This window comes from Lachnospira hominis (ex Hitch et al. 2025), assembly GCF_040096395.1.
In the GTDB taxonomy this organism is placed as follows: Bacteria; Bacillota; Clostridia; order Lachnospirales; family Lachnospiraceae; genus Lachnospira; species Lachnospira hominis.
On record NZ_JBBMES010000006.1, the window covers coordinates 1 to 57671 of the forward strand.

The window sequence follows — 57671 nt, forward strand, 5'->3', positions numbered from 1 at the left end:
TCTGTTTAAGATGCTGTTCGTTGAATAATTCTTAAAGAATTTTCAGGGTTGTTTTACTGTTCAGTTATCAGTGTTCATTACTGTCGTTTTCGCCGACAGCTTTAATAGAATACCATTCATTTTAATGTTTGTCAACAAGTTTTTTTATTTTTTACAAAATTTGTTCAACCGGCTATCGACCAGATAAGCTCATTGTTAAACTTGCCATTGTAATATATGTAATAACATGATTGTTATAACCTGTTGCATTAAAGATATCCAAGTCCCAAAATGCATCATCCTGCACTTTAGAGAAGATAAGAACCACTTACGTATAAGTGGTTCTTAGCGGAGAGGATGGGATTCGAACCCATGCGCCCGTGAAGACAAACGGTTTTCAAGACCGCCCCGTTATGACCACTTCGGTACCTCTCCATAATACTTATTTAATTGTGCCGCTCGCTGACGACTTGTTTATATTATCACTCTGTTTTAACTTTGTCAACACTTTTATTTGATTTTTTTTAACTTTTTTATTCCTTATTATTTCACGCCCACAATTCCGCATAAATTCTGCATTATAAGTATCTTATTATCTCCGGCATCCATCCTTTTTTATATCTCACTTAGTTCTAATTTATTTTTTAATAAAACTTTCGGCTATTATTATGTCATCCGGTGTGGTTATTTTTATATTTTTATATGATGATTGCGTTAATTTCACTCTAACTGATGTATATTTTTCAACAACCATTGCATCATCAGTTATATTACCTCTGGCTGAATCTTTAATCATTTTTTCATATGCATCCATTATAAGTTCATATTCAAAACTTTGTGGTGTCTGTATCTGCCACAATGTATTTCTGTCGGGTGTATTAACGGCATATCCATTCTCATCAGATATTTTTATTGTATCTTTGACAGGTACTGCTGCCACGCATGCCTTGTATTTTTCGGCTTCGCATATGCACTTTTCTATCAAATCAGTTGTAATACACGCTCTTGCTCCATCATGAATGAGAACATAATCCGGTACCTTGCCCTGCTTTTTCAGTGCCTCCAGCCCATTATATACAGAATTATAGCGTTCCTTTCCACCTTCTGTAACTATTATTACTTTTTCAAATTTGTACGGTTTTATTATTCTTTCTATACAATATGTTTTTTCATCCATACCATCAATACATGCATTTCCTGTAACCAGAACTATTTTGTCAACACTGCTTTCAGAAAATGCTTCCAGTGCATAATATATTACCGGTCGTCCATTTATTTTCATATATTGTTTTGGAATCTCTGACTGCATTCGGCTGCCTTTGCCTCCGGCAAGTATTATTGCCGCTGTTAATGCTTTTTCTTTGCTGCCCATATATTTTTCTCCATGTCTAAATTTTGCCGGACACAATATAATATGCCCGGCATTTTTTATATTTTTTATTAATTTATATTCTTTCACCAAGTTTGAGATTTGGAACCGCATTAAGATCAAAGCCATGCCTTACACCTTTTATGTAATCATAATACCCGGCAGCTCCTATCATTGCCGCATTATCTGTACATAACTTAGGAGATGGTGAATAATATTTTATTCCATTTTTCTCACAAGCACTTGAAAGTGCCTCTCTTAATGCTGAATTAGATGCAACGCCGCCGGCAATTGCCAGCTTGTCGATATTTCTTTCTTTTACAAGCATCATTGCCCTTGATACAAGTGCGTCCACTACAGCATTCTGAAACGATGCTACAAGGTCAGCTTTATTTATCTCTTCATTTTTCATCTCACACTGGTTTATATAATTGAGAACCGCTGATTTTATTCCGCTAAACGAAAAATCATATGGTGAATCTTCTACATGTGCCCTTGGAAATTCAATTGCATGCGGATTACCTTCTTTTGCCAATTTATCTATCTTTGGTCCGCCCGGATAACCGAGTCCTACAGCTCTTGCGACCTTGTCAAACGCTTCCCCAGCCGCATCATCCCTCGTTCTTCCAATAATTTCATAATCACCATAATCATTGACCATTACAAGATGTGTATGTCCTCCTGATACAACAAGTGCAGCAAATGGAGGTTCCAATTCAGGATGCTCTATATAATTGGCTGATATATGCCCTTCTATATGATGTACTCCCACAAGTGGTTTATTTTTTGCAAATGCAATAGCTTTTGCTTCCGCAACACCCACAAGCAACGCTCCTACAAGTCCCGGACCATATGTAACAGCTATAGCTGTTATATCATCCAGTGTTACGTTCGCCTCTTTTAACGCCATGTTTATTACAGGATTAATATTTTCTATATGTTTTCTTGATGCTATCTCCGGTACTACACCGCCATATAATGTATGAATATCTATCTGTGAATTTATTATATTTGACAAAACAGTTCTTCCGTTTTTTACAACAGCTGCCGCTGTCTCATCACATGAACTTTCTATAGCAAGAATTAATACTTCTTCCTGTTCTTTCATACTGCTTTCCATGCCTTTCTATTCCTGTGTGCTATTATTTCCTTTAACAAGCTCCCAGTATAATATTTTCCATTTTCCATCGGAATCTTTCCTTAATACAAATCTGGTATATGATTTGTGAAGTTTACTTCCCTCACGGACATTATAAAGCACTACCAATGATGCATATTCTTTATTATCAATAGTTGTATATTTTACTGCCTGGCTGCCATCCATTGTATAATCAGCTATATATCTTTTTGCCGAATTATAATCCGCTATATCAGCCTTTAATGCATCCAGAAATTCTTTATCTGTCTGTTTTGACTTTAACTCATTATCAAATAATTTTCTTGCATTTGTTCCAAGTGCTTCTATCTGTTCATCCGTAAGAGATGTCTTGTAATATGCCTTTGTTATTCTTGCATACAATTTAACAACTTCTTTTGGAGACTCAGGATAATTTTTATCAATATCTTTTGTTGTTAATGCTGCCACTTCCTGATTCCCAACTGACTTATCAGTTGCATCTTTTGTCGATTTCCTGTTTGAAAGATAGAAAAAATAGGCTATGCACATTAGTGCCAGAACACTTACAATTATTATTGTTTTTACATATTTTTTCATCTCACGCCTCCATTTCCGCATCTTTAAATGCTACCCTTCTTCAAATTGAAGTTCCACCGTTTTACCATCTGTACCTGCTGTGACATTTTCAAATATTTTCTGTATTCCACGTATATACTCCTGCGGCCTTACAAGTGACGGGCTGAAATGCGTCAGCCACATCTCTGCAACTTCTGCATCTTTTGCAAGTGCTGCCGCCTCTGAAAATGTCATGTGTTTGTTTTCTTTTGCTTTACTGTCCTTATCTTCTTCGCCATACATTCCTTCACATATAAATAAATCGGAATGTTTTGCATTTTCTATAATAGCCGTAACCGGTCTTGTATCTGTACAATATGTAACTTTCAAACCTTTTCTCGGTTTTCCCATTACCATATCCGGTGTATATACAGTTCCATCAATCTCAACCGTATTTCCATGCTGAAGCTTATTCCACGCTTTCTGCGGTATCATAAGTTCTCTAGCTTTTTCTACATCAAACTTTCCTATTCTTGGAATACTTATAGAATACCCATAACATGCAACCGTATGAGAAACTTTAAATGCCTCTATCTCATAGCCATTTATTGAAATGTGTTCCTGCGGTTTTGTAAGTTCTATAAATTTCAGTTCAAACGGAAGTTCCGGTGCTATCACACGCAGTGCCCCAACAACTCTTGACAGACCTTTAGGCCCGACAAGCGTAACAGGCTTTGTCCTGTCAGAATTTCCTATTGTGAGAAGCAGCCCCGGAAGTCCGCTTATATGGTCAGCATGATAATGCGTAAAACAAATTACATCTATCGGATTAAAACTCCATCCTTTTTCTTTTATTGCAATCTGTGTTCCTTCCCCACAATCTATCAAAAGACTGCTTCCATTATATCTGGTCATCAGTGATGTCAGCCATCTGTCAGGCAATGGCAGCATTCCGCTGGTTCCCAGCAAACATACATCTAACATATATTTCCTTCCGTATACATTTTCGACATTACTATAGCATCCTCAACCGGTCTTTCATAAAATCTTTTGCGGATACCTATTTGTTTGTATTTCATTTTTTCATATAATCTTCGTGCTGCGTCATTGCTTTCACGCACTTCCAGAAAAAACACATCTACTTTTTTCTGTATTCCACGTTTTTCCATCTCTTCCATAAGCATCATTCCGATACCTTTTTTTCTGTAATCAGGATGAACTGCCATATTCGTAATATTCCCCTCACCAAACACCGTCCATAATCCGCAGTATCCGGCAATTGTGCCTTCATCTTCACAGACAAGATATATATTATTTTCATCACTGCATGCATCATGAAATGACTTCTCTGACCACGGCAGTGAAAATATCTTTTTTTCTATCTCTTCGACCTGTGGAATATCTTTTTCTTCCATAGCTCTTATGTTAAGCATTACTTAGGCTCCTTTTTCTGTGCAAATTCACGCTCTGCCTGTGACGGGCGAAGATAATCGGGCTTTACATCATCCGCATCAACAAGTTTATTTTCTGCTGCCATCTGCATTGCCAGCATAGCTACACTTCCGGCACGTTGTGTTGTCATATGTGCCGGTGCATATTCATATTTACATGTTAAATATTTATCAAAATATTCTCTTGCGGCATTTATGCCATCACCGACAAATATTACATCTCTGTTAAGGCCATTTAATTCAGCAGCAAGTTGATCATATGAATCAAGCGACTGTTCCCTGCATCTACAGAGTCTGTTGTTTTCATCAAAGAAAAATATATTGTTGTAGAGATGCTGCCTTCTAGCATCCATGACAGCACATATAAGCTTACCAGTGCCATACATATTCATTGCCATTGCATCAAGTGTAGGAACTGCTGCCATCTTGATACCTGTGGCAAGTGCAATGCCCTTTCCTGTTGCAACGCCTATCCTTAACCCGGTAAAAGAACCCGGGCCTGTTGACACTGCAACCACATCAAATTCATCCGGCTTAACGTCTGTCATATCACATATCTCATCTATCATAGGAAGAAGTGTCTGTGAATGAGTTTTCTTATAGTTGATAGTATACTCTGCCGTAAGTGTATCATCTGTAAGAATTGCAACTGATGCTGTCACGGCAGAACTTTCTATTGCAAGTATCCTCATGTTAATCCTCCTTTTGCTGCTTTTCTATCGTTACTCTTCTGTAGTCAAAACCTTTTGAAAGGTCTTTGCTTATTTCAATTTTTATGGTATTTTCAGGGAATATCTCCGGATATAGATTTCCCCACTCAACAAGACATGTTCCTTCTGAATAAAAATATTCTTCGTAACCGATCTCATCAAGTTCCGAAATATCTGCTATCCTGTATAAATCGAAATGATATAAGGGAATTCTTCCTTCTTTGTACTCCTGAACTATTGTAAATGTAGGGCTGTTAACAGGTTCTGTTATGCCAATCCCTTTTGCAAACCCCTGTGTAAATACTGTCTTCCCAACGCCAAGGTCACCTTCAAGACAGAATATATCTCCTGGTTGTACTTCTTTTCCTATCTTTTCCCCTAATGCAAATGTTTCTTTTGCATCAAATGTTTCTATCACATTTACCATATCTGTCACCGTCCGCACTTGTTTATTACTGATGCATCATTTAACTTAACCTGAAACGGCTTGAGTTTCTCTCTTGCTATTTTTATAAAGTTTTCTGCCTGTTGTCTGTCAAGGCATTCAAGAGGTATTATATTAGCCCTCACTGATGTTATATATAAAATCATGCTCTTTCCTGTGCATTTTATCGTAAATATATCATCCCATAAAAGTTCTTCTGATACTTCGCCCTGACTGAGAGTTATCTTTTCAGGTGTTATGACATATTTTACAGGCTCTGCAAATGCAGGAACTGTTTTTATCTGTTTATTAACTTTTCTCTTCATACCAATCGGTGTGTACACTGTAAAGAAAAGTCCAAAAAATCCCATCATAAGTGTATATGATATATTCACTCTGTTAATTGAAACTATGCATATCACCAATGCTATTATGCCAAAAAGCAGTGATGCAATACCACTCACGCTGTGATAATTATGGTATATTTTAAAATCCATCAGTTCTTTTGCACCTATTCGTGTTTCAAATTCTACTCTCTGTTCTTGTTCACCCATTTCAATACTCCAGTTTGTATTATTAACTATATTTATCAAACGCCGCCAATGTCTCTTGCAGACATTGGCTTTGTTTCGCTGTCCGCACAATTATCTCATAAATCTTGATAATGAACTAAGATTAAGTCCATTGTCTTTTTTCTTATGCTGTCCCTGCTTTCTGTTATCTCTCTTTGAAGCATCATTTTTTCTGTCGCCTTTATTCGCTGACATTTTACGGTTAGCAGCCTCTTTTTCGTCGAGAATCATTGATAGCGAAACCCTGTTCTTTGCCGGGTCAGCTTCTATAACACGTACATCTACAACATCTCCGACACTCACAACATCAAGCGGATGCTCAACCCTTCTGTCAACACACATCTGTGAAATATGAACAAGTCCGTCCTGATGTACACCGATATCCACAAAAGCACCAAAATCTATTACATTTCTTACTGTTCCTTTAAGAATCATTCCCGGTTTTAAATCTTTCATATCAAGGACATCTTTTCTGAGTATTGGTTTTGGCATCTCTTCTCTTGGGTCTCTTCCAGGTTTCTCAAGTTCTTTTACTATATCTTCAAGTGTTATCTCGCCAATGCCGACTTTTTCTGCCATTTCGTGGAGATTGCTTATTTTTTTACCAAGTCCTATTAACTCACCTGAACTTATAGAGTTAATATTATATCCTAATATCTCAAGAAGTTTTGCTGCAGCATCATAACTTTCCGGATGTACACTTGTGGCATCAAGCGGATTATCACCTCCGCTTATACGCATGAAACCTGCACACTGTTCAAATGCCTTAGGTCCTAATTTTGCAACTTTTAAAAGCTGTTTTCTGTTAGTAAATCTTCCGTTAGTTTCTCTGTAATCCACAATATTTTTTGCAACAGCTTTTGATATTCCCGAAATATATTCAAGAAGTGATGCAGATGCTGTATTTAAATCAACGCCTACTTTATTAACGCTGTCTTCAACCACACCTGTAAGTGTTTCGCTCAGCTTTTTCTGGTTCATATCATGCTGATACTGTCCAACACCGATTGACTTTGGATCTATCTTTACAAGTTCAGCAAGCGGATCCTGAACTCGTCTTGCTATTGACACTGCACTTCTTTGTGCCACATCAAAATCAGGAAATTCTTCTGTTGCAAGTTTGCTTGCAGAGTACACTGATGCACCTGCTTCATTTGTTATTACATAATCTACATTTTTCAAATCGTACTCTTTAATCATATCTGCTATAATTTTTTCTGACTCTCTTGATGCAGTTCCATTACCGCATGAAATGAGCGTTATATTATACTTATCTATAAGTTTCTTAACTTCCTGCTTTGACTGTTCAACTTTATTGTGTGGCTCTGTAGGATATATAACTTTTGTATCAAGAACCTTTCCTGTAGCATCGACAACTGCAAGTTTGCATCCAGTTCTGAATGCAGGATCCCAGCCAAGTACAACTTTACCGGCAATTGGCGGCTGTAAGAGAAGCTGTTCAAGATTCTTACCAAATACCCTGATAGCTCCGTCCTGTGCCGTATCTGTGAGTGTGCTTCTTATCTCTCTTTCTATGGCAGGTGCAATAAGCCTGTCATATGCATCGCTTACAACCTCTTTGATTAATGGTGTTGTATATTCATTATCTGATGTAAGCGTCTTTGTCTCCAGATACCTTAAAATTCTGTCAACAGGTGCCTCTATTTTTATAGCAAGGAACTTTTCTGCCTCACCTCTGTTTAATGCAAGTATTCTGTGTCCCGGAATTGTTGAAAGTGCTTCACTGTAATCATAATAATTCTCATATACAGACTCTGCATCAGCATCTTTGGCAGCAGAAACTATCTTTCCTTCCTTGAAAGTTATATCTCTTATATATGTTCTGTAATCAGCGACATCTGAAATCTGTTCTGCAATTATATCAAGTGCTCCCTGTATCGCTGCCGCTGCATCCTCAACTTCTTTGCCTTCCTCGCTGCTTATATACTTCTGTGCCTCATCTTCAACAGGCTTGTCTGTATTCTGTGCAAGTATGAACTGTGCAAGAGGCTCAAGTCCCTTCTCTTTTGCAATCGTTGCACGAGTTCTTCTTTTCTGCTTGTAGGGTCTGTATAAATCTTCCACAAGCACCATTGTCTGTGCATCTGTAATCTGTGCCTTTAACTCTTCTGTAAGTTTACCCTGTTCTTCTATGCTTGCTATTACCTGTGCTTTTCTATCCTCAAGATTGCGAAGGTATTTGAGTCTGTCATCAAGGTTACGAAGCTGTTCATCATTAAGTGAACCTGTAACTTCCTTACGGTATCTGGCTATGAAAGGAATCGTACATCCTTCATCTATCAACTTTACTGCCGCTTCAACCTGTGACGGCTTAACGCTTAACTCTTCTGCTATTTTCTTTGTGATTTCCATTCTCTGAATATTACTCCTTAAACATTGTCATTTTTATGTTATGTTTTCTTTTTTATTTTACCATTCTAAACGAAGTTTAGCAAGCTGTATTTATTTTTTGTTTTTTTATTATTTTTATTGTATATAACTTTCCATTAAATATTTTCACAAAAATATCCCGGCAGGAAAACATCTGATAACAAATGCCACCATTGCTTTCCTGTCGGGATAAAATTTAATTTTTCGATTTATTTTACTGCTCTTCTTCCGGTACAAATACGCTGTAAATTGTCTTGATTGCATCTTCAAAATAGCGATTGCGTACACCAATAATGATATTAAGCTCACTTGAGCCCTGATCAATCATCTTAATGTTAATCTTTGCCTTTGCAAGTGCTGAGAAAATATTAGCAGCAATACCTGAATTATTCTTCATTCCTCGTCCTACAACAGCGATAAGTGCAAGATCTGATTCAAGTTCTATCGAATCAGGATTTACTGCACGATGAAGCTGTGCAAGAACTTTCTGTTCTTTTTCAACAAATTCATCCTGATGAACAAATACTGTCATAGTATCAATTCCTGATGGCATATGTTCAAATGATATGCCATTATCTTCAAACACCTGAAGAACTTTTCTTCCAAATCCGATTTCTGAATTCATCATGTCTTTGTCGATGCTTATTGATACGAATCCCTTCTTACCGGCAATACCAGTAATTACACAATCCGGTCTGTTACATGTTGTCTCAACAATCATTGTACCCGGATCTTGTGGTGCATTTGTATTTCTGATATTAATTGGAATTCCTTCTTTTCTTACCGGGAAAATTGCTGATTCGTGAAGAACGGAAGCACCCATGTAAGACAATTCCCTAAGTTCCCTGTATGTAATAACTTTGATTGGCTTTGGATTTTTTACTATTCTTGGGTCTGCTGCAAGGAAACCCGAAACATCCGTCCAGTTTTCGTACACATCCGCTTTGATAGCTCTTGCAACTATTGAACCTGTCACATCAGAACCACCTCTTGAAAATGTCTTAACTTTTCCGTTTGGCATTGCACCATAAAATCCCGGAATTACAGCATTTTCTGTAGCAGCGAGCTTTTCTGAACATACTTCATTAGTCTTTTCTGAATCGAATTCTCCATTTTCATCAAAACAGATTACATTTGCAGCATCAACAAACTGATATCCAAGATAATTTGCCATTATAATACCATTAAGGTATTCTCCTCTTGAAGCAGCATAATCTTTTCCTGCTTTTGCTTCAAAGTTTTTCTTGATTGTCTCGAACTGTTCTTCTAATGAAAGTTTGAGTCCAAGACCCTTTATAATCTCATTGTAACGCTCTTTGATTGCTTTTAACTGTTTATCGAAATTTTTTCCTTCTTCTGCTTCTGCATAACATTTATAAAGCATATCTGTAACTTTTGTATCCTCAGAAAAACGCTTTCCCGGAGCTGAAGGGACAACATATTTTCTGCTCTCCTCTTCTCTTATTATGTTACCGACTTTTTTAAACTGTTCTGCACTGGCGAGTGAGCTTCCGCCAAATTTTACAACTTTAATCATTGTTATTATTACCTTTCCATCTTCTTTTTATTTTTCTTATGCAACTATTTTTCAAACAATCTGTTTATTATTGTATGACCCTCAGCAATATAATTTCCACTTGCCTCGCCATCTTTTTCATTATATGACCATGTATTATTCTTTTTGTCTGTGCTGTCATATAACATATATGGAACAGGGTCAGAGACATGTGTTCTTATAGCCACCGGTGTAGGATGATCCGGAAGAACTAACATCCTGAAATCTTCTCCTGCCGCTTCCATCTTTTCTACAACACGTTTTATGATTCTCTTATCAAGGTTTTCAATTGCTTTTACTTTGCGTTCATAACTTCCCTGATGACCCATTTCGTCAGGTGCCTCAAGATGAATATATGCAAAATCACATCCTCCGTTTAAAAGCACATCAACTGCCGCGTCAGCCTTGCCCTCATAATTAGTATCAAGACCGCCGTTTGCCCCCTCTACTTCTATAACTTTCATGCCGGCACCGACTGCAATTCCTTTAAGAAGATCTACAGCGGAAATCATCGCACCTTTATGACCTGTCTTTTCTTCAAATGATGTGAGCATCGGTCTTGTGCCCGCACCCCAGAACCAGAGCGAATTAGCAGGATTAAGTCCCCTTTTCATTCTCTCAACATTAATTGGATGATTGCTTAAAATATCATAGCTTTTCTTCATCATCTCTCTTAATTTATCATCTTTTGGAAGATACTGTCCTATTTTCTGTCCAAGTACATCATGCGGAGGAGTAAGGTCTACAACTTCGCCTTTATCCCATATTGTAAGATGTCTGTAACTTGTTCCCACATAAAACTTGTATATATCATTTTCAAGCTCTTTTCTTACTGCCTCAAGAAGAACAGCCGCATCTTCTGTTGAAATTTCGCTTGAGCTGTGGTCAATAATTGTCTTTTCTTCATATGGAAGCTCATCTGTTGAAACTGTAACTATATTACATCTTAACGCAACATCTGTTGTCTTCATGTCAACACCGATGCTTAATGCTTCAAGTGGTGAACGTCCTGTGTAATAATCCCTTGGATTATAGCCAAGAACTGATAAATTAGCTGTATCGCTTCCCGGTGCCATTCCATCAGGTATTGTATGTACCATTCCTATCTCTGACATCTTTGAATACTTATCCATTGTCGGTGTATCCGCATACTCAAGCGGTGTTTTTCCTCCAAGTTCAGGAATATCCTTATCTGCCATTCCATCGCCAAGAATAATTAAATATTTCATTTTTCTTCCTTTCCCGTGCAAGTATATGCACTGACGATAATTTTTATATAAACCATAAATTACAGTTAATCAGGCTGACAATTAAATTGTAGTCTCATCGATTCTTATTCTATGAATCATATCTATCTTTTTTGCTGCTTCAGCAAATGCTCTTTCTGACATAGGCTCTGTAATGAATCCAAACTCTCCGTCTATTCCATCTACAGTAACAGTCTGCACATTTCCAAATGCTGCATTTACTGCTGATAAATCTGAGACATTACCTTTTACTCTGACGAAGAACTTTCTTACTTCATCATCTGCATCACCAAGTTCAAGTTTCTCTACGCTCCATACTGTCATGACATTCTTGCCTTTATGCTTTACACAGTCTACAACGTCAGCTACAACGGCACTTGCCGTAGGAAGTTTTCCTGCTCCGGCACCAAAAAACATTACATTGCCGATAACATTACCATGAATATATATTCCGTTTAACACATCATTTACATTGTATAACGGATGTGTTGAATTAATCATAAATGGTGCTGTTATAGCATATACTTTGTCATTTTCTTTGCAGCTTGTAGCAAGAAGCTTTACTACATAGCCAAGTTTTTCTGCATACTTGAAATCTTTTGTTGTGATTTTTGTAATTCCCTCTGTACGGATTTCTTCAAATTTTACTGTTGAGCCATATGCAAGCGATGTAAGAATTGCAATTTTACGGCAGGCATCAAAACCTTCAACGTCAGCTTCAGGATTTCTCTCGGCATAGCCAAGTTCCTGTGCCTCTTTTAATGTTTCTTCGTATGTACTGCCTTCTTTATCCATCTTTGTAAGGATATAGTTTGTTGTTCCATTAAGAATTCCTGTTATTTTTGTAATCTCATCCGCTGTAAGAGACTGGTTTAATGGTCTTATAATAGGAATACCGCCGCCAACTGATGCCTCAAACATAAAGTTAAGATTTCTTTTCTTTGCCATCTCAAGAAGTTCAGGTCCATGTGCAGCAACAAGTGCCTTGTTTGATGTACACACGCTCTTTCCTGCCTCAAGTGCTCTCTTTACAAATGTAAATGCCGGCTCAACACCGCCCATAACTTCAACAACTACTTCTATTTCAGGGTCGTTGATGATAACATCCACATCATGTACTATTTTTTCCTGAATCAGATCACCCGGGAAATCTCTCAAATCGAGAACACTCTTTACTTCAATTTCTCTTCCTGCTCTTTTTGTAATAGAGTCTTTGTTTGTCTCTAATACTTCAACTACTCCGGAACCAACTGTTCCATAACCTAAAACTGCAATTTTAGCCATCTTAATTTCCTCTTTCTCATTATTTATCTCATCTTGTGCGATTACTCTCTGCTTAAAATTTTCAAATATCTGACACCTGAAAGCTGTTCTATCTGCTCTATCATCTTTGCTGAATCTCCCGTTGTCGGAAGTATGTCAACACTTAACGTCAGCGAGGCAACACCATTTACAGGTATTGTCTGATGTATAGTAAGAAGATTAGCTTTATATTCTGCAATTGTCTTTAATACAACCGACAGAATTCCCGGCTCATCATCCATTGATAATACAAATGTTATTGTCTTGCCTTTTACATTATCTCTAAAAGGAAAAATATCGTCTTTATATTTATAATAAGAACTTCTGCTGATTCCAACCGATTCAGTAGCTTCAGCTATAGACATTCTCTTTGTCTCAATTATTTTGTTGACCTGTGCAACTTTGAGCAGAACTTCCGGCAGTGCCTTCTGTTTGACAACGTAATATTTACTGTCCTCAGTCATATCCTCATACCTTTCTGACATCAGTCATAATTCACAGGATGTCTTCCTACAAAAGACACATGTGTTTTGTTGTTCGTGTGTGAAACACATGTGTTTTTCACAGAAAGAATCTTATCATATTATTTATAACAATGCAACCTTATATGTGATTTTTAGAAAAAAAGACACATAACCTGATTGTACAGTATAGCCGGATACCGCATTCTCAGATTATGTGTCTTTATATTAATTATTATGATTCTCTTCCAAATACACTTGCCAGATATCTCATCTCATTAAGACGGTCATTATTAAGCGACCCTGCTCTCATTCTCCATTTCCAGTTATTTCCAAAGCTTGAAGGCATATTCATTCGTGCTTCATTTCCAAGCTTTAAAATATCCTGAACTGTAAATATTGCAAGACATGCAACACTTGAATATGCTGCACGGAATACGTTATCTACCATCCTTGCCCTGTCTCTTGTATCAAGATAATCAAAAGCATAGCCAAGCTCCCACTCATTGTGTCCGGTAAAATATCCCATAAGTGTTTCATTGTCATGTGTTCCGCCATACACTACACAGTTATCACTGTAATTATATGGAAGATGCGGATTTTTTCTGTCGCCGCCAAATGCAAACTCAAGGACTTTCATTGAAGGATAATTGTTTTCTCTTAAAATCACATCAACCTCTGGAAGTGATACTCCTAGATCTTCTGCAATAATTTTTTTATCACCGATAGCTTCATTGATAACATCAAGAAGTTTCTGTCCCGGTCCCTGCTCATATGAACCTTGCCTTGCATCAGGCATGTCAGCCGGAATTGTATAATATTTTACTATTCCTATAAAATGATCAATTCTTATAACATCATATAATTCAGCAGAATGTGCCATTCTGGCTCTCCACCACCTGAATCCGTTAGCTTCCATCTTATTCCAGTCGTAAAGAGGATTTCCCCATTTCTGTCCAAGTTCAGAAAAAGCATCAGGCGGAACCCCTGCAACTTTAACAGGCGTAAGATTCTCATCCAGCAGAAATTCACCTGCATCCGCCCACACATCTGAACTATCAAGCCCCATATAAATAGGAATATCTCCTATTATATCTACATTATTTTCATTGGCATATTCTTTGAGTTTTTTCCATTGTTTATCAAATTCATACTGGACAAACTTCCAGAATCCAATTTCGTCTGCAAGCAGTTCTTTATACTTCTGCATGCCCTTCTGTGTCCGGAATTTAATATCTTCATCCCAGTCCTGCCATGACTTCTGGTTAAAATGCCATTTGAGAGCCATAAAAAGTGCATAATCATCAAGCCAGTATGCATTTGTTTTATTAAAATTATCAAACTTCTTATATTCCGGAAGTCCGGCAGCAAGTTTTACACGGCTTTCACTGAGTTTCTGTCTATAATTTTTGTATGCTTCATGCAAAACAGTGAACCTGTTATTGTAGACTTTTTCGTAATCCACGTAATCGCCGCTGCCCCAGTCTATATCTTCATAAATATTTCTGTCTAATATTCCGTCATCAGTCAACATCTCAAGATCCACAAAATATGGATTTCCTGCAAAAGCAGAATATGACTGATATGGGCTGTCTCCGTATGTAGTTGGTCCAAGCGGAAGCACCTGCCAGTATCTGTGTCTTGCCTGTGCAACAAAATCCACAAATTCATACGCTGTTTTTCCGAATGTTCCTATACCAAATGGCGACGGGAGGCTGCTTATATGCATAAGTATTCCCGCTGACCTTTCTATTTTACCTGAATTTTCCATGTTAATCACCATCCTGTGATATTAGCTGATTACTTCATATCTTCTGCCATCTGCTTTACAGCAGCTTCCTCTTCCTCACTTAAAAGTTCTGTAACATCAAGAAGAATTATAAGATTACCATCAACATTGGCAACACGAGGCATATATTGTGTCTGTGCATTAAGAGCAATCTCCGGCATAGGAACAATATTTTCAGGTTCAATATCGCCTATCTCAACTACCTCATCAACCTCAAGTGCAAGTTTAACATTTTTTGTATCAATAATAATTGTATTTTCGCTCACACCATTATCAACAAGTCCAAATTTCTTTTTGAGACTGTATACAGGTATCACCTCACTCCTTAAATTTACAATGCCTTTAATATACGGCATTGAATTTGGAACCGGAACAACCTGAATCTCTCGTTCTATTGACTGTACAAGATTAATGTCTACACCATACATTTCGTTACCGACTTTAAACACTACAGGTTTAATGTAATCTGACATAAAATACCTCCTTATCATGCTTTTGTATATGCATTATATTTTTAATCTGCTTTTTTACCTGTATTAACCCAATTAAGATATGCATTAATAAAAGGATTAATATTTCCGTCAAGAACGCTTTGTGCATTGCCTATATCTTTGTTTGTTCTATGGTCTTTTACCATTGTATATGGCTGCAAAACGTAGCTTCGTATCTGATTACCAAAATTAATATCCTTGACATCACCTCTGATATCTGATGTTTTTTCAGCATTTTCCTGCTGCTTCATAAGATACAGCTTTGCTTTGAGCATCTGCATGGCTTTATCCTTATTCTGGTGCTGTGAACGTTCATTCTGACACTGAACTACTATTCCTGTCGGAATATGTGTAATTCTGATTGCGGATGATGTCTTGTTAATATGCTGTCCACCGGCACCGCTCGAACGATAAGTATCTATTCTTAAATCATCATCATTAATCTCAATATCAACATCTTCATCAATATCAGGCATTACATCACATGATACAAACGATGTCTGTCTTTTTCCTGCTGCATTAAATGGTGAAATTCTTACAAGTCTATGTACACCATGCTCTGATTTTAAATGTCCATAAGCATTATCTCCGGAAACTTCTATTGTAACAGACTTAATTCCGGCTTCCTCACCTTCAAGATAATCAAGAGTCTGTGTTGTATATCCGTTAGCCTCTGCCCATCTTGTATACATTCTGAAAAGCATCTGACACCAGTCGCAGGCCTCTGTTCCGCCTGCTCCTGCATGCAATGTAAGGATAGCATTATCTTTGTCATACTCACCTGAGAGAAGTGTTTCAATCCTTAAATCTTCAAGTTTTTCTTCAAATGAATTAATTTCATTCTCAACTTCCGGAATAAGAGAAGCATCATTTTCTTCATCTGCCATCTCTATGAGTGTTTTGGCATCCTCAAGCCCTTGCTCAAGCTCATTGTATTTTTCAAATGAGCTTTTGAGCGTTTTTAATTCTTTCATGGCATGCTGTGACTTTTCTGTATTATCCCAAAAGCCAGGAGCCTCCATATCAGCTTCTAGTTCTTCTATTCTTTTCTTTTTATTTTCTAAATCCAATGACTTTTTTATCTGTTCCATTGGCTTTTCAAATCCCGAAATCTTATATCTGAACTGGTCTAATTCTACCACAATTACTCCTTTTTTCCGATTATGCCTGTCTTCCGCAACAGTTTTTATATTTCTTTCCACTTCCACATGGACAAGGATCATTCGGATATATCTTCTTTTCTACTCGTTTTACAGGACCTTTTACAGACGGACCATCATCCTTGTTAGTGCCTGTTACTTTGGCAACCTGTTCACGTTCAACTTTCTGTTCAACCTGAATATGCATAAGAAGTCTTACTGTGTCTTCAGTAATTCCCTGTGTCATTGTATCAAACATGTCGTATCCCATCATCTTGTACTGGATTACAGGATCCTTCTGACCATATGCCTGAAGTCCGATACCCTGCTTTAACTGATCCATATCATCAATGTGATCCATCCACTTACGGTCGATAACTTTAAGAAGAACTACACGCTCAATCTCTCTTATCTGTTCTGGTTCTGTAAATAATGCTTCTTTATCTTCATAAAACTTTACTGCCTGCTCTTTCAGACTGTGAAGAAGCTCATTTTTATTCTTTATTGTATCATTGTATTCAACCGGTGCAAGAGGTATCGTTGGAAGAAGAAGTTCGTTGATTTCTTTATAATCCCACTCTTTTGCATCTTTATCATCATTGATACAGCAGTTTACAACACTTTCAACAAAATCTGTAATCATCTTGAGAACTGAATTACGCATGCTCTCACCATTAAGAACTCTGTTTCTTTCTGCATAGATGATTTCACGCTGTTCGTTCATTACCTGGTCATACTCAAGAAGATGGCTTCTTATACCATAGTTATTAGTCTCTATCTTCTTCTGTGCACTCTCAATTGCATTACTTAACATCTTATGCTCAATCTGTTCGTCTTCACCGACACCGAGCTTGTTAAATACATTCATAAGACGTTCCTGTCCAAACAAACGCATAAGATCATCTTCAAGTGAAATATAGAATCTTGATTCACCCGGGTCACCCTGACGTCCGGCACGTCCACGCAGCTGGTTATCGATACGTCGGCTCTCATGTCTTTCTGTACCAATAATCTTTAATCCGCCTGCTGCTCTTGCCTCATCATCAAGTTTAATATCAGTACCACGGCCAGCCATGTTTGTCGCAATTGTAACTGCACCATGCTTACCTGCCTCTGCTACAATCTCAGCTTCCTTTTCATGGAACTTGGCATTAAGTACATTATGAGGTATTCCTTTCTTTCTTAACATCTCACTTACAAGCTCTGATGTCTCGATTGTAATTGTACCTACAAGTACAGGCTGCCCTTTTTCATGTGATTCTATAACAGACTGCACAACTGCATTAAACTTGCCTTTCTTTGTCTTGTATACAGCATCATCATAATCAATTCTCTGAACCGGCTTATTTGTCGGAACTTCAACAACGTCCATGTTATAAATTTCACGGAATTCCTTTTCTTCTGTGAGAGCAGTACCTGTCATACCTGCCTTTTTCTCAAACTTATTAAAGAAATTCTGGAATGTAATAGTTGCAAGTGTCTTACTTTCTCTCTTAACTTTTACATGCTCTTTCGCCTCAATTGCCTGATGAAGACCATCTGAATAACGGCGTCCCGGCATAATACGTCCTGTAAATTCATCTACAATCATTACCTCATCGTCTTTGACAACGTAATCCTTATCTCTGAACATAAGATTATGTGCACGAAGTGCAAGCGTAACATTATGCTGGATTTCAAGATTTTCAGGATCGGCATAATTATCTATATGGAAGAACTGCTCAACTTTATGAATACCCTGTTCTGTAAGATTGACAACTTTATCTTTTTCATTGACAATAAAATCACCATCTTCTTCTATCTCTTCCTGCATGATGGCCTGCATCTTTGTCATCTCGCCCTTATACTCACCTCTTACAAGCTGACGAGCAAGTACATCACACAATTCATAAAGCTTTGTTGACTTGCCGCTCTGTCCTGAAATAATAAGCGGTGTTCTGGCTTCATCGATAAGAACTGAATCGACCTCATCGATAATACAGTATTTAAGTCCTCTAAGAACTATCTGTTCTTTGTAAATAGCCATATTATCACGAAGATAATCAAATCCTAATTCGTTGTTAGTAACATATGTAATATCACATGCATATGCTGCTCTTCTTTCATCATCTTTCATATCATGAAGAACAATACCAACACTGAGGCCAAGGAACTTGTGAATCTGACCCATCCACTCAGCATCACGCTTTGCAAGATAATCATTTACAGTTACAACAAGTACGCCTTCTTCTGTCAAAGCATTAAGATATGCCGGAAGTGTTGATACAAGCGTTTTACCTTCACCTGTACGCATCTCTGCTATACGTCCCTGATGAAGAATAATACCACCGATAATCTGGACTCTGTAATGCTCCATTCCAAGCACTCTCTTACCAGCCTCTCTGACAACAGCATAAGCTTCCGGAAGAATATCATCGAGTGTCTCGCCTTTTGCAAGCCTTTCCTTAAACTCTTTTGTCTTTCCTTTTAACTGCTCATCGCTTAATGCACCCATAGCATCACGGTAGCTTTCTACCTTATCTACAATTGGATATATTCGTTTTAATTCATGTTCGCTGTGTGTACCAAACAGCTTCTGCATTAATCCCATTCCATAATCTCCTTAAAATGCAATATTATTAAACTCAAATTATTCATAATTGTAACACCAAATAATAATATAAGCAAGTAGAACGCCTTATATATGCGACATATCTCAATTATGTTTTTAAAAATTTTGTCGAATTTTTTAGTAAAAGCTCAAAAGCCGGATGTTATATTTTCTGTATAGTACAGCAACATAACATCCGGCCGGCTTAAATCATATTAAATTGTCATGTTAATTAATCAAGTTCAGGCTCTATCAATCCGTATGTATTGCCTTTTCTCTTGTAAACAACGTTGACTTCTTCTGTCTCTGAATTGAAGAATACGTAGAAATTATGTCCGAGAAGTTCCATCTGTACGCATGCTTCTTCAGGATCCATCGGCTTGATTCCAAATCTCTTAGTTCTGATAATCTTTACATCATCTTCATCATCGTAATCCTTGTCCACAAATTCCTGTGCAAAAGCTGCCGCATTCTGCTGCTTTGAAACTATCTTGTTCTTATATTTCTTCAGCTGACGCTCAATAACTTCTTCAACGAGGTCAATTGATACATACATATCACTGCTGACCTGCTCGCTACGGATTATATTTCCTTTCACCGGTATAGTAACTTCAATCTTCTGTCTTTCCTTCTCAACGCTAAGTGTTACATTAACTTCTGTTTCAGGAGCAAAGAATCTGTCAAGCTTGCCAAGCTTCTCCTCGACTGCTGATTTCAAACCCTCTGTTACATCGATATTCCTTCCAGTTATAATAAAACGCATGATGTCCAACTCCTTTATTAATAGATTATCAAGATACGACGGCACATTAATCTGTCACCTTATATCCTTATCTTCAATATTATTAGCCGTTCCTCATCTGATGTGATTATTATAACATAATTTCAGATATTAGCAAGTAAATTCTTGCAATTTATACTTTTTTCATTTATTAATTGTTCAACATTCCATTTCAGGCCACTACTAGACAATCATTATTTTTGTCAAGCAAAATACGGGTATTTTTTTGTCCAAAAATACGATTTATGATTTATTAACAAAACATTTATTCTCCTGTTACCAACATAATCCACAATGTGGATTGTGTATATTTTTTGTGGATAATGTGCATAACTTGGTGCATAACTTAAAATTTGGATAAAATGAGGGTTATTCAGTGTGGATAACTTCTGTATATTTTGTAGAATGATGTCAATAGATTTTTATCAATTTTTTAATTTGTATTATTTTTTCGTCATGATGCACAAGATTGATTTTGTCAATATGCTTATGCCTACATTTTTTATAAAATATTTCTGATTGACTTAATATCTGCTTGTAAAAAATAGTTTTGCAGTTTATTCTAATATTCAGAAAATAAATATTTTACGGAGAATGTGGATTATGAAACAGACTGTTGTTATAACAGGGGCATCAAGAGGAATTGGCAGGGCTGTTGCTCTTGCTTTTGCTGAAAAAAGTGCTTCTAAAAATAATCATAAAGAATATAATATTTTTGTTAATTGTGCAAAAAACAGTGAATTGCTTGAAAATGTAAAGAAACAAATAAGAGATTTGGGTGTATGCTGCGAAAGCTTCACTGGCGACATAAGTGACTATAACACTGCTATGGAAATGTTTGATGAGGTTCACCGGCATTTTGGTAATGTTGACATTCTTGTTAATAATGCCGGTATTTCTATTATCGGACTGTTTCAGGATATGACAAGAGACGAATGGGACAGAATCATGAATGTAAATGTCGGTTCTGTATATAACTGCTGCCATTTTGCAATCCCGGACATGATTAATACAAAATCAGGAAGAATCATTAATATTTCTTCTGTATGGGGAAATGCAGGTGCAAGCTGTGAAGCCGCATATTCTGCAACAAAAGGTGCTGTCAATTCTCTCACAAAAGCACTTGCAAAAGAACTTGCCCCAAGCGGAATCTGCGTAAATGCAATTGCATGTGGAGCAATAGATACTGATATGAACTCCTTTTTAAGTGACGAGGACAAGCTCAGTCTTTTTGAAGAAATCCCGGCAGGAAGAATGGGAAGACCAGACGAAGCCGGAAAGCTTGCTGTTATGCTTGCTGATGCACCTTCTTATCTTACAGGACAGATAATAACACTTGACGGAGCCTGGATATAACAGGCTCCGTCGTAATTCACACATTATTTTCAGAATTTTCTTCTCTCAATTCCCGCTTTACGATAATATTCGGATTTATCTATATACATATTATGTTCTGATTCTGTCAGTAACTTATCAAGACCCTCATAGAAATTTTCTCTCCACGCAGCACCAACTGCCATAAGTGAATTGCTTTTCTTCGAACATTCTTTTAACTGCTCTGTTTTTTTATATAAATCATCTTCTGTAATTTCAGGACATAATACGAGAAATTCATCTCCTCCTATCCTGAATATTCCATAATCACTAAATATTTTTTTTAAACAATCACTGGCACGAAGAATCAGTTTATCTCCCGCTTCATGTCCTTGTGTGTCATTAACATTTTTAAGTCCTGTAATGTCACAGTAGACTGCACCGATACATTTATTCTTATCAAGACGTTTCACAAACTTTTCAACAAGAAATCTGTTGCCAAGTTTTGTAAGTGCATCTTTATAACTCATATTCTCAAGCTGCATTAAAAGATTTCTTCTCCTGATACATGAAGAAATAAAATATCCTACTATCTGAAGCATATTATGTGCATACTCCATATATTTTTGAGGAGGATTGTCAACACCGTAAAATCCACTTATTTTTCCATCTGTATAAAGAGGCACGGCAACAAGTGCCTTGATATTCTGCCGGCTTAATATATCATACACATCGGCCTCTTCTACCTTTAATTTATCAATATCAGCTATTACAATGTCCTTATCTTTGCCAAACATATCATACCAGCCTCTGCATATATCCGGCACAAGATTCTGAAGACTGTCTTTTTCAGGTTCCACGCCGTCTGCACACCACTCATATGTGTTATTATCAAAGTCTTTCTCGTCTTTCTCAACAATATAAACACGGTCGGCATTTAACGCTTTCCCCATATATTCAAGTATAATATCAATTTCCTCATCAGGTGATGTTGCCTGAAATGCAACACGTATGCCATTATTTACGACAAGTTCAAGATCTCTGTAGTTGTCAACCATTCCTTTCTGCTGCTCCTCGAATGTAACATCAAGTGCAAGCTCAGCACGGCATCTTCTTCCTTCGTCCTCGATAATTGTATCTTTTAAAATAAAATGTTTGTTGAGAATCGGATTAAAATAACGCCATTCCTTAAACTGTCCAACTGATAAATCTTCATTGTTACAGATTTTGCACGGACTTGATGAGTTTTGCAGAATTTCATAACATTTTTTACCGGCAACTTCATCAACACTTTTAAATCCATATATATTTAATGCTTTTTTATTCATGTATATAAGCTCATGTGTATCAATATCAGCTACATACATACATTCATCCATATTTTCAAAAAATTCCCAAATTTTTTTCATACTAACGCACCATCGCCCTATCAATATTTATAACCGCATAACAGTTCTCATCATAAATTTTTATATATGAGTTGATTTTTTTCTTTAAAACATCATCAGAAATTTCAAAATCATATGGAACTACCACATCAAACATCAGCTTTTTCATTATCGGTCCTCTCATAACCCTGAAATCATGCATTGAAAGCCTTGCATCTATTGTACTGATAATCTGATTTGTTATTTTTCTCAATTCGTTAATCTGTTCATCATCAGTTATAACCGGGTCAAGATGTATTGAAATATCGCATCCCAGATTATTTTTCACACGTTTTTCTGCTGTATCTATAATCTCATGTGCATCAAGCATATCCATGTTGTATGGAAGTTCTGCATGAAGTGACGCGAATCTTCTTCCGGGACCATAATCATGAACAATCAGATCATGCACACCTATAACATGTTCATCTTCTTTGACTGTATCTTCAATTTTATGTGCAAGTTTCTCATCTGCCGGCTGCCCAAGAAGCGGCTGCAAAGTATCTCTTGCCGCCTGTACTCCCGCAACAAATACAAATATGGCAACTATTGTTCCCGCAATACCATCTATATTAATTCCTGTAATTTTCCATAATAAAAGTGATAAAAGAACAACAGCTGTTGCAACGCAGTCTGAAAGACTGTCTGTGGACGTTGCAAGCATAGCTGCCGAATCAAGTCTTTTTCCAAGTGAACGGTTAAATAAAAACATCCATGTTTTCATCAGTATCGAACCAACAAGTATTATTACCGATAAGATGCTGAAATACATCTCATCAGGATTAAATATCCGTGCAACAGAACTTCTGAAAAGTTCAACACCCATTACTATAATTGCCGCCGCAACTATAAGACCCGATATGTATTCTATTCTTCCATGTCCAAACGGATGCTCAGTATCTGCGGGCTTTCCTGAAACTTTAAATCCTATAAATGTAACAATTGATGAGCCTGCATCTGACAGATTGTTAAACGCATCTGCTGCCACTGATACTGCACCTGTAATAATTCCTGCCAGAAATTTGAGTAAAAATAAAATTATATTGCATGTAATTCCTACAATTCCTGAAAGCATGCCATATTTTTGCCTTACAACGGGATTGTCGGTATCATTGCTGTTTTTTATAAATATTTTCAACAACAGTTCTGTCATAGCTCTACCTCAAAGTATTTTTTCATAGTATAATATGTAATGTTACATCAATCGTGAAGAAATTAAAAGTATTTTTTGACGTTTTGTGGTGTATGAATTATAATTATGAATAAAAACAAGGAGGCCAAATCCTCTGCTCCTGCATGGGCAGTCGCATTTTGCTTCGCAAAACAAGGAGGCCAAATCCTCTGCTCCTGCATGGGGCAGTCGCATTTTGCTTCGCAAAACAAGGAGGATTTTATGATTTTTGAAACAGCTTCACCTGAAAGCACCGGCATACCTTCTTATGCTGTTAAAAATTTTCTGACACGGCTTGAGAAGCAGCAGCTTCCTCTTCACAGTGCAATTATTATGCGTCATGGAAAAATATGTGCTGAAACTTATTATGCACCATATAATAAAGATTCTCTTCACCGCATGTTTTCAATCACCAAAAGTTTTGTTTCTATGGCAATAGGATGTCTTGCAGAAGATGGCAAACTTAAACTTGATGATAAAATTGTTGACTATTTTCCGGAAAAGCAGCCAGAAAGCGGAACTTACAAATACACAGCAATGCTCACTATCCGTGACATGCTGAAGATGAAAACATGTCATACAAAGACTACTTATAAAAATCCAGGTGTTACAGACTGGGTTGGCTCATTTTTTACAACTAAACCAACTCATGTTCCCGGAACTGTTTTTTCATATGATACTTCTTCAACACATGTACTTGGTGCACTTGTTGAGAAATTATCTGGAATGACTATTCTTGATTACCTGAGAAGCAAGGGGCTTGACGAACTTGGCTTTTCTAAAGATGCCCATATTCTTACAGACCCTCAAGGCATTGAGATGGGCGGTTCCGGAATGTGTGCATCTTCAAGGGATATTCTTCTTATGATGATGCTTATAAAAGGGGATGGTGCTTTAAACGGCAGGCAGTATTTTCCAAAAGACTATGTCAAAGCTGCAAAAAGCCTCCAGAGCGATACATATGGAAAACAGGGCACGTTTGAAGAAATGCAGGGTTACGGATACCAGATATGGCTCACCAGAAACGGTGGTTATGTTTTATTTGGAATGGGAGGACAACTCGCATTATATGTTCCTGATAAAGATATTTTTATGATTACAACTGCCGATGCACAGGGGCGTCAGGGCGGTGTACAGCTTATCTATGATGCATTCTGGGATGAGATTTATTCTGCAATTGACAGTGATTCTCTTCCCGAAAATAAAAAAGCACATGATGAACTTATAAAATACTGCGAAAGCCGCACTGTAATGAATATTACCGGCAGCAGCACAAGCAGCCTTGAGTGTGATATAACAGATAAAATTTATATATGTGACGAAAATGCATGCGGTGTTAAGAGCATACAGTTAAACATAGATAAAACAACTCACACAGGCCATCTTTCTATAAAAAACAACGATGGCATCCAGGTTATTGATTTCGGAATGTGTACAAACGAATATGGCATTTTCCCCGGATACGACCTTGAATATGCAGCATCAGCCGCATGGCGTATGGAAGATTATCTTCTTATAAAAATACAGATTATTGACAGTGCTGTCGGTAATCTTTATATCGGGCTGTCTTTTAAGGATTCATACCTAACTGTTATGATGCGTAAAACAGTTGAAGATTTGTTTAACGAATATGATGGTATTTTCAGCGGAAGAACAATGTAAACTGTAAAAACGGGCTGCACACTTTCTAAGTGTGTCAGCCCGTTCATAATACATATTCAAGCATCTGCTTTATTCTTATATCATACGTGTGTAATTCTTTTACCTTTTTATGTCCGTTTTCGGCAATCTGCTTTCTTTCGTCCTCATGCTCAAGATAATAAATAGCTTTTGCCTGCATATCGGAAAGGCTGTCATAAAATACAATATCTTTTCCATTCTCAAAAAATGATAAAAATTCCGGCTGGAAATTAGTCAGAAGAAATCCCCCCGCACCAAGCACGTCCCACACACGCAGCGGAATTCCGCTTCTAATATTTCTTATCGTAAAATTCATATTGATTTTACTTGCAGCAAACACTTTCGGCATATCATTAAAATAACTGACCGTTCCACGAATAATTACATTTCTTAGCCTGTCCTTTGCCGGGTCATCTGTATACAGGTCAACCTTTGCAGCCTTTGCAAGCAGATTAAGACACTCTATTCTTTCTGTCTGTGCCATTTTATAGCCCAGGAATGTATTGGTAAATATAAGTTTTATATCGGAAAAGCTGTTTTCATCCTGCCTGAAATCTACACACTCAGAAAGTTCTGCAAGAATATCTGGCGTCAGTATTCTGTCAAAAATATTATCGCCGAAAATATCAAGCTGTGCCCGAAACGCCGAGTCAAAATATCCTCTTAAATAAGGTGGAAGGCTTTCATAAATATCATCATATGAATTCTTGTCGTACAATCCTCCGACAAATGAAATATCGGAGCTGAATTTTTCCTTCTCGTCCGGTTTGGTATTTTCAAGCAGATGCTCAAGTCTTTCCGAATCAACTGCAAGAGGGAGATAATATACGTGATTAAGCTCCATTGCCTTAAATTGCATATAATTAAACTTGTCAAATATAAATATGTAATTGCACGGATTGTATACAGAATCGTGATACATCGTAAGCATCGGACTGTCTACAGTCCATGAAATATACTTTTTCCCTGCCTTCATGCAGGCACCCGAAACTTCCTGAAAATAATTTACCGAAAATACAATGTCATATCCAGCAAATTTTTCAGCAAGCATATTTTCTATTTCTTCCTGTTTTTCACGCACAAAATCGACAGCATTAAATACGTGCACTTCATGCCCTGCACGTTCTAATGCTGCCTTTATGTCTTCCTGATTAAATACTTTCCATTTGTACAATAAGAATCTCACTTTTTAAAGCTCCGTTTTCTATGGGTGATTTACAATATTTACAGGAGTTTCGCCTGCACATACTTTTTTGAAATTACTCCATATTGTACCATATATTTTGTCAAATGTCTGTACTGTAAGACCACCTATATGAGGAGCTAACACTATTTTTTCTGCAAGTTCGCCGTCATTTTTCATTGCCTTAACTACAATATTGTCTTCTTTTACAGGCTCCGGAGCAAGAACATCAAGTCCTGCCGCAGCAATCTGACCGCTTTTTAAAGCTTCCAGAAGTGCCTCATTTTTTACAACTTCACCTCTCGCTGTATTTATAAGTATTGAACCTTTTTTCATCATTGCAAAACGCTCTTCGTTCATATACTCAAATGTTTCCTTATTTGACGGAATGTGAAGACTTACAATGTCACAGTTTTTTAAAATATCATCCGCACTCATATATGTTACGTTATATTCTTTTTCTTGTGAAGGCGATAACGGATATCTCTTGTTATAGCTTACACGACATCCGAATGCATTCAGAAGCTTTGCTGTCTCAATGCCAATATCGCCCATTCCTATTATTCCCACATGCATACTTCCAAGCTCGGAAATTCCCTCCATGCTCCAAGATGCTTTTGCTTCAATCTGTCTTCCCTCAAGCACGCGGTTATGTCCTGTAACGGCATGTCTTAAAACCATGAGCATAAGCATTACTGCCTGTTCCGCAACAGCGGTCTTGTTGGCACCTCTGTTATTACATACATAAATATGCTTTTCGTCTGCCGCTGCAAGGTTTATTCCTTCGTAACCTACGCCCTCGGAATGAATAATTTTAAGATTCGGCATCGCTTCTATAAGTTCTTTTGGAACAGGCGTAATAGCATCAGCCAGTATCGCATCGGCATCACCACCCATTTCAAGAAGCTTTGTCGTATCTTTTTCATATCCTGCAAAAACATACTCCCAGTCTTTTGAAAGATTACTGAAATCTGTAAATCTCTCCACTCTGTCACGGAGTGTCATAAACATAATTTTCATATTTTTTTAAGTTCACCGCTCTCAATTATTTTTTTGATAATTCCGACCATTTTTTCATTCTGGTCCATTCTACCAACTGTAATTCTACTATAATCGAAATTACCTCTTATAATCAAGCCATATTTTTTACATTCTTCTGCAAATTCAGCAGCATTGTATCCTGTATTCACATAAAGGAAATTTGTCTCGGAAGGATATACGTAAAATCCCATTTTTGTAAATTCATCAGTAAGATATTTTCTGCCCTCAAGCATTGCTGCTTTTGTCTTTTTGATATATTCTTCATCGTCAAGTGCAGCCATTGCTCCTGCAAGTGCAACCCTGCTTCCTGTAAATACACTTGTGCATTTCTGGAGAATCGCATGCATTTCCTTATTACACATTGCATATCCTAATCTGACGCCTGCAAGACCATATAATTTTGAAAATGTTCTCGCAACAACAACATTTGTATCATCGCTGATTTCAGAAACCATACTCTTTACATCAGGATTGCTTGAAAGCTCGATATAAGCTTCATCAACAACAATGATTATATCTTTCGGAACTTTATGTATAAACTCTTTTAATTCTTCACTGTCAACAACCGTACCTGTAGGATTGTTCGGATTACATATGCAAATCATCTTTGTCTTATCAGTGATTGCGTTATACATTGCTTTTAAATCAAATTTCAAGTCTTCTGTGAGAGGAAGGACTACAGGTGTTCCGTCATTTCGGATTACTGCTCCCGCATATGCACCAAATGTAGGCTCACAGAATATTACTTCATCGCCTTTTTTGATAAATACTTCTCCCAGAAGCGATAAAATTCCACTCGCACCGACTGCAATAACTACATTATCGCCGCTGTCATCAAATCCGTTCATAACACCGATTTTCTTTCTTATCTCAATACAGAATGGGTCAGGATAAATATGTACTCTTCCGACTTCCTTTGCCATTGCCTCAATTGCTTTCGGCGAAGGTCCGAACTGGTTTTCATTAGAAGCAAGTTTTAAAATATCTTCAGGTGCGATTCCATATTTTTTTTCAACACTTTCTGCTGTATCTCCCGGTATGTATGCAGGTATATTCTTAATTCCGTCTTTTACTAAATCTTCTAAGCTCATAATAATCCTCCTTGTTTTATAAGGAAAATACGTCTGCCCTTGCAGGAGCAGAGGATTTACCCTCTTTGTTATAAAAGGCTGCCGCACTTATGTGTGGCAGCCCTCATGTCATGCCTTTAGTTACTATTAATTATTATCTTTTATTCTGCTGCCTTGATGAACTTGAGAAGAATCTGACCGGCTGAATCAAATGAGTAACCTGTGTATTTTGGATTTAAGAGGCAGATTGTCTTATTTGTTGCAAGCGGTGCAACATATGCCTTGTCTGTTACAAGAAGCTTTTCTGCATCATGCATTATAGTATTTCTCTTTGTCTCATCAAGTTCTGCTGTCGCATCATCACAAAGCTTGTCATAATCAGCGTCTTTAATTCCTGCATCATTAAGTCCGGATGTTGATGTCCACATAAGCAGATAATCCATTGCATCATCATAATCGGCTGTCCAGTTATGTCTTGTCATATCAAAGTTTCCTGATTTTCTCTCTGATACACATACCTGTGATTCCATACCGTTAAGTTCAACATTAATGTTAAGTGCTGACTTTAACTGTGCCTGTATTGCCTGTGCAATAAGTTTATCCTGTTCATTATTAGGATAGTTGTATGTAACAGTAGGGAAACCTGCTCCGTTAGGATAACCTGCCTCGGCAAGAAGTGATTTTGCCTTTGCAATGTCCTCTGTTACCATCTCTCCTGATTCATCACTGAATTTCTTACCTGTTCCGAGATTAGAAAGCATGTATTTTGCAATAAACTGTGTTGATGCCTCGTAGTCATCACCGACTGTCTTACAGATTTCTGCTCTGCTAAGTGCCATAGATATTGCTCTTCTTACCTTATCGTTGTTAAATGGTGCCTTTGTCACGTTGAAAAGTATAAATCTTGTTGTGATATTAGGCTGTAATACCAAATCGCTCTTGCCCTGGTACTCTGACATTACATAAGCCGGAAGATTTGTTGCAAAATCAACTTCGTTTGTCTTATAAGCTGAAACTGCTGCTGTCGCATCATCTATAAACTTAACTGTAATATCTTCAAGATATACCTTATCAGCATCATAATAGTTAGGATTCTTCTTTAACTTATAATACTGGCCCTGTACATATTCGGTCATGTAAAATGCACCATTTGCAAGGTTTGTCTTAGGGTCTGTATACCATGTCTCATTTTCATTTGTTGCAATTCCTGCCTTTGAAGGATAACAGCACTGCATTGCAATGAGCTTTAAGAAATATGAACAAGGTTTTACAAGTTTGAATTCAATTGTGTAATCATCAGGTGCTGTAACACCGACATTATCTACAGATGCAGTTCCTGCATATGCTTCTGTGGCTCCCACAATCGGGCTTAACATATCCGCATATATTGATTTTGACGTCTTTCCATCAAGTGAACGCTTGATTGTGTTTACAAAATCGGCTGATGTTACTGCTGAACCGTCACTCCATTTTGCGTCTTTTCTAAGATGGAATGTCCAAGTAAGTCCATCCGAACTTTCCTCGTATGACTCAGCCATCGCCTTGCTTACCTTACCATCTGAATCGTATGTTATAAGCGGTTCGAGACAAAGTCTTGAATACTGGATAAACATACCCAGTGCAACACCCGCAGGGTCTAAGTCACCTTCGGTATTACCTCCCTGAATTGTAATAGATTTTGTTGAAGCTGATGTGCTTCCTGCACCGCCGCAGCCTGTAAACATTGTCATTGTGGTTACGACTGCCAGCACTACTACTGCCATTTTCTTAAAAAAACCTTTTCTCATATTAATTCCTCCTTTTTTGTTCGGGGTATCTATTAACAGCCTTATGGCGTGTTAATCAATTTGTTTTATGCCGGCACAAGTGTGTGCACAATATTTTGACACTGCAATTATAAATAATCAAAACAGGCAACCTTTCTGTCTCCAACATTTACCATGATTGGCGGTCCTGCGAGACATTCTTCTCTGCATCTCGGACACCTTGATGCAAAAGGACAGCCTGTCGGCATATCAAGAGGGCTTGGTATTTCGCCCTTTAACATGATTCTCTTACTTTCCCTTGCCAGCTTAGGGTCAGGAATAGGAGCGGCTGACATAAGTGCTTCCGTGTATGGATGAAGCGGGTGATTATACACTTCATCGGCATCTCCGAATTCTACGAGATGTCCCAGATACATAACTCCTATTTTATGGCTTATATGTTTTACCATTCCCAGATCATGGGCGATAAACAAATATGAAATTCCCTGTTCGTCCTGAATCTTTTCAAGAAGATTAATTATCTGTGCCTGAATTGAAACATCCAATGCTGATATAGGTTCATCGCAGACTATAAAATCAGGATTTAATGCAAGAGTTCTCGCAATTCCAACTCTCTGTCTCTGACCTCCCGAAAACTCATGCGGATATCTTCTGATATGGTCGGGCTTTAATCCAACGAGTTCAAGAAGTTCATAAACCTTTTCTTTTCTCTCAGCCTTTGTATACATGTTATGGATTACCATAGGTTCTTCGATAATGTCACCGATTGTAAATCTCGGATTAAGACTCGCATATGGGTCCTGAAATATCATCTGCATGCTTTTTCTTAAATTGTGCATTTTTTTGTTACTGAGTTTCGTTATATTCTGTCCGCGGTAAAATATTTCTCCACCTGTAGGCTCATATATTTTCATAATTGTTCTGCCGAGTGTTGATTTGCCGCAGCCGCTCTCACCGACAAGACCTACTGTTTCGCCTTCCATAACATCGAGTGAAATTCCGTCAACAGCCTTAACATATTGGCTCATATGGATATAACCTCTTTTTGCGAGGAAATATTTTTCAAGCTCTTTTACACGAATAATCGGTGTATTTTCCTTTACATTTTCTGTCATAAGCCCTGCCTCCGTTTCTTTGTCCATGATTTAAGCTTTTTGATTTTTAAGTATTATAATCTCTGCCAATCATCCATTCACTGCTGCTGACTGTTCCTGAACAATTTTGTCTGCACTGTCTTTGCAATATTCCCAGCAGCTGCAATACTGGTCTTCTGAAAACTGCGTCCTGCATGGCATATAATCCTTACAGATTTTCATTGCCTTACTGCATCTTGGCATAAACGCACAACCCGAATTAAGCTTTAACAAATCAGGCGGTGTTCCCGGAATCGGGATAAGTGACTGACGTTCACCGTTTGTATGAGTTCCTATACTTCTTAAAAGTCCCATTGTGTATGGGTGTTTAGGATTATAAAAAATCTCATCTGTTGTTCCGTGTTCAACAATCTGTCCGCCGTACATAATGTTAATTTTCTGACAAAGTGTTGCAACTACGCCGAGATCATGTGTTATCATAATAATCGCTGTTCCCGTTTCCTCGGCTATCTCTTGTAAAAGTTCCAATATCTGGCTCTGAACTGTAACATCCAGTGCCGTTGTAGGTTCATCTGCAATAATCAGCTTAGGATTGCATGAAAGTGCAATCGCTATGATAATTCGTTGTCTCATACCACCTGAAAACTGGAACGGATACTGGTCGATTCTCTTTTCCGGACTTGGTATTCCGACTTTTTTCATAAGCTCTATAGCTCTTTCTCTCGCTTCCTTTTTACTGCACTTTGTATGTCTTAAAATCTGTTCCTCAATCTGTGTTCCGACTTTCAATATCGGATTTAAGAATGTCATCGGGTCCTGAAAAATCATTCCTATATCATTGCCCCTTATTTCCTGCATTCTTTTTTCATATGCTTTTTTATTGTTTTTGTATTTTTCGCTTATTGGAGAAATCTCCTCACCATCAAATATAATGCTGCCAGATACGATTCTTCCGTTGTCTGCCAAAAGTCCCATTAAGGAAAGCATTCCGACACTTTTTCCGGAACCGGATTCACCGACAATTCCTAATATTTCTCCTTTTTCAAGACTGTAATTGACATTTCTTACTGCCTTTACAATTCCCTGTCCTGTTTTAAATTCTGTTGTCAGATTTTTTATTTCCAAGAGTTTCATAGGCGTGCCTCCTTATCTCTTTCCCTTAGGATTTAATGCTGAGTTCAAACCTTCACCGATGAAGTTAAGGCTGAAGATTGTTACACAAATAGCCGCTACAGGAAACAGCATCTGATATGGGAAAATCTCAAGATATGTTCTTGCATCCTGTGCCAGTGTACCGAGACTTGCCATCGGTGCCGAAATACCTACACCTACGAAGCTAAGAAAAGCTTCCATAAATATTGCCTGAGGTATCATAAGTGTTACTGTTACAATAATTGTTCCGAGTGAATTGACAATCAGGTGTTTAAATAAAATCCTTCTGCTATTCGCTCCAAGAACAAATGCGGCAAGTGCAAATTCCTGTTCTTTTAATGTAATAATCTGTGACCTTACCATTCTTGCCATTGAAATCCAGCCTGCCACGCAGACACCAATAATAATGCTTCGCACATTTGAACCGAATATCAGCATTATGAGGATTATGTAGAGAAGTTCAGGTATTGAATAAAGAATATCCGTAAGTCTCATCATCCACATATCAACACGTCCTCCGACGTATCCTGCGATACCGCCGTAAATAACACCGATTATCGTATTAATCACTGCTGTAACAATACCAACCATAAGACTGATTCTTGCACCATAAAGAACTCTTGTAAAAAGGTCTCTTCCGAATCTGTCTGTTCCAAACCAGTGTGCTGTGCTGGGACGCTGGTTCATTATTGCTGTATCCATTCCGTCATATGAATATGGGGAAATCATCGGTCCGAATATTGCCATAAGTGCAATTATTAAAAATATTACAAGTGCAATCATTGCTCTTTTATTTTTTACGAACCTCTCACAGACATCTTTAAAAAAGCTCTTGCTTTCAATGGCGATAAATTCATCATTCTTTTCGTCTGGGTCTATCGGTTCAAAATATTCTGATTTATTTAACATGGCACTTACCTCCTACTTTGAAAGTTTTATTCTAGGATCAACAACAGCTGATATAATATCAACCAGAAGATTGCATACAATAATCATCGCACCGATAAAAATTGTCATTCCCATAATAATCGTATAATCTCTGTTTGAAATCGCATTTACAAACTCGCGTCCGATACCTGGAATAGCAAATACATTTTCAATTACAAAACTACCTGTAAGAAGGAATGCTATCATTGGACCTGCGATTGTAATTACAGGTAAAATCGCATTTTTCAAAATATGCTTAAAAGTAATAGTGCTCTTTTTAAGACCTTTCGCCTTTGCCATTACCACATAGTCCTGATTCATTGCTTCGCTATAGCTTGACTGTACAAGTCTTGAAATCTGTGAAATCGGATATGCCGACATTGCAAGAACAGGAAGTATATAATGTCTCGGTGTTGTAAGTCCCGTTGCCGGAAGCACTTTCAGGTAAACACCAAATACAAGCATTAAAAGAATCGCAAATACAAAGTTTGGAATACTTACACCAAGTGTAGTTCCGGTAAGAAGAATACCTCTCACCCATTCTTTTTTCGTTGCTGCCATCCATATTCCCATTGCAACTCCTACAATAAGTGAAAATACAAATGCACTTAATCCGAGTGAAACTGTATTCGGAAGTCCCTGTGCAATAATTGTATTTACTGAAACACCTGTCTTTTTGTAAGACACTCCCAAATCTCCATGTAAGAGATTCTTCATATACAGTAAATACTGCTGGTCAAGCGGCTTATCCAATCCATATTTTGAATTGAGCTGTGCAAGTGCCGTAGCTGAAATATTGTCTGATGAAAACGGATTGCCGGGCATCAGTCTTGTCAGAAAAAATGTTATTGTAATAAGAACAAACAGGGTAACTATTCCTAACCCCAGTCTTTTTAAAATATACTTCAGCATAATTTTCTCCTCCTTTTTTCTTTTCTGAATTAGTATAAAAAAAGACCCTGTTGTTTTTTCATTCAACAGCGCCTTTGCTATATTCCTCTTTTTCTTTTTTATTCAATTGTAAAATTCCATTTATGTATATAGTTGATACAAGTATAAGTGAACAGAAATCTGAAACACTTGAACTGTATAAAACTCCATTCAGTCCCAAAAATCTTGGAAGAATCAACAATGCCGGAATTAAAAATAATCCGTTCCTGCTGATTGAAATAAATGTTGCAACCTTTGGTTTTCCTATTGCCGAAAAGTACATCGAAGCCAATGTCTGAAATCCCAAAAATAGCATAAACATCTTTGATTTTCTCATTGCCATTGCTCCATATTCGGCAAGCTGGGCATCGCCGCTTGAAAATATTGCAAATAATGTTTTCGGTACAATCATCATCAGAAGCCATACCACCGTGCATATCACAAATGCAATTGCCTGACCAATCAATGCTGCATTTCTTGTCCTTTTGTACTGTTTTGCTCCATAATTGTAACTTATTATTGTAGATATTGCATTGTTCATTCCCAGTACAACCATAAGTGCAATGCTCTCAACAGTATTTACTACTGACAGTGCTGAGATTGCTAAATCTCCTCCACCGGCTCCCATCTCATTATTACCATATATCATAAGTGAATTATTGGTTATGAGATTATTTACAAGACCAAAGCCCTGAAAAACTGCCGGTGCTGCACCAAGACCTGCAATTTCAAGCATCTTTTTAAATCTGACACTTTTTAATCCTGCCCATCTTAGTACACTTTTTTCCCTTGTAAAATACAAGGCACTTACCGTGGCTCCCACAACCTGGCTTAAAGCTGTCGCGGCTGCGGCTCCCTGTAATCCTGCATTGAATACTATGATAAAGAGTGCATCCAGACCAATATTTAGGAGTGCTCCTATCATTGAAACAACCATCGAATACCTGACATTTCCTTCTGCTCTTATTGCTCCTGCAAGTCCGAGATTCATAATCTGGAAAAACTGCCCAATTGCTATAATTCTTAAATAATCAACCGCCGGATTATGAAGTGCTGAACTTTCCCTCGCTCCACATAAAGATATAAGCTGACTGGCGAATATGAAGAAAAATAATGTAACAATAAATGCAAGTATGGCTCCCATTGAAACAATATTCGTAAAAGCTTCGTCTGCTTTGTCTTTTTCTTTTCTTCCAAGTGATAAGGAAATAAGTGCCCCGCCTCCTATAGTAAGAAGAACGGTAATTGCTGAGGTTACATTGTTTAACGGAAACATAAGTCCGATTGCTCCCAATGCATTTCTTCCAACAAACTGACCTACAAATAATCTGTCAACCACATTATATAATGCAGTTGTTATATTGCCGCATATTGCCGGAATCGACATAGAAACAATTAAGGGAAATAATTTTTTTGTACCGAGTGCATTAACCCTTTCACCCGCTTCCATGTCATCACCTCACTTTTTTGTTTTATGCTTTTGTTTTGCATGAGCTTATATTACACACGTGTAATCATTTTGTCAATATGTATTTTTATATTTCATACACAACTTTAGTGTTTTTTGATTTTTATTTAACATAATTAGGTCATTTTTCATTTTCACCATATTATATTAAGTTATAGATGATTTTAATTGTCTTTAAAACTTTCTTTAACGCGTTAAAATAGTGCCTTGACTTTTACACACGTATAATTTAAACTCTTTTATATAAAGCAGATGGACGGCTTTTAACAGCTTCTGCTGCTGATATAAAATAATATAAAATAAGAAAGGACTGACTGCTATGAAAGTACAGGTATTAGTAAGTAAACCAAAAAGTTTGGACATAACTCTTAATGAAATGATGGAAAAATGGCATATGCTTGAATTAATTCCCGGTCTTGAATGTCATTTTTATACTTATGACAAATCTCTTACATCTGAAGAAATAAGCAATATTATTGATTCAGATACCGAGGCCGTAATCGGCGTTTATTTAAGGAAAGACCTTATCACTGAGGATTTCTTTATTAAACATCCAAAGCTTAAATATATGGCTGGAATGGCTCACGGATATGAGGAATTTGATGTTGAACTTACGCACAAATACGGTGTTACGATAACCAATACCGCCTATGGTGCTTCTACAATCGCAGAATTTGCATTTGCTCTTCTTCTTGATATATGCCATAAGGTTGAACTTCACAGCAGCTATGTTAAGACACATGACTGGGTAAATGATCCATCTCCACGTTACATGTTCGGATTGAGTGACCAGATAGAACTTAACGGTATGACTTTCGGCATCATCGGTCTTGGAAAAATAGGTTATCATGCTGCACTTATTGCAAAAGGCTTTGGTATGAATGTTATTTCTTTCAACAGACATTTAAAAACCGGTGCCGAATATGATTTTATAGAGCAGGTAAGTCTTGATGAAGTTTTGTCACGCTCGGATGTAATATCGCTTCACACACCTCTTACCGATGCAACTAAAAACATTATTAATAAAGAAAGCATTGCTAAAATGAAAGACGGCGTTATATTAATAAACACATCCCGTGGTGGTCTTATAAATGAGGATGACCTCGTTAATGCCTTAAATTCAGGCAAAATTTATGCCGCCGGTCTTGATGTCATAAGTGAGGAGCCCCCACGCCATGACCTTGGAATCCTTCACTGTGAAAACGCTACGATAACAGACCATATCGCATACTTGCCAAAGACATCAAGACTGCGTTCAGTTTCGGTTGCCATATCTAATTTCAAGGCATATCTCGACGGCTGTCCTACAAGTGTAATCAATAAATAGTACAATGTTCTCATTTTACAATGCATCATTGACTTCATATATCAGCAGTGGTATACTAATACTAAATTAGTATAAGAATTGGAGAGCATCATGTCAAAAGGTGAAGAAACAAAAAACAGAATTCTTTTTGTGGCAAGAGATTTATTTTATGAATATGGATTCCATAAAACAACTGCCCGCATGATTTCTGAAAAAGCCAATACTAATCTTGGACTTTTGAATTATTACTTTAAAAATAAAAACGAGATGGGACTTATAATATACAGCAGTATCCGTGACAGGTTTGATGAACTTATCGCAGAATATTTTCCTGATATGGACGAGCTTATGCTGTTCCTGTTCTCTAGTACACTTGAACTTTATCTTTGTATTACAAATGAAAAATATGGCAATTTTTTTCATGAATTTATTGGTGGTGAACCAAAAAACAGACGTTTTATCCAGGAACATATCTCCGATGTATTCTGCCGCTATTCTTCAGAATATGCACAGACACCGGAATATACAATGCTTGCAACAATAAGTATATCGGCCATCAAACCTGCCGTTGTAGATTACGTTCTCAATCACAAAGGTGAGATTAAGACAGATACCTATTTAAGATATTATCTTGAACAGCAGCTTCACTTCCTTGGTCATAACAAAAGTGAAGCCGACTCATATATTGAAAAAGTTCATAAGTTTTATATAAGTGTTGCACCGCGTTTTACACCGGTTATGACACCACTTGTTTAAAAATAAAAATGAAAGGACCTTCATACAGATGTTCATGTTACTTAAAAAGTTATCCGCATCACGCATTATTGCTCTTGGATTTGCTCTTGCAATACTTACAGGCTCAATACTTCTTATTCTGCCATGCAGTGTACGACCGGGCGTGCATCTTGAATATATAGACTCGCTTTACACATCAACAAGTGCTGTCTGCGTAACCGGACTTGTAAGTGTTGATGCCAAAGATACATTTACTCCTCTTGGACAGTTTTTCCTTGCTATGCTCATTCAGATTGGCGGTCTTGGTGTTACTGCCATCGGTGCCGGAATTATCATTGCCATGGGAAAAAAAGTTAATATGAAAGGACGAAGCCTTATCCGTGATGCTCTTAATGTTGATTCCGGAAAAGGCATGATTATATTTATCCGCGATATTTTTATGACAACAGTTTTTTTTGAGCTGGTTGGTGCCATGTTAAGTTATATTGTATTTTCTAAGGATTATCCGCCTGTTGAGGCTCTCGGAATAAGCCTGTTCCACTCAATTGCGGCATTTAACAATTCCGGATTTGATATTCTTGGCAATTACCGGAGTCTTACAGGATATTATGATAATTTCACACTTAATATTATAACTTGTGTGCTCATATTCTTTGGGGGTATCGGTTTTCTTGTAATCCGTGAATTAAGAATTAAACATTTTCACTGGAAAAAGCTCTCTATGCATTCGCGTGTTGTAATTTCAATGAGCCTGTTCCTTATTGTTTCAGGTACACTTCTCATTAAGGCAACTGAAAATATTTCATGGCTTGGTGCTTTTTTCCTTAGTTTTTCAACAAGAACAGCCGGTTTTTCAACATATCCACTCGGTAACTTTTCATCAGCCGGACTTCTCGTTGTAATTATACTTATGTTTATAGGTGCATCTCCAGGTTCAACCGGCGGCGGTATAAAGACGAGCACATTTTTTGTTTTATTGCAGGGAATCAAATCTGCAGCTACAAACAAATCTGAAAAGGCTTTTCACTATGCTGTTCCAAAAAATGCTTTCAGCAAAGCTGCAATTATAACAGCTATCGGAGCTGCCATAGTTCTTACCGGAACTTATATTATGCTTGTTTTACAACCCGAGCTTTCTTTTATAGATGTATTTTTTGAAGTAACAAGTGCATTCAGCACATCAGGATTATCAACAGGAATAACTCAGCAGTTAGGAATAGGGGCAAAGCTTCTTTCAATTATAATAATGTATGCCGGTCGCCTAGGTCCGCTAACGATTGTAACAGTATGGTATTTCAGCAAAGGTGAGCGTGTTTCTTACCCGGAAGGAAATATATCTGTCGGCTGAAACTGACGCATCTTTGGCAGTCCATAACATGCGAATACGGCTCACAGCCTACATAAACTTAGATACAAGGAGATTTATAATTTTATGTTTAAGAAATCAAAAAGTAATACAACTTCATACGGAATTGTCGGAATCGGTAGATTTGGATATGCTCTTGCTATTGAGCTTGCAAAAGAAGGCAATGATATTCTCATAATTGACTGCGATGAAGAAAAAGTTGCAGAGCTTCGTGAATATACTGAAAATGCATTTGTCGTTAAAAATATAGATAAAAAATCACTTCAATCCACTGGTATACAGAATTGTGATGTTGCTGTCGTGTGTATCGGCGAACAGCTCGACACTTCAATACTTACAACTCTTAATCTTGTATCAATGGGAATTCCACATGTAATTTCAAAAGCCAAAAGTGCTGAACATGGTGAGATTCTTGAAAAACTCGGTGCTGAAGTTGTATATCCGGAACGCGATATGGCTATAAGACTTGCCAACCGTCTCATTACTTCAAGTGTAATCGATTTTGTACAGCTTAGTGAACAGATTAATGTTTCAAAGATGAAAATTCCTGACAATGCTATCGGAAAAAGTGTAATTGATCTCAATCTGCGTTCACGTTTTAACCTGAATATTATTGCAATTGAAAAAAGCGGTGTTGTTTCCAACACCGTTGACCCTCATTATACTTTCCAGAAAGATGACGTATTATATATATGTGGCGGACGTGACAGTCTCACTCAGTTTTCTGACTGGCTTTACAAATAATATTATTTTCAATCTTTTGTGCTGTTTTACAAAAGCTTTCGAGTTCTTCTTCACTTATATTTTCGCAGAATACTTCGTCAGCCATAGCAAATATATCTATTACATCTTCGGCTTTTTTCCTACCGTTATCTGTAAGTGATATAATAAATGAACGCCTGCACTCTGGATTGCTTTCACGAACAATCAGGCCGGCAGAAACAAGCCGGTCAATTGTTCTTGACATTGTTGTCACATCAAGGAAACATGCATCTGCAAGTTCCCTTTGACTCATCGGTCCCGACAGATATAACTCCCTTAAAATTCTCGGCTGTCCCTGACCGACTGTAAGACCTATTTCTATAAAATACGGTCTTAAAAAATTTCTTCTTGAAAGCTCTATTTTAAATAATATATTTTTGATATCTTCATGTTTCATAAAGTAAAAACCTCTTTTTATATTTAATATCTTGCATCTTCAATACCCAATTGTCTATATCCACATTATTATATAACTTATTTTATTCAAGTTCAAACTGCCCTGTATACAATCTGTAATATCTTCCTTTTTGCTCCAACAGTTCCTCATGGCTTCCACGCTCAATAATTTCACCTTTTTCAAGCACCATAATTGCCTTGGAATTCCTTACTGTAGAAAGCCTGTGTGCTATTACAAAGACTGTCCTACCCTCCATAATGGCATCCATGCCTTTTTCGATAAGTCTCTCTGTTCTCGTATCAATTGAACTTGTTGCCTCATCAAGAATAAGTACAGGCGGCTTTGACACAGCGGCTCTTGCAATCGCAAGGAGCTGTCTCTGTCCCTGTGAAAGATTGCTTCCATCTGAATAAAGCATTGTATCGTATCCATCAGGCAGTCTTTTTATAAATGAATCTGCATTGGCAATTATTGCTGCCTGTCTTACTTCTTCATCTGTCGCAGAAAGATTTCCATATCTTATATTATCAGCAATTGTGCCTGTAAAAAGATGTGTATCCTGTATTACCATTGAAAGTGAATGACGTAAATCATCTTTTTTTATCCGCCTTATATCTATTCCGTCATAATAAATTGTTCCTGATGATATTTCATAAAATCTGTTAATAAGATTGACAATCGTAGTCTTTCCTGCACCTGTCGAGCCGACAAAAGCAATCTTCTGCCCCGGCTTTGCATAAAGCGATATTTTATTAAGTATCGTTTTTTCGGGTGTATATCCAAATACAACATTATCAAAACGTACATCACCCTTTAATTCGACATATTTATATGTGTTATTTTCAGGCACTTTCCATGCAAATATTCCTGTTTTTTCTTCACATTCACTAAATGAATTATCCTCATTACGTCTGACATTACACAATGTGATATTTCCCTCATCAATCTCAGGTTCTTCATCCATCATGTCAAATATACGCTCAGCACCTGACAATGCTGACAACAGAAAATTTATCTGCTGTGTAAACTGGTTAAGCGGCATGGCAGACTGTCTTACATATACAAGATATGCAGAAAGACTTCCAAGATCCATAATTCCTTTTATTGTAAATATTCCTCCGACGCACGCTGATACTGCATAATTAAGATATGAAAGACTGACTATAACAGGTATCATAAAACCTGCATATGTCAATGCACTTGTTGATTCTTTCCTGAAATTTTCATTTAATCTGCAAAATTCCTCAAAATCTTTTTCTTCATGGTTAAATACTTTTTCCACTTTTTGTCCGGCAGTCATTTCCTGAACAAAACCATTTATTTTACCAAGTTCTTCCTGCTGTCTGTTAAAATATTTTTTACTGTGCTTTCCGTTGTATTTTATAAAGATAAACATAATGATTAGAAATATAACTACTATCATTGAAAGTCTTATACTTAAAACCATCATCATGGTAATTGTTCCAAAAAGCATCATGAAACTCTGGATAATCATTGCAAAACTATTATTCATAGCCTCCTGTACTGTATCCACATCATTGGTGAAACGGCTCATAAGTTCACCATGTGTATGTGCGTCAAAATATTTCAGAGGAAGCTTTTGTGTATGATTAAATAAATCCTTTCTGATTTCCTGAATTACTTTCTGAGATGTCTTTACCATGAGCCTATTATAAAAAAGCGTCGCCATTGCACCACAAAGATACATGATACCCATTCCTGCCACAGCTTTAAAAAGCCCATGCATATCTCCCGGAGTAATGAATTTATTGACAACTGGTTTTATAAGATATGTACCCATTATATTAGCACCTGCACTTATAAACACAAGGACCGCTACGGATAGAAATGCCCATTTGTGCATTCCAAGATATGCAAAAAGATGTTTTAACGTTTTCTTTGTATCTTTTGGTCTTTTATATCCTACATATTTTGCCATTATAAATCAGCTCCTTCCTTCTGGGATTCATATATTTCCTGATAAATCGTATTTTCTGCAAGCAGGCTTTCATGTGTTCCGATTCCGTTTACCCTGCCTTTATCAAGAATAATAATCTGGTCTGCATGACGTACTGATGAAATTCGCTGTGCAATTATAATCTTTGTCATGTCAGGAAGTTCCTTAGCAAGTCCATCCCTGATTTTTGCTTCTGTCGCAGTATCAACCGCACTCGTTGAATCATCAAGAATAAGCACCTTAGGTTTTTTAAGTATTGCTCTTGCAATACAAAGTCTCTGTTTCTGTCCACCTGAAACATTAACACCACCCTGTTCAATCTTTGTCATGTATCCATCATGCAGTCTGTCAAGGAATTCATCTACACACGCAATGTGGCACGCTTTGTCAATTTCTTCCATAGAAGCATTATCATCACCCCATTTTAAATTTGAAAGCACTGTTCCTGAAAACAGAGTATTTTTCTGAAGAACAACTGAAACTGCATCACGCAAATGCTTCATAGGATATTTCCTGACATCAACACCATCTATTTTTACAGTTCCTTGTGTTGCATCATAAAGTCTGGGGATAAGCTGTACAAGCGTTGTCTTCGCAGAACCTGTCTGACCTATAATTCCGACTGTCTGCCCCGGCTCTATTTTAAAAGAAACATCAGAAAGTACATACTCTTTTGCTTCTTTTTTATATTTAAACCATACATTTTCAAATTCGATTCCACCCTTTTCAACGCTTATATCCTCGGCAGACTCATCAGTCATATCAATTTTTTCATCTATTACCTCAACGATTCTTGCACCAGACGCAAGGGAACGTGTCATCATAAGAAATACATTGGACATCATCATAAGTGAATTGAGTATAAGCAGTACATAACTTAAAAACCCTGTAAGTTCACCGATTTTTAACTGTCCCATATTTACAAGATGGCCTCCGAATAAGAGAAGTGCCAGAATTGTACCATACATTACAAATTGAAATGATGGCATATTTAGTACTGAAATTCCAAATGCTTTTTCGGATTCATTTTTAAGATTAAGATTCGCCTCTTCAAATTTAGCTGTCTCATAATCTCCACGGACGTATGATTTAACTACTCTTACTGCTGTAAGATTTTCCTGAATCGTTCTGTTAAGCAAATCTATTGCCGACTGCATCTTTGAATATAGCGGACGGACATTCAATATTATTGCAACAAGCAGAATTGCAAGAACCGGCAGTGCGACAAAAAACACAAGTGCCAGCTTTGAATTAATGCTGAATGCAATTCCTGTGGCAAATATAAGCATAACAGGGCTTCGTCCAAATGGTCTCATACCTGTTGACACTGAATTCTGAATATTTGTAACATCACTTGTAAGCCTTGTAACAAGTGATGATACCCTGAAATGGTCTATATTTGTAAATGAATATGACTGTAATTTCTCATATTCAGCCTTTCTTAAATTAGCACCAAGTCCCTGACCCGCAAGTGCAGAAAATCTTGAGCTCCCTATTCCAAAAAATAAAGCCGCAGCAGCACAGCAGACCATCTGTATACCTTTCTTATAGATATACATCTCGTCTGCATTAGCCACTCCGGTGTCTATTAAATCTGCCATTATAAGCGGAACCATAAGTTCAAGTACCACTTCAACAGCAATACAAAACAATGCCAGATAAGCATATTTTTTATATTGTTTCATGTAAGAAAAAATTCTTCTTAACATTAGTTGCACCTCCAATTGTTGTATATGCAACTATTGTATTGTCAATAATTTTAGATGTCAAGCTTCTTTTTTTTATATTTTTTTAAACCAGACCAGTCACCTTTCTTCCCTGTAATAATTTTCACCAAGTGATTCAGGAATATGATCTTTTCCTGTTTTTCTTATGCTTGTAATTATAATAACTATGCTTGTTACAATATATGGACACATATCATATATAAATGGATTAAGCCCCGGAATTGCAATATAAAGCCTCATTATCATAAGTGCACCGAATATTATGCTGCAAAAAATTGATTTTAACGGATTCCATGCTGAAAAAATCACAAGAGCAACAGCAAGCCAGCCATATCCGCTTATGCAGCCATGAACCCATACTCCCGAATTTGTTACCATACACATATACATTCCGGCGAGTCCACATAAAGCACCTCCAATAACAGAGGCAATATAGCGGTATTTTGTCACTGAAACACCTGCCGCATCAGCTGCATATGGGTTCTCGCCCACTGCTGTCAGCTTTAATCCAATTTTTGTCTTTTTAATTATGAAAAAAGCCGCCAAAGCTGCTGCAAGTGAGAAATATACCATTCCATTGTATGAAAACAGTAATTCACCAATAACCGGAACAGAAGATAAACCCGGAATATGTATTCCCGAAAATACAGCTTTTGTTTCATCTGTAACGCTGATATATCCGCCTGCTCCCTGACCCATAAGTTCACCAAAAAAGTTGCCAATGCCTGTTCCCATAATTGTTATGATAAGTCCGACAACATTCTGGTTTACTCTCAACGATATTGTCATAAATCCAAAAAGTGCTGATGTTATCATACCGCTTAACGCTCCTGCAATAAATGATACTGCTGCCGCCACAAAACCTGACAGACCTAATTTTTCTGCAGCAACGGCACCAGCCAGCGAGGCAACGGCACCAATATACATTGTGCCTTCCACACCAAGATTAATATTTCCCGATTTTTCTGTAATTATTTCGCCAACTGTTGCAAGAACAAGCGGTGCACCGGCAAGAACTGCCGCAATAAGAAAATTAATAATCATATCTGCCTCCTTTATCATTTATCGCGGATGATTTCCTTCCTGACATAAATGAAAATGAAACTTTGTATTTTATGAAAAATTCACAGCCTAACATAAGCAAAAGTATTATACCTATCATTATATTGGCAAATGATGACGGAATAAGATATACCGTCTGAAGATTTCCGGCACCACGGTTAAGAATTGCTATAAACGCCGACATTATAAGAATTCTTACCGGTTTCATATCTGCCATCCAAGCAACCATAATTGCTGTAAATCCGACTCCTCCGGCTGTTGATTCTGATAATGTTCCGTCTGCTCCTGCAACCTGAAGAAATCCTGCCAGTCCACATAACGCTGCCGACAAAAACATCGTCCGTATCATGACTTTTGATGCGTTAATGCCTGCATATCGTGCTGTCTCCATTGAATCGCCTATAACTTTAATCTCATATCCATGCTTTGTTTTCTGTATATAAAAATAATAGAGAACGAGCATGACAAGTGCAATTATCCAGCCAATATGTACTCCAAACACTCTTGGAAGCCTGCTATAAAAGTCAAGCATTCTTACCTTTGGAAAATTATTTGCAGCATCCTGCCAGCTCCTTGTATTCTGAAGCATGACTATCAGCTGTGTTGCAATATAATTAAACATAAGTGTAAGCAGTGTCTCATTTGTCTTAAATTTTGCCTTAAATACTGCGGGTATCATGCCATACAGTCCTGCCATAATAATTGAAGCTGCTGCCATAAGCGATAATAAAACCCACTGCGGAATTGACCTGCCAAAAATAAATGACACAGCTGTAGCAGCTATGCCACCTATAAGTATCTGTCCCTCTCCACCTATATTCCAGAATTTCATTCTAAATGCAAGTGACAGACCTGTCGCTGTTATAACTAGCGGAATAGTTCCCTTTACTGTTTCTCTTATAAGAAATTCTTTTCCAAATGCACCTTTTAACATTACAGCAAATACATTAAACGGATTAAAATGCATGCATAAAAGCAGAATACTTACCACAATAAAAGAAAACACAAATGCAATCACACGTATAATCAATGAATGAACATCCGATATATATGGTCTTTTTATTATTCTTGCAAATCGTTGTTTTTCTTTTTTATTTTCCATTTTATATCACCTGCCCTTTCGTATCTGTCATTAGTGAACCCAGATAATCTTTTGTAACTGTTCTTGCATCAGTAATTCCGGCTATCCTATGGTCAGCCATAACCATGATTCTGTCTGACAATGCCATTAAAACATCCAGGTCTTCTCCTACAAATATTATTGCTGTTCCTCTTTTTCTTTCTTCATCAAGAAGGGTGTAAATCATATATGATGAATTAATATCAAGACCACGCACCGGATATGAAACTATAAGCACATCTCGCCCTGCCTCAATTTCTCTTCCAAGAAGCACCTTCTGGACATTGCCCCCGGATAACATTCTCACCGGCGTATGAATACCGGGAGTTGCAATATCAAGCTTTTTAATAAGATATTTTGCTATATCAGCAGCTTTTTTCCTATGCAAAAATGCACCGGCTTCATCTTTATATGATTTTAACACCATATTATCTACCATATCCGATGAAGCGATAAGTCCCATTCCAAGCCTGTCTTCCGGAACAAATCCAAATCCTGTTTTATTTTTTCTTCGCCATTCCGGTTTTTTATTGGTTATATCAAAATTTCCTTCTTCGGCATAATATTTTATTTTTCCTGATGTAACTTCACGTATGCCGTCTATACACTCACAAAGTTCTTTCTGTCCGCTTCCTGATATTCCCGCAATTCCAAGTATTTCTCCTGATTTTAAATCAAATGAAACATCTGAAAGACCAACCGTTTTATCATCAGAAAGACAGCTTATGTTGTGCACTGAAAGAACTGTTTTTTTCTTTTCGTAAGATGTACGTGCAATCTGCAATGTGACTGTTTTTCCTACCATTTTACAGGCAAGCTCATTTTCGTCTGTTTCACTTGTCTTTAATGTATCTATGTAATGTCCTTTACGCATAATGTATACATTATCAGAAATATCAAGAACTTCCTGCAATTTATGTGTAATGATTATTATTGATTTGCCGTCTTTTTTCATTGAGCGGATTACATTAAAAAGACTGCTGCTCTCTTGTGGTGTAAGAACTGCCGTTGGCTCATCAAGTATTAGAATCTTAGCACCTTTTATTATTGCTTTTATTATTTCTACTGTCTGTTTTTCGGAAACTGACATATCGCATATTTTTTTGTCCGGATTTACCGTAAATCCATACTTTTTTGCCACATCAGTTATTCTCTTACGGATATCTGCTTTATTTTTATATTCTTTATCCGAAAGGGCAATCTCAATATTTTCTACTGCATCCATAGAAGAAACTAACTTAAAATGCTGATGCACAACTCCAATTCCAAGCCTGTCTGCATCTTTTGGTGAACGTATTTCAACTCTTTTATTTTCATAATAAATTGAACCGCTGTCAGGATAATATATTCCGCCAATCATATTTATAAGCGTTGTCTTTCCAGAACCGTTTTCACCCAGAACCGCCATTATTTCACCTCTGTGAAGTGTAAGATTTATTTTGTCATTAACCATTACGGCTCCAAATGATTTGCATAAATTTTTTGTCTCTAATACAACTTCCATAGCCATTCTGCCTTTCTTTGCAAAGTAATAATTTTATTTTTTAATATCTATCCCCTGCAAAACCTCTCCAAATGTAGGTGATGATTTGGGTTCTATATAGACTTCTCCTGCTTTTACAAGCTTTTTTCCACTTTGATTATAAAGTGGACCACAAAATACATGTTTAGTACCGTTTTCAAAGCCTGCTGCCGCATCCGCCACTGCATTTTTTACTTTTTCTGCCGTATCAGAATCAAGCAGCGAATAATTTATATCTGCAAGATAAATCATTCCATTTTCAAGCGTTCCTGTATAGTCAACAGGAATCTTTGACGGCGTTCCGTCAAGTATATTCTGGACCGCCATTATCAGATAAGATGATGTATCCCATCTTACAGAAGTAAGAACAGCATTCGATGCTGCACTGCTCATATCACTGTTGTATGGTATGAAAAATGCACCATTTTCCTGACATGTAACGGCACCAGCCGTTGAATCTGCATGGTGGCTTATAACATCACATCCTGAATCTATAAGCGATTTTGTTGCCTGACCTTCAAGTGCAGGGGCATACCATTTATTAAGATATGTCGCACTTACTTCAATATCCGGATTAACACTTTTTGCTCCGAGATAATATGCATCAAGTCCATTATTTACTTCTGTGTAATCCATTGCACAGACATATCCGATTTTGTTTGTTTTTGTAGTAAGACCTGCAACTACTCCTGACAGATAACGCACCTGTGCAATGTCACCAAAATAATTGTGAACATTTGAAAGTCCGCTTGATGCAGCTTTAACGCCGCTGAAATGACAGAAAACTACATTCGGATACTCGAAAGCAACCTCTAACAGGTAATCTTCATGTCCATGCGACGTTGAAAATATAATCTGACATCCATCCTCAGCAAGCTCACGAAATGCAGTTGCAGCCTCCGCTGTATCAGGTACATTATATTTATTTATAATCTGGGATTTGTCTATCCCTAATGCTGCTGCCATTTTCCATGTTGAACTATCATGCGTATATGTGTATCCCTGGTCACTTGGGTCGGAATAATGTACAAAACCAATTTTTAAATCTTCTTTATTTACTTTTACACCCTCTGTCACCCCCGATGCCTTGCTGCCTGAACATCCGGTCAGGATAAATGCAAATATAAGCATGATAAATATTAAAATATTAATTTTTTTCATATTCTCTCCATTTCTGCCAGGGATTCTGGCTAATTTGTCCTCCTATATGACAAAAAAGCCTGCATATATTTATGCAGACTCCTTTGTCTTAATATTTATAAACTTTTTATTTTGTCTGGTCCTTCCAGTCTTCAAGAAGTTCTGCTGAATCAACAACAAGTCCAAGATGAAGTGATATGATTCTTAAAGCTGCTTCTTCAAGATGTTCACTACCTCTTGTAAGATCTCTTGGAACTACTATTCTGAAATCTCTGTTTGCACCATCAAATGCCGTATTTAATACACAGCAGTCTGTCATACAGCCTGTGAGGACAATTCTTTTTATTCCCATATTTCTTAAAAGCATTTCAAGATCAGTAGGATAAAATGCACTCAGTCTCTTTTTTGTACTTACAATCAAATCTTCGTCATGTACATCTATAGAGAATTTATTCCACTTTGTACCCTCAATTGCATGCTCTGCTATATTAGGAATTTCACCGACTGTAATAGGAAATACAAGTCTCCATGCTGATGGATTAAGTTTTTCATCAACTCCGCCTTTTCTTAATACTGAACGCACATGAATTATAGGAATGTTAAGTGCTCTTGCCTCTTCCATGAATTTGTTAAGTGGTTCTATAATCTGTCTTCCTCTTGGAGAAGGGCATGGACAATCAGGGTCTGTTGAAAGATGACCTTCGTGCATATCTATTGTTATAACTGCTGTTCCCTCCTTTTCAAGAAATATATCATGAATATTCTCTGGAACATCTTTTCTTACATTATCAAAATAAGCTTTCATAATTGTTAATCTCCTTTATTTTCTATATTTATGCAGTAACTTTTTTATTACTTCATTATTGTTCAGACTTCTCAAAAAGTGGACGAAGAAGTGTATTATTTAAAAGATTTAATATTATAAGTAAAATAATACCGACAAGCATTGGCTGTGTTACAATACTCTGAACTGCCGATGGAAGCATTGCTGTAAAATCTGCAGGAAGGAACATACATCCAATTGCAATTATATAAGGAACTGCTGCTGTAATTACGTTCATATCATCCCACTCAACATCTTTAAGATGCTGTACTCCACTGAATGCAATCATACCGAAAAGAATTACTGTTGCACCATTTAATACAGGTGATGGTATTACAGCGATAAGCATACCAAGCTTAGGGAAGAAACCAAGTAAAATTGCTATTATACCCATAACAAGTGTTGCAAAACGGCTGCCCACGCCTGTTGCTCTTATAATACCTACATTTTCAGGATATGTTGTTGTCGGACATCCACCAACAAGTGTACCGACAATATTGCCGACTGCAAGTCCGAATATACCACCGTTTGCCCTGTGTTCATCAACCTGCTGTCCATCCCAGCCTGCGATAAGGCTGTACATTCCAAGTGCCTCTGATACTGAATGAAGATATGCAAGAAGCATAAGTATTACAACACCGACATTCACACCAAAACCATATGGCATAATCTTTGGAAGTCCTACAAATTTTGCCTGTGCAACTGAACTGAAATCAATGTGTCCGAATATTGCATAAAAGATTGTTCCTACTATGATTGCCCATAAAAGAGCACCTCTCTTCATAAGACCTTTCTTTCCAAAAAGCATAAATCCTGCTGCAACTACAATTGTTATAACTGCTGAAAGAAGATTTACCCAAGGATAATAAGCAGTTCCTGCTGTTCCGAAACATCCCGGTATTGCAATCTCTGCAAGCTGTGTACCAATAATTAACATTAATGTACCAAATACAAGTGGTGATGTAAGTATTTTTGTAAGTTTACCAATTACACCAATATTACCAATAGGTATTGATAATACTGCAACTACTATGCCTGCAATTAACATTGAGCCATAAGCTGTTCCAAGTCCATATGCAGCACCTGTTGTAAGTATTGCTGACATAAATACCGCCGTTGGTCCGTGAACTGCCGGAAGTTTTAATATAAATATTGACTGAAGTATTGTCACAAGACCTGCTGTTATGAAACATGACTGAACCATATATCCAATATCAGCAGATGTAAGTCCGCACGCAGCACCGATAATTCCCGGAACTGCAAGTAAAAATGTTATACCCATAAGATGCTGTACTGCGAATAATAAAAGTTCGCCAACCGACATCTTCTGGTTAATGCCTACCGTCAATGGTGATTTTTCATTTTCCATTTTAATTCATCTCCTCAATTAATCTGAATCCGTTAAATCATCAAGTTCTTGCCGGCTTGAATACTTTTTATGATAAAACGAATCTCTCTGGCTATCGCTGCATTCGCCAAATTTCCGTGCAATTACGGACTTTGGCTCGTTGCCTGCGTAAAAAAAGAGACAACGTGTCCTTTATAGGGACTCCGTTGTCTCTTGATGTCTGAATAATACTATTTTATATAGTAATTTTCAATGTGCATACTGCATATATTTTGCCTCTTTTAATGCACAATATGCACATTCATCATTATCTTCTTTATCATTTGTGTTTTTATGACTCTATTTTTTTAGAAATAAATCATATATCTTTACTGCATTATAAAGCTGATTGGTAACTTCAGCATTCTTTATAGAGCAGCCAAGCAGCTCTTCAATTTTTTCAACTCTTTTTATCATAGTATTTCTGTGTATATAAAGATTCTGTGATGCCTGCGAAACATTCTGTCCGCACTTTAAATATTCTCTCAGCGTATCTATAAGATTCTGATTGTTCTTCTTATCATAAATAAGAAGCGGATTAAGAATTTCTTTTACATAATCATCTATTTTTGATGTGTCATCAATGTAAAATAAAAGCTGATATATCCCAAGTTCTTTATAAAACATTACTCCGCTTTTGTTTATTGTCTTTCTTGCAATTCTTGACTGGTCATAACTTTTCTTTAATCCTTCTAACCCCTGTGCAATCTCACCTATGCCTATACGCATATGTACATGTTTATTTTCCTTTATAAATATGTTATATATTGTACGTATAGTATTTACAATATCTTTTTCTTCTGTATTATCAGCGGAGATAATAAAAGCCTGCCGGTTATATTGATTAAGATAGTTAATCTTTCCAAAATACCGCTCAAAAAGACTTATCATTTTCCGCATAACACGGTCATTATGATATGCCTGATTCTCTGTCTGTAGATATTTTTCATCAAATTTATAATCAATAACTGCCACGGCTTTTTTTCCAAGCAATCCATATTTTTCCATAGATTGGCGATATGCCGAATCGTCATGATTTATCTCACCTGATAAAAGTCTGTCAAGAAATTCACTATGCATGCGTTCTTCAAGCCTGTCATTGGATACAAGCATAGATACACTTCCTATAACCCTTGAAAGCTTTGTCTCCCACGGTGCCGCAAAAACCGCAAGGCCTCTTTTCACAGCCTCGTCTATCGCAGCCTGTGGAATTGATGCTATATGCTCAGAATTAATAAGCATAATAATACATGCTGCTCTTCCATCCGCCGCCTGTATTACTATATCCGTAAGAAATTCATCTGTTATCTTTAAGCCTACGCCACTCATAAGAATAACATCTCCTCCGACAAGCCATTCTCTTATACTTACAGTCTGTGCAACATTTGGCCATGAAACGCCTCTGTCAAGACCATTCTCACCGCTTACAAGCTCAAAGTCTTTGAATGTATCAAGTTTTAATAAATCTCTTACATATATCATCTTCTCATTCCCATTCCACAACTCATACCTGAATCTTCATCAGGAATCTCAGATATATATCTTGCGTTAAACTCCGCATTAACTTCCGCGATTTCTTTAACTCCGTCTATATAATCCCTGAAAAATTCAAGCAGATCAATCCCGCTGCTCTCGCATCCTTCTGTCTCTTCCCACTGCTTCACAAGCTGGATTCTTTCTGATTTTGTTGTGTCTTTTATTAATGTACTTTTCATGACTACTCCTTTATTATTTTTAATGTTGTTGATTTTTACTTTCCCCTCTGACTCTTGTTGAAACTGTTCTTGTAAGAGGAATCATCTTTATCCCAATGCTTCCGTCAGTTTTTCTTGTAATAAGTGTTCCTCCACGCTGTATATAGCTTTTTGATATGCCATTATAGCCAAGACAATCTATAGACATTCCATATGTCAGCCGTATACCTTTATATGTCAACGACAGTGTATTAAGGTGGTCATGTCCACAAAACATCCATTTTATGATGCCGTTTTCCACAGCCTTTTTAAAAAAGTCACCCTTTTTATATGATATACCAAAATATTCATCTTTTTCGGCTATGCTTCCGTGCTCATAGACTACACTTTTATCTCCAAGCTTCATCTTCTCGTAAGCTTCCTTAAATTCCCTCACAGGCATATGGAAAAATGCCATCGCTTTTATATCCGGATTTATTTTTTTCAGTTTGCTTAATCTGTTCATGCACCACTCAGTCTGGTCCTCATGTATACAGTCAAATCCGCTGAAAAACCAGCCGTCGCCATACATATTGGAGTCAAGCATAACAAGCGGCATAAGCACATTTTTCTGTTTGTCAGTAAGATTTATAAAGAAATTGCCAACGCCAAATATATCTTTTCTTCCTTTTGAAAATATACAATATTTTCCTTTTGTAAAAATATCTGCAAGCTGCTCACGACCACATTTTGCACCCATCTCACAGTCATGATTGCCAAACACAAGTGTATAAGGAATCTTAAACCTATCTATAAACCTTATAAATCTCTCCGCCTGCTTTTTATTGTTCATAGTACCCGCCTTTGGTAAAAACGGAAATATTATATCTCCCGTAAAAACAATAAGGTCAGGTGAAGTTCTATTAATTATCTTTGTTACGGCATCAAGTGCCATCTTATCTTTTTTATGCGAAAATAATCCAAATCCGAGATGCAAATCTGTAAGCTGCAATATCTTATAATCCCTGTTTTCAGGAATTTCCAGCAAAAAAGTCTCTTCGTCTTTCTGTCTGAATCCATCACCGCAAAACATATCTTATTCCTCCCTTAACTTAACGGAATCAAAGCACCTATTGCTGAAATAACAGTTGATACAACCATAAGCACCTGAAACGGAACTGTTCCAACTACACCGCAGATAGGGCTGCTTCCTGCTTTCTTTCTTGACTTTCCGTATGTAAGAACGAGCATGATACTTACAAGTACCACAACGCCGCTCATAATTCTCGTCAAAATAATAAAACTGTTAACGCCAAATATCGCAAATAAAATACAAGGAATAGTAGCTGCAAGCCAGCTCACTCTGTTGCCTATGCCTGTCTGCTCATGCACAACATCTCTTAATGCCAGTGTATTAGACCAGAAAGTAGTCAGAAGTGCAAATAATGAAAATATTCCCGCAAGAATCATAGCCCAGCTGCCAATACTTTCTCCAAGCTGCATATATGCAAGTTCTTTGTCAAGTGTTCCTTTTGTTCCCATAAGTACAGACATGGTTACAACAAGTACAAAAACAGATGAAAGTGCAAATCCTATAAAAATAGATTTGCGAATCTTTTTTGCATCACCATCAAGCCCCTTTACGACCTGTATAACTGCCTGATTGGCTGATGTTGCAAACACAACCATGCTGTATAATGCCAAAAGATTATTCCAATGAAAATCAGCTGTATAAAATGAATTGACAGGACGCATAAAAGTTGCCACTGTCATAACTGCAACTATTCCCATAAGAATAATTACTGCATACTTCTGTGCTATTCCGACTGCTTTCATTCCGATAAAAACTACTATTCCTGCAATTACATAATATATAACCTGTGCAGCCGCAAACGGAATACCAAACCAGTTGACAAAAATCTGTGCACCGCCGTTAATATTGCCGCTTATGCCTATCATAATTGCAATCCCGTATACTGCAAATATAATCCAGCTGAATACCTTTTTCATCTTTCCGTGAAAAAGTTCACCTTCAAAGCTCTTTACAAGCTGGACACCTCCATTATTGTATGAAAGCTCCGCTATTATTAAATGAAGAATAACATTGATACAATATGCGATTACCACCATCCACACAACATCAAGCATGCTATTCTTTGTCGCAAGATACGGAACTGCAATTATTCCCGTTCCGATACTGTTTCCAACAATCATGCTGACTGCCTCAAATGTAGTAAATCTGGCTTCTGAACTTATCTTCATAAGCACCTCCGTTACTATATTTTTATACTCACTTTTTATAGTAACTGCATTATACATCATAGCAATGTTATTTTCAATATATAAAATATATATTATTAAATATAAAAAACCCGGAAGGCAAAGCCTTCCGGGCAATTAATTATATCAAGCTATGATTACTCAATGATTGTAGCAACAGCACCTGAACCTACTGTACGTCCACCTTCACGGATAGCGAAACGGAGACCCTGCTCCATAGCTACTCTGTGGATAAGTTCAACTGTCATTTCTACGTTATCACCAGGCATGCACATTTCTGTACCAGCTGGAAGTTCACAAACACCAGTAACATCAGTTGTTCTGAAGTAGAACTGTGGTCTGTAGTTGTTGAAGAATGGTGTATGACGACCACCTTCGTCCTTTGTTAATACGTAAACCTGAGCTGTAAACTTCTTGTGTGGTGTAACTGAACCTGGTTTACAAAGAACCTGTCCTCTTTCGATTTCATCTCTCTGAACACCTCTAAGAAGAGCACCGATGTTATCACCAGGCATAGCCTCGTCAAGGAGCTTACGGAACATTTCGATACCTGTAACAACTACCTTACGGATTTCATCTGTAATACCAACGATTTCAACTTCCTCATTAATGTGGAGAACACCTCTCTCTACTCTACCTGTAGCAACTGTACCACGGCCTGTGATAGAGAATACGTCTTCTACTGGCATAAGGAATGGCTTATCTGTATCTCTTTCTGGATCTGGAACATACTCATCAATTGTATGCATAAGTTCAAGAATCTTGTCACCCCATTCGCTGTTAGGATCTTCAAGAGCCTTAAGAGCTGAACCCTGGATGATTGGTGTATCATCTCCTGGGAAACCATACTCGTTAAGGAGTTCTCTGATTTCCATATCAACGAGTTCAAGAAGTTCTGGATCGTCAACCATATCACACTTGTTCATGAATACAACGATATATGGAACACCTACCTGACGAGCAAGAAGGATATGTTCTCTTGTCTGAGCCATAACACCATCAGTAGCAGCAACAACGAGGATACCAGCATCCATCTGAGCTGCACCAGTGATCATGTTCTTAACGTAGTCAGCATGTCCTGGACAGTCAACGTGTGCATAGTGTCTCTTCTCTGTCTCATACTCAACGTGAGCTGTAGAGATTGTGATACCTCTTTCTCTTTCTTCTGGTGCCTTATCAATATTCTCGAAAGCAACAGCTTCACCTGTACCAAGTCTCTCATGAAGAGTCTTTGTGATTGCAGCTGTAAGTGTTGTCTTACCATGATCTACGTGACCAATAGTACCAATGTTACAATGTGGTTTAGTTCTTTCAAATTTAGCCTTTGCCATTGTTTAAAATCCTCCTTAAATTTATAACCTTAATGGTTTTCTCATAGCTGAAATCTATTATATTTCATTTTGAAATATTTTTCAACTATATTTTTATATTAACTATATAAAGCTTGATTACTTGCTTCTTGAAGCAATAACTTTATCCTGAACTGACTTAGGAGCCTGTTCATATTTATCGAAGAACATAGAGTAGTTACCACGACCCTGTGTCTTAGAACGAAGGTCTGTAGCATAACCAAACATCTCTGAAAGTGGAACAAATGCTTTAATCATCTTACCACCACTGATATCTTCCATACCTTCGATACGTCCTCTACGTGAGTTGATATCACCGATTACATCACCCATGTATTCTTCTGGCATTGTAACTTCAACCTTCATGATAGGCTCAAGAAGAGCTGGAGCTGCCTTAGCCATAGCATCCTTGAATGCCATAGAACCAGCGATATGGAATGCCATTTCTGAAGAATCGACTTCATGGTATGAACCATCGTAGATATCTGCTCTAAGTCCGAGAACTGGGAATCCAGCTAAGATACCTGAATTAGCAGCTTCTCTGATACCATCAGCAACTGAAGGGATATATTCCTTAGGAATAGCACCACCAACTACTGAAGACTCGCAGAAGAGTACTGGAGGTTCATTAATTAATACTGTATTCTTAGTCTCAACATCAAACTTATCAACGTTAGCTTCAAGTGGTGAGAAACGTACTTTACAGTGACCATACTGACCACGACCACCTGACTGCTTAGCATACTTACTATCAACATCAACTGCCTTAGTAAAGCATTCTCTGTAAGCAACCTGAGGTGCACCTACGTTAGCCTCTACCTTAAACTCACGAAGAAGTCTGTCAACGATGATATCAAGGTGAAGCTCACCCATACCAGCGATGATTGTCTGACCTGTCTCCTGATCTGTATGAGCACGG

Annotated in this window: 50 protein-coding genes and 1 tRNA gene (1 of these 51 running past the window's edge); 6 read left to right on the forward strand and 45 right to left on the reverse strand. The window is 37.3% G+C overall.

The features are described 5' to 3' along the window. Positions 1 to 328: 328 nt before the first annotated feature. From WMO38_RS07115 to hpf, 19 genes are all read right to left on the reverse strand, one after another. Positions 329 to 414: transfer RNA gene (locus WMO38_RS07115), tRNA-Ser, on the reverse strand. A 202-nt stretch (positions 415 to 616) separates the two neighbouring features. Then, positions 617 to 1351, reverse strand: coding sequence for a 2-C-methyl-D-erythritol 4-phosphate cytidylyltransferase (ispD, locus tag WMO38_RS07120; protein ID WP_021865279.1), 735 nt, complete (start codon positions 1349 to 1351; stop codon positions 617 to 619). Positions 1352 to 1424: 73 nt separating this feature from the next. Then, entirely contained in the window at positions 1425 to 2456 is a 1032-nt protein-coding gene (gene tsaD / locus WMO38_RS07125; RefSeq protein ID WP_349162096.1) for a tRNA (adenosine(37)-N6)-threonylcarbamoyltransferase complex transferase subunit TsaD, read from the reverse strand. Positions 2457 to 2474: 18 nt separating this feature from the next. Further along, complete coding sequence (locus WMO38_RS07130; protein WP_349161978.1) at positions 2475 to 3062, reverse strand: DUF6715 family protein; 588 nt, start codon at positions 3060 to 3062, stop codon at positions 2475 to 2477. Between the two features lie 30 nt (positions 3063 to 3092). Beyond that, positions 3093 to 4004 (reverse strand): ribonuclease Z, encoded by a 912-nt coding sequence (locus tag WMO38_RS07135; RefSeq protein WP_021865282.1) that lies wholly within the window; start codon positions 4002 to 4004, stop codon positions 3093 to 3095. After that, positions 3998 to 4453, reverse strand: coding sequence for a ribosomal protein S18-alanine N-acetyltransferase (gene rimI / locus WMO38_RS07140; protein WP_349161979.1), 456 nt, complete (start codon positions 4451 to 4453; stop codon positions 3998 to 4000). Before rimI ends, WMO38_RS07135 begins: the two co-directional genes overlap by 7 nt. Continuing rightward, positions 4453 to 5163, reverse strand: a complete 711-nt coding sequence (gene tsaB / locus WMO38_RS07145) for a tRNA (adenosine(37)-N6)-threonylcarbamoyltransferase complex dimerization subunit type 1 TsaB (protein WP_021865284.1) — start codon at positions 5161 to 5163, stop codon at positions 4453 to 4455. The genes rimI and tsaB overlap by 1 nt, the downstream gene beginning before the upstream one ends. A gap of 1 nt (position 5164) precedes the next feature. After that, the gene (gene tsaE / locus WMO38_RS07150) at positions 5165 to 5608 is read right to left on the reverse strand and encodes a tRNA (adenosine(37)-N6)-threonylcarbamoyltransferase complex ATPase subunit type 1 TsaE (protein ID WP_021865285.1); all 444 of its coding nucleotides are present in this window, start codon (positions 5606 to 5608) and stop codon (positions 5165 to 5167) included. 5 nt (positions 5609 to 5613) lie between these two features. After that, positions 5614 to 6159: a YcxB family protein gene (locus WMO38_RS07155; protein ID WP_021865286.1), complete on the reverse strand. Its 546-nt coding sequence runs from the start codon at positions 6157 to 6159 to the stop codon at positions 5614 to 5616. A 90-nt stretch (positions 6160 to 6249) separates the two neighbouring features. Next, positions 6250 to 8550 carry a Tex family protein gene (locus WMO38_RS07160; protein WP_021865287.1) on the reverse strand — a complete coding sequence of 767 codons (2301 nt, stop codon included), beginning with the start codon at positions 8548 to 8550 and terminating at the stop codon, positions 6250 to 6252. Between the two features lie 232 nt (positions 8551 to 8782). After that, positions 8783 to 10105, reverse strand: coding sequence for an aspartate kinase (locus WMO38_RS07165; protein ID WP_021865288.1), 1323 nt, complete (start codon positions 10103 to 10105; stop codon positions 8783 to 8785). Positions 10106 to 10149: 44 nt separating this feature from the next. Continuing rightward, positions 10150 to 11352 (reverse strand): cofactor-independent phosphoglycerate mutase, encoded by a 1203-nt coding sequence (locus tag WMO38_RS07170; protein WP_021865289.1) that lies wholly within the window; start codon positions 11350 to 11352, stop codon positions 10150 to 10152. An 81-nt stretch (positions 11353 to 11433) separates the two neighbouring features. Then, complete coding sequence (locus tag WMO38_RS07175) at positions 11434 to 12654, reverse strand: homoserine dehydrogenase (protein ID WP_349161980.1); 1221 nt, start codon at positions 12652 to 12654, stop codon at positions 11434 to 11436. A 41-nt stretch (positions 12655 to 12695) separates the two neighbouring features. Further along, on the reverse strand, positions 12696 to 13136 hold the full coding sequence (locus tag WMO38_RS07180) for an ACT domain-containing protein (RefSeq protein WP_021865291.1): 441 nt from the start codon (positions 13134 to 13136) through the stop codon (positions 12696 to 12698). Between the two features lie 232 nt (positions 13137 to 13368). Further along, a complete protein-coding gene (malQ, locus tag WMO38_RS07185; RefSeq protein WP_021865292.1) occupies positions 13369 to 14904 on the reverse strand; it encodes a 4-alpha-glucanotransferase in 1536 nt (511 codons plus the stop codon). Positions 14905 to 14933: 29 nt separating this feature from the next. Continuing rightward, entirely contained in the window at positions 14934 to 15395 is a 462-nt protein-coding gene (locus tag WMO38_RS07190; protein WP_349161981.1) for a chemotaxis protein CheW, read from the reverse strand. A gap of 41 nt (positions 15396 to 15436) precedes the next feature. Continuing rightward, entirely contained in the window at positions 15437 to 16555 is a 1119-nt protein-coding gene (gene prfB / locus WMO38_RS07195; protein WP_349161982.1) for a peptide chain release factor 2, read from the reverse strand. A gap of 19 nt (positions 16556 to 16574) precedes the next feature. Further along, the gene (gene secA / locus WMO38_RS07200; protein ID WP_021865295.1) at positions 16575 to 19142 is read right to left on the reverse strand and encodes a preprotein translocase subunit SecA; all 2568 of its coding nucleotides are present in this window, start codon (positions 19140 to 19142) and stop codon (positions 16575 to 16577) included. 232 nt (positions 19143 to 19374) lie between these two features. Further along, positions 19375 to 19905, reverse strand: a complete 531-nt coding sequence (hpf, locus tag WMO38_RS07205) for a ribosome hibernation-promoting factor, HPF/YfiA family (protein ID WP_021865296.1) — start codon at positions 19903 to 19905, stop codon at positions 19375 to 19377. A 618-nt stretch (positions 19906 to 20523) separates the two neighbouring features. On the opposite strand from hpf, the gene ymfI reads away from it, so the two are divergent. Next, entirely contained in the window at positions 20524 to 21279 is a 756-nt protein-coding gene (ymfI, locus tag WMO38_RS07210) for an elongation factor P 5-aminopentanone reductase (RefSeq protein ID WP_349162097.1), read from the forward strand. A gap of 29 nt (positions 21280 to 21308) precedes the next feature. Here the strand turns inward: ymfI and WMO38_RS07215 are convergent, their stop codons facing one another. Beyond that, positions 21309 to 22646: a diguanylate cyclase domain-containing protein gene (locus WMO38_RS07215; protein WP_349161983.1), complete on the reverse strand. Its 1338-nt coding sequence runs from the start codon at positions 22644 to 22646 to the stop codon at positions 21309 to 21311. Position 22647: 1 nt separating this feature from the next. Further along, positions 22648 to 23817, reverse strand: a complete 1170-nt coding sequence (locus WMO38_RS07220) for a cation diffusion facilitator family transporter (protein WP_349161984.1) — start codon at positions 23815 to 23817, stop codon at positions 22648 to 22650. 240 nt (positions 23818 to 24057) lie between these two features. Between WMO38_RS07220 and WMO38_RS07225 the strand changes: the two genes are divergently transcribed. Continuing rightward, the gene (locus WMO38_RS07225) at positions 24058 to 25497 is read left to right on the forward strand and encodes a serine hydrolase domain-containing protein (protein ID WP_349161985.1); all 1440 of its coding nucleotides are present in this window, start codon (positions 24058 to 24060) and stop codon (positions 25495 to 25497) included. Between the two features lie 43 nt (positions 25498 to 25540). Here WMO38_RS07225 and WMO38_RS07230 read toward each other — a convergent pair whose 3' ends face one another. The 9 genes from WMO38_RS07230 to WMO38_RS07270 form a co-directional block, all read right to left on the reverse strand. Beyond that, positions 25541 to 26701, reverse strand: coding sequence for a CgeB family protein (locus tag WMO38_RS07230; RefSeq protein WP_349161986.1), 1161 nt, complete (start codon positions 26699 to 26701; stop codon positions 25541 to 25543). A gap of 18 nt (positions 26702 to 26719) precedes the next feature. Further along, positions 26720 to 27718 (reverse strand): 2-hydroxyacid dehydrogenase, encoded by a 999-nt coding sequence (locus WMO38_RS07235; RefSeq protein WP_349161987.1) that lies wholly within the window; start codon positions 27716 to 27718, stop codon positions 26720 to 26722. Next, on the reverse strand, positions 27715 to 28830 hold the full coding sequence (gene hisC, locus WMO38_RS07240; protein WP_349161988.1) for a histidinol-phosphate transaminase: 1116 nt from the start codon (positions 28828 to 28830) through the stop codon (positions 27715 to 27717). The genes WMO38_RS07235 and hisC overlap by 4 nt, the downstream gene beginning before the upstream one ends. A gap of 140 nt (positions 28831 to 28970) precedes the next feature. Next, entirely contained in the window at positions 28971 to 30596 is a 1626-nt protein-coding gene (locus tag WMO38_RS07245; RefSeq protein ID WP_349161989.1) for a peptide ABC transporter substrate-binding protein, read from the reverse strand. A 107-nt stretch (positions 30597 to 30703) separates the two neighbouring features. Beyond that, positions 30704 to 31690 carry an ABC transporter ATP-binding protein gene (locus WMO38_RS07250; RefSeq protein WP_021865305.1) on the reverse strand — a complete coding sequence of 329 codons (987 nt, stop codon included), beginning with the start codon at positions 31688 to 31690 and terminating at the stop codon, positions 30704 to 30706. 69 nt (positions 31691 to 31759) lie between these two features. Further along, positions 31760 to 32803, reverse strand: coding sequence for an ABC transporter ATP-binding protein (locus WMO38_RS07255; protein ID WP_349161990.1), 1044 nt, complete (start codon positions 32801 to 32803; stop codon positions 31760 to 31762). Positions 32804 to 32815: 12 nt separating this feature from the next. Beyond that, on the reverse strand, positions 32816 to 33730 hold the full coding sequence (locus tag WMO38_RS07260; RefSeq protein WP_349161991.1) for an ABC transporter permease: 915 nt from the start codon (positions 33728 to 33730) through the stop codon (positions 32816 to 32818). A gap of 12 nt (positions 33731 to 33742) precedes the next feature. After that, the gene (locus tag WMO38_RS07265) at positions 33743 to 34660 is read right to left on the reverse strand and encodes an ABC transporter permease (protein ID WP_186837316.1); all 918 of its coding nucleotides are present in this window, start codon (positions 34658 to 34660) and stop codon (positions 33743 to 33745) included. Between the two features lie 58 nt (positions 34661 to 34718). Beyond that, a complete protein-coding gene (locus WMO38_RS07270; RefSeq protein WP_349161992.1) occupies positions 34719 to 36128 on the reverse strand; it encodes an MATE family efflux transporter in 1410 nt (469 codons plus the stop codon). Between the two features lie 337 nt (positions 36129 to 36465). On the opposite strand from WMO38_RS07270, the gene WMO38_RS07275 reads away from it, so the two are divergent. From WMO38_RS07275 to WMO38_RS07290, 4 genes are all read left to right on the forward strand, one after another. Continuing rightward, on the forward strand, positions 36466 to 37473 hold the full coding sequence (locus WMO38_RS07275) for an NAD(P)-dependent oxidoreductase (protein ID WP_349161993.1): 1008 nt from the start codon (positions 36466 to 36468) through the stop codon (positions 37471 to 37473). 90 nt (positions 37474 to 37563) lie between these two features. Continuing rightward, positions 37564 to 38208, forward strand: a complete 645-nt coding sequence (locus WMO38_RS07280; protein ID WP_349161994.1) for a TetR/AcrR family transcriptional regulator — start codon at positions 37564 to 37566, stop codon at positions 38206 to 38208. 34 nt (positions 38209 to 38242) lie between these two features. Next, positions 38243 to 39535 (forward strand): TrkH family potassium uptake protein, encoded by a 1293-nt coding sequence (locus tag WMO38_RS07285; protein ID WP_349161995.1) that lies wholly within the window; start codon positions 38243 to 38245, stop codon positions 39533 to 39535. 84 nt (positions 39536 to 39619) lie between these two features. Further along, positions 39620 to 40297, forward strand: coding sequence for a potassium channel family protein (locus WMO38_RS07290; RefSeq protein WP_349161996.1), 678 nt, complete (start codon positions 39620 to 39622; stop codon positions 40295 to 40297). Here the strand turns inward: WMO38_RS07290 and WMO38_RS07295 are convergent. The 15 genes from WMO38_RS07295 to fusA form a co-directional block, all read right to left on the reverse strand. Continuing rightward, positions 40266 to 40712 (reverse strand): MarR family winged helix-turn-helix transcriptional regulator, encoded by a 447-nt coding sequence (locus WMO38_RS07295; protein WP_349161997.1) that lies wholly within the window; start codon positions 40710 to 40712, stop codon positions 40266 to 40268. The two genes, WMO38_RS07290 and WMO38_RS07295, sit on opposite strands and share 32 nt — an antisense overlap. Positions 40713 to 40794: 82 nt before the next feature. Further along, on the reverse strand, positions 40795 to 42651 hold the full coding sequence (locus WMO38_RS07300) for an ABC transporter ATP-binding protein (protein WP_349161998.1): 1857 nt from the start codon (positions 42649 to 42651) through the stop codon (positions 40795 to 40797). Continuing rightward, entirely contained in the window at positions 42651 to 44378 is a 1728-nt protein-coding gene (locus tag WMO38_RS07305) for an ABC transporter ATP-binding protein (protein ID WP_349161999.1), read from the reverse strand. The genes WMO38_RS07300 and WMO38_RS07305 overlap by 1 nt, the downstream gene beginning before the upstream one ends. Before the next feature lie 96 nt (positions 44379 to 44474). Beyond that, positions 44475 to 45440 (reverse strand): ABC transporter permease, encoded by a 966-nt coding sequence (locus WMO38_RS07310; RefSeq protein WP_349162001.1) that lies wholly within the window; start codon positions 45438 to 45440, stop codon positions 44475 to 44477. After that, positions 45430 to 46560, reverse strand: a complete 1131-nt coding sequence (locus tag WMO38_RS07315; RefSeq protein ID WP_349162003.1) for an ABC transporter permease — start codon at positions 46558 to 46560, stop codon at positions 45430 to 45432. The genes WMO38_RS07310 and WMO38_RS07315 overlap by 11 nt, the downstream gene beginning before the upstream one ends. Before the next feature lies 1 nt (position 46561). Then, the gene (locus WMO38_RS07320; protein ID WP_349162004.1) at positions 46562 to 48082 is read right to left on the reverse strand and encodes an ABC transporter ATP-binding protein; all 1521 of its coding nucleotides are present in this window, start codon (positions 48080 to 48082) and stop codon (positions 46562 to 46564) included. Positions 48083 to 48115: 33 nt separating this feature from the next. Beyond that, the gene (locus WMO38_RS07325) at positions 48116 to 49261 is read right to left on the reverse strand and encodes a BMP family ABC transporter substrate-binding protein (protein WP_349162006.1); all 1146 of its coding nucleotides are present in this window, start codon (positions 49259 to 49261) and stop codon (positions 48116 to 48118) included. 106 nt (positions 49262 to 49367) lie between these two features. Further along, positions 49368 to 50045 carry a cysteine hydrolase family protein gene (locus WMO38_RS07330; protein WP_021865322.1) on the reverse strand — a complete coding sequence of 226 codons (678 nt, stop codon included), beginning with the start codon at positions 50043 to 50045 and terminating at the stop codon, positions 49368 to 49370. Positions 50046 to 50100: 55 nt separating this feature from the next. Continuing rightward, the gene (locus WMO38_RS07335; protein WP_349162008.1) at positions 50101 to 51432 is read right to left on the reverse strand and encodes a uracil-xanthine permease family protein; all 1332 of its coding nucleotides are present in this window, start codon (positions 51430 to 51432) and stop codon (positions 50101 to 50103) included. 318 nt (positions 51433 to 51750) lie between these two features. Beyond that, entirely contained in the window at positions 51751 to 52932 is a 1182-nt protein-coding gene (locus WMO38_RS07340) for a PucR family transcriptional regulator (RefSeq protein ID WP_349162009.1), read from the reverse strand. Further along, complete coding sequence (locus tag WMO38_RS07345) at positions 52929 to 53165, reverse strand: hypothetical protein (protein WP_021866005.1); 237 nt, start codon at positions 53163 to 53165, stop codon at positions 52929 to 52931. The genes WMO38_RS07340 and WMO38_RS07345 overlap by 4 nt, the downstream gene beginning before the upstream one ends. A 19-nt stretch (positions 53166 to 53184) precedes the next feature. After that, positions 53185 to 54216: a metallophosphoesterase gene (locus WMO38_RS07350; RefSeq protein WP_349162010.1), complete on the reverse strand. Its 1032-nt coding sequence runs from the start codon at positions 54214 to 54216 to the stop codon at positions 53185 to 53187. A 14-nt stretch (positions 54217 to 54230) separates the two neighbouring features. After that, entirely contained in the window at positions 54231 to 55385 is a 1155-nt protein-coding gene (locus tag WMO38_RS07355; protein ID WP_349162011.1) for an amino acid permease, read from the reverse strand. 155 nt (positions 55386 to 55540) lie between these two features. Beyond that, positions 55541 to 56734 (reverse strand): elongation factor Tu, encoded by a 1194-nt coding sequence (tuf, locus tag WMO38_RS07360; protein ID WP_349162012.1) that lies wholly within the window; start codon positions 56732 to 56734, stop codon positions 55541 to 55543. 117 nt (positions 56735 to 56851) lie between these two features. Further along, positions 56852 to 57671: the 3' end of an elongation factor G gene (fusA, locus tag WMO38_RS07365; protein WP_186837301.1), read on the reverse strand. 1343 nt of this gene lie beyond the right edge of the window; only the last 820 of its 2163 coding nucleotides appear in the window; the start codon falls outside the window, past its right edge — the gene reads right to left on this strand; it ends in the stop codon at positions 56852 to 56854.

What these genes read in the sequence shown, in the direction of transcription:
- WMO38_RS07340 (WP_349162009.1), bottom strand. Translation starts at nt 52,932, where the DNA reads ATGATATATGTAAGAGATTTATTAAAACTTGATACATTCAAAGACTTT.
- WMO38_RS07270 (WP_349161992.1), bottom strand. Translation starts at nt 36,128, where the DNA reads ATGGAAGCGGGTGAAAGGGTTAATGCACTCGGTACAAAAAAATTATTT.
- WMO38_RS07245 (WP_349161989.1), bottom strand. Translation starts at nt 30,596, where the DNA reads ATGAGAAAAGGTTTTTTTAAGAAAATGGCAGTAGTAGTGCTGGCAGTC.
- WMO38_RS07305 (WP_349161999.1), bottom strand. Translation starts at nt 44,378, where the DNA reads ATGTTAAGAAGAATTTTTTCTTACATGAAACAATATAAAAAATATGCT.
- WMO38_RS07165 (WP_021865288.1), bottom strand. Translation starts at nt 10,105, where the DNA reads ATGATTAAAGTTGTAAAATTTGGCGGAAGCTCACTCGCCAGTGCAGAA.
- WMO38_RS07295 (WP_349161997.1), bottom strand. Translation starts at nt 40,712, where the DNA reads ATGAAACATGAAGATATCAAAAATATATTATTTAAAATAGAGCTTTCA.
- WMO38_RS07290 (WP_349161996.1), top strand. Translation starts at nt 39,620, where the DNA reads ATGTTTAAGAAATCAAAAAGTAATACAACTTCATACGGAATTGTCGGA.
- WMO38_RS07215 (WP_349161983.1), bottom strand. Translation starts at nt 22,646, where the DNA reads ATGAAAAAAATTTGGGAATTTTTTGAAAATATGGATGAATGTATGTAT.
- WMO38_RS07135 (WP_021865282.1), bottom strand. Translation starts at nt 4,004, where the DNA reads ATGTTAGATGTATGTTTGCTGGGAACCAGCGGAATGCTGCCATTGCCT.
- hisC (WP_349161988.1), bottom strand. Translation starts at nt 28,830, where the DNA reads ATGAGCTTAGAAGATTTAGTAAAAGACGGAATTAAGAATATACCTGCA.
- tsaE (WP_021865285.1), bottom strand. Translation starts at nt 5,608, where the DNA reads ATGGTAAATGTGATAGAAACATTTGATGCAAAAGAAACATTTGCATTA.
- WMO38_RS07235 (WP_349161987.1), bottom strand. Translation starts at nt 27,718, where the DNA reads ATGAAAATTATGTTTATGACACTCCGTGACAGAGTGGAGAGATTTACA.
- WMO38_RS07225 (WP_349161985.1), top strand. Translation starts at nt 24,058, where the DNA reads ATGATTTTTGAAACAGCTTCACCTGAAAGCACCGGCATACCTTCTTAT.
- malQ (WP_021865292.1), bottom strand. Translation starts at nt 14,904, where the DNA reads ATGGAAAATTCAGGTAAAATAGAAAGGTCAGCGGGAATACTTATGCAT.
- WMO38_RS07170 (WP_021865289.1), bottom strand. Translation starts at nt 11,352, where the DNA reads ATGAAATATTTAATTATTCTTGGCGATGGAATGGCAGATAAGGATATT.
- WMO38_RS07300 (WP_349161998.1), bottom strand. Translation starts at nt 42,651, where the DNA reads ATGGCAAAATATGTAGGATATAAAAGACCAAAAGATACAAAGAAAACG.
- WMO38_RS07280 (WP_349161994.1), top strand. Translation starts at nt 37,564, where the DNA reads ATGTCAAAAGGTGAAGAAACAAAAAACAGAATTCTTTTTGTGGCAAGA.
- ispD (WP_021865279.1), bottom strand. Translation starts at nt 1,351, where the DNA reads ATGGGCAGCAAAGAAAAAGCATTAACAGCGGCAATAATACTTGCCGGA.
- WMO38_RS07285 (WP_349161995.1), top strand. Translation starts at nt 38,243, where the DNA reads ATGTTACTTAAAAAGTTATCCGCATCACGCATTATTGCTCTTGGATTT.
- WMO38_RS07260 (WP_349161991.1), bottom strand. Translation starts at nt 33,730, where the DNA reads ATGTTAAATAAATCAGAATATTTTGAACCGATAGACCCAGACGAAAAG.
- WMO38_RS07180 (WP_021865291.1), bottom strand. Translation starts at nt 13,136, where the DNA reads ATGACTGAGGACAGTAAATATTACGTTGTCAAACAGAAGGCACTGCCG.
- WMO38_RS07265 (WP_186837316.1), bottom strand. Translation starts at nt 34,660, where the DNA reads ATGCTGAAGTATATTTTAAAAAGACTGGGGTTAGGAATAGTTACCCTG.
- WMO38_RS07325 (WP_349162006.1), bottom strand. Translation starts at nt 49,261, where the DNA reads ATGAAAAAAATTAATATTTTAATATTTATCATGCTTATATTTGCATTT.
- rimI (WP_349161979.1), bottom strand. Translation starts at nt 4,453, where the DNA reads ATGCTTAACATAAGAGCTATGGAAGAAAAAGATATTCCACAGGTCGAA.
- WMO38_RS07310 (WP_349162001.1), bottom strand. Translation starts at nt 45,440, where the DNA reads ATGATTATTAATTTTCTTATTGCGGCAGTTCTTGCCGGTGCACCGCTT.
- WMO38_RS07320 (WP_349162004.1), bottom strand. Translation starts at nt 48,082, where the DNA reads ATGGAAGTTGTATTAGAGACAAAAAATTTATGCAAATCATTTGGAGCC.
- tuf (WP_349162012.1), bottom strand. Translation starts at nt 56,734, where the DNA reads ATGGCAAAGGCTAAATTTGAAAGAACTAAACCACATTGTAACATTGGT.
- WMO38_RS07345 (WP_021866005.1), bottom strand. Translation starts at nt 53,165, where the DNA reads ATGAAAAGTACATTAATAAAAGACACAACAAAATCAGAAAGAATCCAG.
- WMO38_RS07190 (WP_349161981.1), bottom strand. Translation starts at nt 15,395, where the DNA reads ATGTCAGATTACATTAAACCTGTAGTGTTTAAAGTCGGTAACGAAATG.
- WMO38_RS07250 (WP_021865305.1), bottom strand. Translation starts at nt 31,690, where the DNA reads ATGACAGAAAATGTAAAGGAAAATACACCGATTATTCGTGTAAAAGAG.
- WMO38_RS07130 (WP_349161978.1), bottom strand. Translation starts at nt 3,062, where the DNA reads ATGAAAAAATATGTAAAAACAATAATAATTGTAAGTGTTCTGGCACTA.
- WMO38_RS07155 (WP_021865286.1), bottom strand. Translation starts at nt 6,159, where the DNA reads ATGGGTGAACAAGAACAGAGAGTAGAATTTGAAACACGAATAGGTGCA.
- WMO38_RS07315 (WP_349162003.1), bottom strand. Translation starts at nt 46,560, where the DNA reads ATGGAAAATAAAAAAGAAAAACAACGATTTGCAAGAATAATAAAAAGA.
- WMO38_RS07220 (WP_349161984.1), bottom strand. Translation starts at nt 23,817, where the DNA reads ATGACAGAACTGTTGTTGAAAATATTTATAAAAAACAGCAATGATACC.
- WMO38_RS07355 (WP_349162011.1), bottom strand. Translation starts at nt 55,385, where the DNA reads ATGAAGATAAGTTCAGAAGCCAGATTTACTACATTTGAGGCAGTCAGC.
- WMO38_RS07255 (WP_349161990.1), bottom strand. Translation starts at nt 32,803, where the DNA reads ATGAAACTCTTGGAAATAAAAAATCTGACAACAGAATTTAAAACAGGA.
- WMO38_RS07275 (WP_349161993.1), top strand. Translation starts at nt 36,466, where the DNA reads ATGAAAGTACAGGTATTAGTAAGTAAACCAAAAAGTTTGGACATAACT.
- WMO38_RS07160 (WP_021865287.1), bottom strand. Translation starts at nt 8,550, where the DNA reads ATGGAAATCACAAAGAAAATAGCAGAAGAGTTAAGCGTTAAGCCGTCA.
- tsaD (WP_349162096.1), bottom strand. Translation starts at nt 2,456, where the DNA reads ATGAAAGAACAGGAAGAAGTATTAATTCTTGCTATAGAAAGTTCATGT.
- WMO38_RS07175 (WP_349161980.1), bottom strand. Translation starts at nt 12,654, where the DNA reads ATGGCTAAAATTGCAGTTTTAGGTTATGGAACAGTTGGTTCCGGAGTA.
- secA (WP_021865295.1), bottom strand. Translation starts at nt 19,142, where the DNA reads ATGGGATTAATGCAGAAGCTGTTTGGTACACACAGCGAACATGAATTA.
- hpf (WP_021865296.1), bottom strand. Translation starts at nt 19,905, where the DNA reads ATGCGTTTTATTATAACTGGAAGGAATATCGATGTAACAGAGGGTTTG.
- WMO38_RS07335 (WP_349162008.1), bottom strand. Translation starts at nt 51,432, where the DNA reads ATGGAAAATGAAAAATCACCATTGACGGTAGGCATTAACCAGAAGATG.
- tsaB (WP_021865284.1), bottom strand. Translation starts at nt 5,163, where the DNA reads ATGAGGATACTTGCAATAGAAAGTTCTGCCGTGACAGCATCAGTTGCA.
- WMO38_RS07350 (WP_349162010.1), bottom strand. Translation starts at nt 54,216, where the DNA reads ATGTTTTGCGGTGATGGATTCAGACAGAAAGACGAAGAGACTTTTTTG.
- WMO38_RS07330 (WP_021865322.1), bottom strand. Translation starts at nt 50,045, where the DNA reads ATGAAAGCTTATTTTGATAATGTAAGAAAAGATGTTCCAGAGAATATT.